41 protein-coding genes and 1 tRNA gene (1 of these 42 running past the window's edge) are annotated in these 57,671 nt (G+C 39.9%); 12 read left to right on the forward strand and 30 right to left on the reverse strand.

Going from position 1 to position 57,671, the window contains the following annotated elements; all coding sequences use genetic code 11:
* Positions 1-225: 225 nt before the first annotated feature.
* Positions 226-298, reverse strand: a tRNA-Lys gene (locus R2R28_RS24250).
* A 345-nt stretch (positions 299-643) separates the two neighbouring features.
* Between R2R28_RS24250 and R2R28_RS24255 the strand changes: the two genes are divergently transcribed.
* Together R2R28_RS24255 and R2R28_RS24260 are read left to right on the forward strand one after the other, a co-directional pair.
* Positions 644-1,276, forward strand: coding sequence for a Crp/Fnr family transcriptional regulator (locus R2R28_RS24255; protein WP_316828240.1), 633 nt, complete (start codon positions 644-646; stop codon positions 1,274-1,276).
* A 103-nt stretch (positions 1,277-1,379) separates the two neighbouring features.
* Complete coding sequence (locus R2R28_RS24260; protein ID WP_316828241.1) at positions 1,380-2,927, forward strand: sulfatase; 1,548 nt, start codon at positions 1,380-1,382, stop codon at positions 2,925-2,927.
* 381 nt (positions 2,928-3,308) lie between these two features.
* Here the strand turns inward: R2R28_RS24260 and R2R28_RS24265 are convergent, their stop codons facing one another.
* Positions 3,309-7,175, reverse strand: coding sequence for a TIM-barrel domain-containing protein (locus R2R28_RS24265; RefSeq protein WP_316828242.1), 3,867 nt, complete (start codon positions 7,173-7,175; stop codon positions 3,309-3,311).
* Positions 7,176-7,506: 331 nt separating this feature from the next.
* On the opposite strand from R2R28_RS24265, the gene R2R28_RS24270 reads away from it, so the two are divergent.
* Positions 7,507-7,878: a response regulator gene (locus R2R28_RS24270; protein ID WP_316828243.1), complete on the forward strand. Its 372-nt coding sequence runs from the start codon at positions 7,507-7,509 to the stop codon at positions 7,876-7,878.
* Between the two features lie 64 nt (positions 7,879-7,942).
* Here R2R28_RS24270 and R2R28_RS24275 read toward each other — a convergent pair whose 3' ends face one another.
* From R2R28_RS24275 to R2R28_RS24335, 13 genes are all read right to left on the reverse strand, one after another.
* On the reverse strand, positions 7,943-8,698 hold the full coding sequence (locus R2R28_RS24275) for an NIPSNAP family protein (RefSeq protein ID WP_316828244.1): 756 nt from the start codon (positions 8,696-8,698) through the stop codon (positions 7,943-7,945).
* Between the two features lie 120 nt (positions 8,699-8,818).
* A complete protein-coding gene (locus tag R2R28_RS24280; RefSeq protein WP_316828245.1) occupies positions 8,819-11,110 on the reverse strand; it encodes a S9 family peptidase in 2,292 nt (763 codons plus the stop codon).
* A gap of 108 nt (positions 11,111-11,218) precedes the next feature.
* A complete protein-coding gene (locus tag R2R28_RS24285; RefSeq protein ID WP_316828246.1) occupies positions 11,219-12,121 on the reverse strand; it encodes an AraC family transcriptional regulator in 903 nt (300 codons plus the stop codon).
* A gap of 211 nt (positions 12,122-12,332) precedes the next feature.
* Complete coding sequence (locus R2R28_RS24290) at positions 12,333-13,574, reverse strand: NAD(P)/FAD-dependent oxidoreductase (protein ID WP_316828247.1); 1,242 nt, start codon at positions 13,572-13,574, stop codon at positions 12,333-12,335.
* 37 nt (positions 13,575-13,611) lie between these two features.
* Positions 13,612-14,613 carry a 4-hydroxyproline epimerase gene (locus tag R2R28_RS24295; protein WP_316828248.1) on the reverse strand — a complete coding sequence of 334 codons (1,002 nt, stop codon included), beginning with the start codon at positions 14,611-14,613 and terminating at the stop codon, positions 13,612-13,614.
* Complete coding sequence (locus tag R2R28_RS24300; RefSeq protein WP_316828249.1) at positions 14,606-16,192, reverse strand: aldehyde dehydrogenase (NADP(+)); 1,587 nt, start codon at positions 16,190-16,192, stop codon at positions 14,606-14,608. The genes R2R28_RS24295 and R2R28_RS24300 overlap by 8 nt, the downstream gene beginning before the upstream one ends.
* A 14-nt stretch (positions 16,193-16,206) precedes the next feature.
* Complete coding sequence (locus R2R28_RS24305; RefSeq protein ID WP_316828250.1) at positions 16,207-17,124, reverse strand: dihydrodipicolinate synthase family protein; 918 nt, start codon at positions 17,122-17,124, stop codon at positions 16,207-16,209.
* 153 nt (positions 17,125-17,277) lie between these two features.
* Positions 17,278-17,529: a hypothetical protein gene (locus tag R2R28_RS24310; RefSeq protein WP_316828251.1), complete on the reverse strand. Its 252-nt coding sequence runs from the start codon at positions 17,527-17,529 to the stop codon at positions 17,278-17,280.
* 68 nt (positions 17,530-17,597) lie between these two features.
* Positions 17,598-18,995 carry an aminopeptidase P family protein gene (locus tag R2R28_RS24315; RefSeq protein WP_316828252.1) on the reverse strand — a complete coding sequence of 466 codons (1,398 nt, stop codon included), beginning with the start codon at positions 18,993-18,995 and terminating at the stop codon, positions 17,598-17,600.
* Positions 18,996-19,692: 697 nt separating this feature from the next.
* Positions 19,693-21,468: an aminopeptidase P family protein gene (locus R2R28_RS24320; protein WP_316828253.1), complete on the reverse strand. Its 1,776-nt coding sequence runs from the start codon at positions 21,466-21,468 to the stop codon at positions 19,693-19,695.
* Positions 21,469-21,618: 150 nt separating this feature from the next.
* The gene (locus R2R28_RS24325) at positions 21,619-23,148 is read right to left on the reverse strand and encodes an arylsulfatase (RefSeq protein ID WP_316828254.1); all 1,530 of its coding nucleotides are present in this window, start codon (positions 23,146-23,148) and stop codon (positions 21,619-21,621) included.
* A gap of 260 nt (positions 23,149-23,408) precedes the next feature.
* Positions 23,409-24,275 (reverse strand): sugar phosphate isomerase/epimerase family protein, encoded by an 867-nt coding sequence (locus R2R28_RS24330; RefSeq protein WP_316828255.1) that lies wholly within the window; start codon positions 24,273-24,275, stop codon positions 23,409-23,411.
* 50 nt (positions 24,276-24,325) lie between these two features.
* Positions 24,326-25,975, reverse strand: coding sequence for a 2,6-beta-D-fructofuranosidase (locus R2R28_RS24335; RefSeq protein ID WP_316828256.1), 1,650 nt, complete (start codon positions 25,973-25,975; stop codon positions 24,326-24,328).
* A gap of 245 nt (positions 25,976-26,220) precedes the next feature.
* On the opposite strand from R2R28_RS24335, the gene R2R28_RS24340 reads away from it, so the two are divergent.
* From R2R28_RS24340 to R2R28_RS24350, 3 genes are all read left to right on the forward strand, one after another.
* Positions 26,221-26,913 carry a sigma-70 family RNA polymerase sigma factor gene (locus R2R28_RS24340; RefSeq protein ID WP_316828257.1) on the forward strand — a complete coding sequence of 231 codons (693 nt, stop codon included), beginning with the start codon at positions 26,221-26,223 and terminating at the stop codon, positions 26,911-26,913.
* 92 nt (positions 26,914-27,005) lie between these two features.
* Entirely contained in the window at positions 27,006-28,031 is a 1,026-nt protein-coding gene (locus tag R2R28_RS24345) for a FecR family protein (protein ID WP_316828258.1), read from the forward strand.
* An 11-nt stretch (positions 28,032-28,042) separates the two neighbouring features.
* Positions 28,043-30,739 carry an outer membrane beta-barrel protein gene (locus R2R28_RS24350; protein ID WP_316828259.1) on the forward strand — a complete coding sequence of 899 codons (2,697 nt, stop codon included), beginning with the start codon at positions 28,043-28,045 and terminating at the stop codon, positions 30,737-30,739.
* Positions 30,740-30,850: 111 nt separating this feature from the next.
* On the opposite strand, the gene R2R28_RS24355 is transcribed toward R2R28_RS24350, so the two are convergent.
* The 10 genes from R2R28_RS24355 to R2R28_RS24400 all read right to left on the reverse strand — a co-directional run bounded on the left by R2R28_RS24355 (position 30,851) and on the right by R2R28_RS24400 (position 46,058).
* Positions 30,851-33,394 carry a zinc-dependent metalloprotease gene (locus tag R2R28_RS24355; RefSeq protein ID WP_316828260.1) on the reverse strand — a complete coding sequence of 848 codons (2,544 nt, stop codon included), beginning with the start codon at positions 33,392-33,394 and terminating at the stop codon, positions 30,851-30,853.
* Between the two features lie 51 nt (positions 33,395-33,445).
* On the reverse strand, positions 33,446-34,339 hold the full coding sequence (locus tag R2R28_RS24360) for a TlpA disulfide reductase family protein (RefSeq protein WP_316828261.1): 894 nt from the start codon (positions 34,337-34,339) through the stop codon (positions 33,446-33,448).
* 25 nt (positions 34,340-34,364) lie between these two features.
* Entirely contained in the window at positions 34,365-35,834 is a 1,470-nt protein-coding gene (locus tag R2R28_RS24365) for a PKD-like family lipoprotein (RefSeq protein ID WP_316828262.1), read from the reverse strand.
* Between the two features lie 30 nt (positions 35,835-35,864).
* Entirely contained in the window at positions 35,865-36,638 is a 774-nt protein-coding gene (locus R2R28_RS24370) for a DUF4843 domain-containing protein (protein ID WP_316828263.1), read from the reverse strand.
* Between the two features lie 8 nt (positions 36,639-36,646).
* Positions 36,647-38,149, reverse strand: coding sequence for a RagB/SusD family nutrient uptake outer membrane protein (locus R2R28_RS24375; protein ID WP_316828264.1), 1,503 nt, complete (start codon positions 38,147-38,149; stop codon positions 36,647-36,649).
* A 10-nt stretch (positions 38,150-38,159) separates the two neighbouring features.
* Positions 38,160-41,558, reverse strand: coding sequence for a SusC/RagA family TonB-linked outer membrane protein (locus R2R28_RS24380; protein ID WP_316828265.1), 3,399 nt, complete (start codon positions 41,556-41,558; stop codon positions 38,160-38,162).
* Positions 41,559-41,768: 210 nt separating this feature from the next.
* Positions 41,769-42,941, reverse strand: a complete 1,173-nt coding sequence (locus tag R2R28_RS24385; RefSeq protein WP_316828266.1) for a FecR family protein — start codon at positions 42,939-42,941, stop codon at positions 41,769-41,771.
* 47 nt (positions 42,942-42,988) lie between these two features.
* Complete coding sequence (locus R2R28_RS24390) at positions 42,989-43,612, reverse strand: sigma-70 family RNA polymerase sigma factor (RefSeq protein ID WP_316828267.1); 624 nt, start codon at positions 43,610-43,612, stop codon at positions 42,989-42,991.
* 398 nt (positions 43,613-44,010) lie between these two features.
* Positions 44,011-45,486, reverse strand: a complete 1,476-nt coding sequence (locus R2R28_RS24395) for an outer membrane beta-barrel protein (protein ID WP_316828268.1) — start codon at positions 45,484-45,486, stop codon at positions 44,011-44,013.
* Positions 45,483-46,058 (reverse strand): sigma-70 family RNA polymerase sigma factor, encoded by a 576-nt coding sequence (locus R2R28_RS24400; RefSeq protein WP_316828269.1) that lies wholly within the window; start codon positions 46,056-46,058, stop codon positions 45,483-45,485. The genes R2R28_RS24395 and R2R28_RS24400 overlap by 4 nt, the downstream gene beginning before the upstream one ends.
* A gap of 160 nt (positions 46,059-46,218) precedes the next feature.
* On the opposite strand from R2R28_RS24400, the gene R2R28_RS24405 reads away from it, so the two are divergent.
* The 3 genes from R2R28_RS24405 to R2R28_RS24415 all read left to right on the forward strand — a co-directional run bounded on the left by R2R28_RS24405 (position 46,219) and on the right by R2R28_RS24415 (position 49,518).
* Entirely contained in the window at positions 46,219-47,121 is a 903-nt protein-coding gene (locus tag R2R28_RS24405; RefSeq protein ID WP_316828270.1) for a class I SAM-dependent methyltransferase, read from the forward strand.
* A 22-nt stretch (positions 47,122-47,143) separates the two neighbouring features.
* The gene (locus tag R2R28_RS24410) at positions 47,144-47,389 is read left to right on the forward strand and encodes a hypothetical protein (RefSeq protein ID WP_316828271.1); all 246 of its coding nucleotides are present in this window, start codon (positions 47,144-47,146) and stop codon (positions 47,387-47,389) included.
* 1,196 nt (positions 47,390-48,585) lie between these two features.
* The gene (locus tag R2R28_RS24415; protein WP_316828272.1) at positions 48,586-49,518 is read left to right on the forward strand and encodes a patatin-like phospholipase family protein; all 933 of its coding nucleotides are present in this window, start codon (positions 48,586-48,588) and stop codon (positions 49,516-49,518) included.
* A 75-nt stretch (positions 49,519-49,593) separates the two neighbouring features.
* On the opposite strand, the gene R2R28_RS24420 is transcribed toward R2R28_RS24415, so the two are convergent.
* Entirely contained in the window at positions 49,594-49,983 is a 390-nt protein-coding gene (locus R2R28_RS24420) for a RidA family protein (RefSeq protein WP_316828273.1), read from the reverse strand.
* Positions 49,984-50,348: 365 nt separating this feature from the next.
* Here R2R28_RS24420 and R2R28_RS24425 point away from each other — a divergent pair, with 365 nt between their 5' ends.
* Positions 50,349-51,755: a hypothetical protein gene (locus R2R28_RS24425; RefSeq protein WP_316828274.1), complete on the forward strand. Its 1,407-nt coding sequence runs from the start codon at positions 50,349-50,351 to the stop codon at positions 51,753-51,755.
* A 445-nt stretch (positions 51,756-52,200) separates the two neighbouring features.
* On the opposite strand, the gene R2R28_RS24430 is transcribed toward R2R28_RS24425, so the two are convergent.
* Genes R2R28_RS24430 through R2R28_RS24445 form a run of 4 tightly spaced genes read right to left on the reverse strand, consistent with a single transcriptional unit; the run spans position 52,201 to position 56,189 of the window.
* Positions 52,201-53,271: a dipeptidase gene (locus R2R28_RS24430; RefSeq protein WP_316828275.1), complete on the reverse strand. Its 1,071-nt coding sequence runs from the start codon at positions 53,269-53,271 to the stop codon at positions 52,201-52,203.
* A 7-nt stretch (positions 53,272-53,278) separates the two neighbouring features.
* Positions 53,279-54,391, reverse strand: coding sequence for a D-TA family PLP-dependent enzyme (locus R2R28_RS24435; RefSeq protein ID WP_316828276.1), 1,113 nt, complete (start codon positions 54,389-54,391; stop codon positions 53,279-53,281).
* 9 nt (positions 54,392-54,400) lie between these two features.
* A complete protein-coding gene (locus R2R28_RS24440) occupies positions 54,401-54,871 on the reverse strand; it encodes a RidA family protein (RefSeq protein WP_316828277.1) in 471 nt (156 codons plus the stop codon).
* A 1-nt stretch (position 54,872) separates the two neighbouring features.
* The gene (locus tag R2R28_RS24445; RefSeq protein WP_316828278.1) at positions 54,873-56,189 is read right to left on the reverse strand and encodes a gluconate:H+ symporter; all 1,317 of its coding nucleotides are present in this window, start codon (positions 56,187-56,189) and stop codon (positions 54,873-54,875) included.
* A 780-nt stretch (positions 56,190-56,969) separates the two neighbouring features.
* Between R2R28_RS24445 and R2R28_RS24450 the strand changes: the two genes are divergently transcribed.
* Positions 56,970-57,377: a hypothetical protein gene (locus R2R28_RS24450; protein WP_316828279.1), complete on the forward strand. Its 408-nt coding sequence runs from the start codon at positions 56,970-56,972 to the stop codon at positions 57,375-57,377.
* A gap of 158 nt (positions 57,378-57,535) precedes the next feature.
* Positions 57,536-57,671: the beginning of a DUF3347 domain-containing protein gene (locus R2R28_RS24455; RefSeq protein ID WP_316828280.1), read on the forward strand. It continues 407 nt past the right edge of the window; only the first 136 of its 543 coding nucleotides appear in the window; its start codon is at positions 57,536-57,538; its stop codon lies beyond the right edge, outside the window.

The following is a 57,671-nucleotide window of genomic DNA, read 5'->3' on the forward strand; positions in this document are numbered from 1 at the left end:
AAAATAGCTTTGCAGTTTCATTCACACAAGATGTTCATCTATTAAACCAGCTGAATATCAATGTATTAATACGAATTAGGGGAGTTTGATATTATAAAGAACGACGCACCTAATGACGCACATTTTATATGCGATTTCGTGCATATTTTGGTATAACCCGTAAAAGCAAAAACCCTGCAATCATTTGATTTGCAGGGTTTTAGCTCTCTTTGATGTTGTTTCTTGTGATCCCGCTGGGATTCGAACCCAGGACCACTACATTAAAAGTGTAATGCTCTACCAGCTGAGCTACGGAATCATTTATCTATCCCCCTTGCGGGGCTGCAAAGATAGAAATTAAATCTATTACCACAAAAGATAAACTAAAAATATTTAATAAAAACTTAACATCAATTAAACAAGATCATGTTAAGCATTTATGAATCATCTTGTTAAACATAATTAAAAAAATATTTTTTTTAATTACACATCGAATTAAACCACCCTTACAAGAAACCCGTTACCATCCTTACTACAAATCAGGTTCTTGAGTATTCAAAACATAAAAACAGAATTTAACATTCCTATTAGTTGTACATACAATTGAAGACTTTTTTATTTTCAATATTATTTACATTTTTACATATACATTCGCTTTTCCCTAATGAATATTGAAAATATTTATGGCGAAGATAAGTGGGCTGCGTTTGGAGGTTTTTCTCCACTCATTACAGTCTTCAAATCTTACCATCCGCTTAATCCCGAAATTGAAAACATTATTAACAGCCATACATTTCCTATACGTTTCGCTAAAAACAAGCATATCGCTTCTCCATTAAAGCATAACCGTTACATTTTCCTGATTTTAGAAGGAGCGGTACATGGTTATCTTAAAATGGGAAATAAAAAAATTACTACCTGGATTGCAGCAGAAAACGAACTGGCCGGAACAATCAGAAATTTGTGGGAAAATGAAATTTCCGACGAATACATTGAAACCATCGATCCGGTATTTGCGATTGCCATTCCGCACGAAATGTCTAAACTTCTCTATGAAAATTTCCCGATTGCAAATTATGTTGGTCGTAAAATGACTGAAATCTATTTTCAGGGGGCAACCGAAAGGGCATATATCTGCAGGCTTCCTACGGCATTAAAGCGTTACCAAAGGTTTCTGATCTCTTACCCTCACCTCATTAACCGTGTGCCGCTAAAGTACGTGGCTTCATTTATAGGCATGCGGCTCGAAACATTAAGCAGGATCAGGAAACAGGCATTAAACGAAGTCGCGAAATAGATTCTCTAATATGGAGAAATCAAACGTTTGCGCAGCAATCACCTGTTTGTTAGGTTGATAAAAAAGTTATTTTTATGAGGTACTGATTAAAAAAATCTGCTTCATGAAAAAACTAATGATCACGATAGCCTTGCTATACGCAGGTTTATTTGCATTTCCTCAAAGGAAAATGCCGCAGGTACGCCCTAATATCATCGTGTTCTTAGTTGATGATATGGGTATAATGGATACTTCTTTACCATTCTGTAAGCGCATTATGCCACTAAACAAACGTTACCATACCCCAAATATGGAACAAATGGCTAAAGAAGGTATGAAATTTGTTAACGCTTATGCCCAGCCGGTATGCACACCAACGCGGGTCAGTTTTATAACGGGAATGAATGCATCGCGTACACACGTTACCAATTGGACTTCGCCACAAAAAAACAACAATACCGATCCGGAAGATGATCAGTTTTTACCTCTAAACTGGAACATAAATGGTTTGAGTCCGGATACTGCAACAGAACATACCGTTAATGCTACGCCCTTTCCTCAGCTCTTAAGAGATGCGGGCTATTATACCATACATATTGGTAAAGCCCATTGGGGGCCTATGGGTTCGCCAGGGGCTAATCCTTACAATTTAGGGTTTATGGTAAATGTCGCCGGGCATTCCGCAGGGCATCCACAGAGTTATCTATCAGAACAAAAGTATGGCAATATGCCGGGAAAAGCACAAGCACAGGCTGTACCAGATTTAGAAGAATATTATAATACAAATACCTTTTTAACTGAAGCATTAACCCTGGAAGCAAAGAAAGCAATTGGTGTTCCTATAGAAAGAAAAGAACCATTTTACTTAAACATTGCACATTATGCAGTTCATGTACCTATTATGGCGGATAAAAGATTTGTGCAGAAATATTATGATGCAGGGCTAGACAGTACAGAGGCAAAATACGCGAGTTTAATAGAAGGTATGGATAAAAGCCTTGGTGATATCATGGATTTCCTCCGTGCAAAAAAGGTTGATAAAAACACCATCATTATTTTTATGAGCGACAATGGTGGTTTAGATGCACATTTACGCGGAGGAAAAATAAACACACATAATTCACCTTTCAGATCAGGCAAAGGATCGGTTTATGAAGGCGGTGTGCATGAGCCCATGATTGTAAAATGGCCAGCTACAGTTCCTGCAAACTCAGTGAATAACAACCCGGTTATTATTGATGATTTTTTTCCAACAATTTTAGAAATTGCAGGCATTAAAACCTCAAAAAAAATACAAAAATTAGATGGGATAAGTTTACTGCCAACCTTAAAAAATCCTGCTGTTAAAATTGACGACAGACCGTTAATCTTCCATTATCCAAATAATTGGAATGCTACTCCAGATGAAGCAGCACTGGGTTTAAATTATTACAGTGCCATCCGGTTTGGAAACTGGAAATTGGTTTACCCTTTACGCACGAAAAAGTTAGAATTATATGATTTAAGCAAGGATATTGGTGAAGAACATAACCTTGATTTATCAAATCCTGTAGAAACCAAAAAATTAGCTGCGCTTTTAGGTAATACCTTAAGGGAAAGAAATGCCCAAATGCCTATAGAAAAATCGACAGGTAAAGCCGTTCCTTATCCTGATAAAACTTTTATAAAGTAAATCATTTAATTAAAAGCAAGTATTCTAGTTATTTTGATTATTAATTAATTAAAGAGTGTACTATGATAAGGCTTCACCATATAAGAAATATGGAACACGTAAGCTTATACACCCCTTACAAATCAAAAAAAACATTGATTATCAAACTTTCACATAACCGTGATTATAAGATTGGAGATGAGCGAGCTGAAGCAATCTCATGTTAAATATTTTTAATTTGCTGCTATATTTTTAACAGTATTCAAGTTTGCTTTGCGGATGCTATGCACCATTTCCAAGTTCAAATAAGTCCCAAATTTCACGTTAAAATACAATCTATAAAAGGCATAAAAAAACGGGATTGATTTTTAATCAATCCCGTTTTTCACATTAACTATCTACTTAAAATTTAACCGTATTGAGGTTTTTATCAATTAAAAATCCATTATTGATTTTGAGGTTAAACTGAAGTTTACGTTTTGCCTTCAATTTAATTATAAATAAATCGCTGGTTCCGTTTATTGCTTCTTTGCTGCCCACATTTACAAATGCCGGGTATAAAACTTTATCTCCATTGGTATGTAAACGATCATTGGTCAGGTTTTCCATCTGTTTGATGTTTAAACCTTGCACGCCTACAAAATCATAATCTGCCGGACTGTAAGGCAGGGCAAAACTTAATGCGTTTACAGCTTTTAGGTTAATTCCTTTTACTTTTATTTCGATCACTTCATCCTTATTATATACCGGCTTGGCTGTACTGATTGCTAATTTACCCGCAATCTGATCAATTTTACTGTCATCTACCCCACCATCGAGCTGGGTGGCCACCACCGATATATCATAAGCATCAATCAGGTTATTTTTATTGATATCTCCATTACTGATATAGCCTTCAAAATCGGCATCGCCTTTTCGTAGGCCGGTATAATTCATGTAAGAGGTTAAATCGTTCCGGTCAATTAAGCGGTCGTTATTAATATCTCCAGGCAAATAACTTTCGGTACCCGGAACTTTAAATACGTACAATTCGCGACCAGATCCAAACCCGCCTACACCATCGGTAACTGCAATTTTGATGTAACGCGCAGTAGGATGTGTGGTAAAATTGAAGATCTTGACTTCGCCGCTGTTGGCCCATTCAAAAGCCCCTGCATCAGTCCAGTTCTCTTTATTGTTACTGTAAAATACTTTACCTTTTAATAAAATCCCGTTACCCCTTCCACTCCGCGGCAAATAATGGAATTTATCCAATTGATTAATGGATTTAAGATCGATAACCATATCAAACGGAACTGATTTTACGCCCCATTTGGTATGCCAGATGTTACCTTCATCAAAATCAAATAGTTTATCAACACCTTCACCTCCCTGATTTTCTGCGGTAGTTTGGGCCACAATACCCTGAATGGCAAACTCTAAAGGATTTGATTTAGTGGTTGCTTTAATTTCGGTCCAATCAGAATAGCCATCTTTATTTACCGCACGTAATTTAAATGTATAAGCTGTTTCCGGCAATAAACCATCAAATAACAATGCGGTATCGCGTATGGTGGTATAATGCATTTCATTGAAATCGATTTCATAAAAATCGGCATTGTTTACTTTATGCCATGTTGGCGTAAGCGTATAAGCCTCTCTGTTTTTATCAGTAACACCTGCACTAAGCGGAGCAGTTAATTTCCCCGTTGAAATGAGTTGTTTATCTGCTGGCTCAAATTTAAATCCGCCGATATAAAGTGTTACGGGATTGATGGTAATATCGGTAGATTGCAGTTTAACCCATAATTGTGGGTTTTTAACCATGGCCACTTTTTCAAACTCACTTCCTTTGGTGGCAAAACGGTTTAAATTTGGCGCAGCATCATAAAAATAGGCGTTTGCCTGCTTTAAAAATTCTTCTTTTGAATTTACTTCTGTTAGCTTGATTTTACCATTACCAATTTTTGCAGTTAACTTTTTTGGTTTATCCGTTACGTTAATCACAAATTCAGTCGTTTTTTCTTTTATAAAACCATCGAAATCGCCTTTTGCAGGGTTAACGTTAACAAATACATTGTTCTTTTGATCTAACTCTGTTTCGATTAAGGTTGATGCGCCTTTACCCAGTTTATAGGCTTCTGTTGTGCCATCATCATCATATTCAGTGAACGAATTTTTCCCAAAAGGATAAAGTTCGTAAATCCGGTTTGTTTTGTTGATTTCAGAAACGTTGTTATTTGGATTGGCAAGTGGAATAATAGCACCGTTTTTCACAAAAACGGGCAACTTCCAAAGTGGGGCATCAAAACTGTTGAGAATGCAGTTACCGGTATATTTTTCTCCAGTGAAATAATCAATCCAGGTACCTTCAGGCAGGTAAATACCATTGCGGATATCGTTTCCTTTATCATCAGATTTAGTAGCCTGATAAATGGGTGCGACCAGAAAGGAGGGTCCATATAAATACTGGTACTGCGTTGAAATGCCCTGGGTATAAGCATTTGGATATTCCAGAAACATCGCCCTGATGATCGGCAACCCCGTAAGCGCTTCTTTTGCAACACTATAAGTATAAGGTATTAATGCCGATTTAAGCTTTAAATAATTGCGGTTAATTGAGGCTACGGGTTCTCCTAATGCATGCGGATATTTTTCGTTAGCACCCCAGCCATCCATATTTAGTTCCATGGGCGTAAAGGTTTTCCATTGAAAATCGCGGGTATTGATGGTTGGGTTTTTACCACCAAAAATACCGTCCATATCAGAAGTAATATTGGGCTGACCGGATAAACCAGAGCCCAAATAAGTAGGAATATGAAAACGGATATATTCCCAAACGCCACCTGTTTGATCGCCCGACCAAATGCCAGCATAACGCTGTGTACCTGCCCAGCCATCTAATGAAATGATAAAAGGCCTGCTGCTGTTGCCATAATAAGGCATAATCTGCGCTACATCGGCCACACCATTTAATCCGAACGAATAACCGGCACCAACCCACGCCACATCGGTTTTTAATACACGTACTCCGGCATCTCTGGCTTCTTTAATGATATCGCGTTGCAACAAGGCGCTCACTCCTGTTTTAGGATGGAGGTCAGACTGGGTCCATAAACCTATTTCTACGCCATTTTTACGGGCATAATCGCCAAAACTCTTCAAATTCTGAATATTGCCATCCAATGTTTCTGTTTGACCGTAACCAGCTCCATAGCCATCATTTGGAAGTACCCATCCCAATGGCATATCATTATTTTTATAACGATCGATTACTGCACGTGCAGAAAATTGATAATTGTTTTTCTCACCGTTAAGTGATTCTTTTGTTCCTCCGTTATCCTTCTGGCTTTCTTTATAACGTTTTCCATCCTCAAACAAGGTTCCTTTTTCATCTTCTTTCCAAAAATCGCGGTTATAAGCGTTTAAATGTCCCTGGTAAAAACCGAATTTTGGCAGGAGTATTGGATTACCAGTAAGCTGGTAAAAATCATTCAATAAAGCTACTGCTCCATTATTAATCATAAAAAAGGCATCCAGGTAATCAGTTTCATGTGCCAGTTTCACTAATCCTTTTTCTTTAGCGCCAAAGTTATAGTTCCCTTTGCTAAAGGTATGCCACATTACCGCATAACCATTGGTAGACCAATAATAAGGTGTTGGCGAAGCTACTCCCCCATCTGTCCAGGAGTTTTGGTTTTCGATTGAGATGGCTTTCCCTTTATGCGAGAAACGGCCATTTTGCACACCCCCTCCATAAAAATACTCTTTTGGATTTTCTTTAAAACTGAGCGTTACTTTGCCCTTTTCGAACTGAATGGGTGCAAGCTCTTCAACTGCAACGGCCTGGGTAGCCATGTTAATGATTTTAATTAAAGAAGTGTTTTTATCAATCAGTACGGTAATTTTAGCCGTAGAAATGAATAGCTGATTGTTCTCATCCTTAATTTCGAGTTTTGAAACCGGCCTTCGTGGATTTTCCACCAGAATTTTAGCCTCTGGTTTTGCTTCAGGATTGCGTATAAATCCACCATTAGGATCTTCAAAAAGTCGAAAAATATGATCGCCATAAAAATCGAGGGTCAACCGCTGATTATCAGAAAGCAACAATTCAATTGTAGTAGTGTTGATCTTTTTAACATCAGTAACCTTAATGTTTTTTTGTATAGGTTGATTGTTGTTTTTTGCCGTTTCCTGAGCTGAAATAAAGAATGGAAATGCGTACAAAATAAGGGTGGATGCTAATGAAATTACGGTTTTAAAACGTTTGTTAGAAGGATGCCGGGTCATTAAAATTTTGATTTGGTTATATTAATAATCAGCAGACCTATAATTTTAACTGCTGTTTGATAAAGTTAGCAATCGTGAGTAAGGAAATGCGGTGTTTTTAGCTACAAACACCGCGCAATCGTTTGCCTATCTGGTTTTTTACTTAAACAGATACTCATCGTTTTATCATTATGAAGTGAAAAACATTTATAGTTTAGCATCTTGGGAGCCTGGTTTTTGAGCCGACTAACCTACTTAAACAACCATCCGGTTAAGCATTCGGCTTAAACATTTTACAAAGTAACAGGAATTTATGGCAAGCATTTTGCTTACTGATGACAAAATCAGATTAATGAATCTTTCAGTATCCCAACCTTACAGCTGCGTAATTATTGATGATAGTCGCATGAGTAAACAGCTTTTCGAAAATTTCGTTTCCAAAATAGACAAACTTGAACTTAAAGGTAGCTTTACCGATAAGGTAGATGCGATGGCGGCCTTTTGGACATTCGGAAAAGTAGACTTTCTTTTTTTAGATGTACAGATGGACATGTCGGGCATTGATGTAGCCAGAATGTTAAAAAACAGTGTAAAATATGTGGTAATTTTAGGAAACCAAGGTACGCAGGCGATTGATAATTTGGCCAGTAAATGTAAATTCTTACCAAAACCGCTCGACTTCACGAAGTTTCTGAATACAATTGAACAATTGATTTCCATTTAGTGAGAAGCCATGAGTAGATTATTCGTTTGGAAACAAATTCCGTAATAGACTAATTACTAATGAACTAAATATCCGAATAATCGGTAGGATAAACGAATTTTGTGTCGTTTTTAGAAACGTTGTGCTGATACTCCGGCATTGCAGATAGTTTTTTCCAATAATCATCAGCAGAAAAAGCCTTCCAATGTGCGTCCCTATCAGTTTTATTTTCGAAGGTGGTCAGGTACATCAGATTGGGCATTCGGCTACCTGAAATTACTTCTCCGTAAAATACAGCATTAAAATTTAGTCGCTTAAATAAGCCTATTTCGTCGCCTTTATTGAACATTTGCACCTTATTCTGGTAATATTTTTCGGTAGGCGATTCGTAACTCCTCAGCTCATATACCCGATCTTTCATTGGTGATTTTAGGTTGGGTAGCATAAAAGTGGGTGCGTTTTCAAAGGCCTTTAACATAATGGATTCAAGGCGTTCGTATGGCGCATCGCTATACAACGCATCTAAATATATTTTACCATCAACGGCATATTGTTGGTCTTTTGCCAGTTTTTTATCGAGCTCTAAAATACCATTGAATGATTTTAAAGGAATAAATACATAAATAAGCTTTTCAGTAACCGCAGCCGGGTCGCTCAAAATTGGCTTAAACACGCCCACCTTTGCAATTCCAGAACGGTGTAATGCAGGCAAATAAGCTTTCTGTAAATATTCATCCAGCGTTTTTTCCTGTGCGTCTGTTTTTAAATGGTAAATTTTAATTTGATAAAAATCTATCTTCGATGCATGAACGACAAGTACGTTAAACGTTAAAAAAAACAAAAACAAGCAGGATATTTTGATCTTAGGCAACATATTTACTGATGATTAAAATTATTTGGCTCTAATGTACCAATTATCAGTTAAAAACAATCAGTTTGCTATTGAAACCAATGAACCAGCCTATTTTGAAACATTAGGGTTTGGTGGTTCGGCATTAAGCAGGTGTTTAACAAAAAAATCACGTTTACGCCTGCGGCCATAAGTTCCTCCATCGCTATGGCCCATGCCCGGAATACTTAGGATGTCAAAATCTTTATTTGCTTTGATCAGTGCATCTGCAAGTCGGTAGGTTGATTCTGGTGGTACATTTTCGTCAGCTTCGCCTACAATTAAAAACAAACTTCCTTGTAGTTTAGCAGCATTTGTAATGTTGGATTGTTCGGCATAATGCGGGCCAACAGGATAGCCCATCCATTGTTCATTCCACCATTGCTTATCGATTCTATTATCGTGGCAACCACAGGCAGAAACAGCAGCTTTATAAAATTCAGGATGAGATAACAATGCGCCGGTTGAACTTTGTCCGCCAGCAGAGGTACCATAAATTCCAACACGGCTAATATCGGCGTTCGGGTATTTTGCTGCCATAGCCTTCATCCACAATATCCGGTCAGGAAAACCTGCATCGGCAATATTTTTCCAACATACATCATGAAAAGCTTTCGATCTGTTCGCCGTACCCATGCCATCAATCTGCACCACAATAAAACCCAATTCAGCGATACTTTGCATTTCGCCTGCTGGTAAAAAACTTTTAGGTACAAAACTATCGTGAGGACCAGCATAAATATTTTCGATTACCGGATAGGATTTGCCGGCGTCCATTTTTGAAGGAAAACAGACAATACCCCAAATATCGGTTATTCCATCCCGTCCTTTGGCCACAAATACTTCAGGCAATTTTACACCGGTAGCTAAAAAAGCATCTTTTTGTCCATGTTCTATTTCCGCTATTTTTTTTGTGCTGGCTGTTAACCTCAATTCGCTAACGGGTGGTACATTTACCTGAGAGTAAGTATCAATATAATACTTGCGATCGGGAGAAAAGCTGAGGTTATGGTTCCCTGTTTCCGGTGTAAGGCTTACCAAGTTTTTACCATCAAAGCCAATGCGGTAATAATGGATAAAATAAGGGTCTTCGCCTGCATTCATTCCGCAGGCCCTGAACCATACCTGGCGTTTTACCACATCCACACTATCAATATCACGCACTACATAACTGCCTTTTGTAATTAATGATTGTTCTCCATTCAGGGCATTTACCAGATAAAGATGCCGCCATCCATCCTGTTCGCTGGTGTATAACATTTCATTTGTTTTAGGCAGATAACGGGTATAAATGCGGCTTTCGTAAATGAAGGTTTTAGTTTTTTCATCGATAATATTTTTAGTTTCACCTGTTAAAACATCCACTTCAATCACCCTGAAACGCTGGTGGCCACGGTCTACTTTTTCGTAAGTATAATAGCGACTGTTGTTACCTCTCCAATGCAATTCTGGCGGACCAAAAAAATCGATAGGTTCTGCATTTACCTTGATTGACTTTTTAGCTGCTATATTAAATACGTAAGGCTGATAAGCTGTAAAATCATCGCCTGGCTGTGCATATTCCCTCGATCTTAATTCACCACGAGTGGTGCCAGGAACGGAGCTCAGTACATAATGCACCTTTTTGATTTCTTTCGGATCAGTTTTGTAGGCCACAACGTTTTTACTGTCCGGCGACCACGTAAAATCCCCATACGGTTTATCAGCACTTCCATCTGTACTTAATTGCGTTTTTGTTTTTGTGGCAATATCAACCACGAACAGGTTTCCGCCACGGATGAGCATTTCTTTTTTACCATCTGGTGATACTCTATTTATACTGATATTTTGCCAGCGCGATCGTCTTTGCTGCAAAGGGCTTTTGGCATTGTAATAATAAATATTAGTATCTTTTGTAGCTGATAAACTATAGTCGTTCAGGTTTAAATGATACCACTTATCCTGTATTTTAAGTGTTGAGATATTGCCCTGATCCGCGAAACCTAAAGCTGTTAGCTGAATTTTTGATGGATTTTGTTTTTTACCGGTGGCTTTTTCAATGATTTGTGCGAGTTTTTCATGATTAAACGCCGTTTTTCGTTTTCCTGTTGCAGCATCAACGTTATAATATTCCCATGTTTTGTTTGGAAGGTTCTTTTTATACCAGAAAGCCGTTCCACTTTGGTTCCAGAATGGAATAATATCATTATTAGTTGGAATATTGCGCAATGCAGTATCTAATTTACCAGACCGCTGATAGGCATCGGCCATTTCGCCGGCATTGGGCAAATAAGGACTTAGTCCTTTTTGTTGAGCAGAAGCCTGAAAAAAAGCTAATATGAATAAAACAGGAATTATTGATTTTTGAGCAAAGGCATGAATCATTATAACAGATTTTTGCTGTAAATATAGTCAGCGGCTTTTACAGATTTCTGTTAGATATTGACAGGTATGATTAATATTTTAACCTTACTAATGCATTTTTTTACCAGCTTAAGCGCCTACATAACTTACCCTGCTTACACTGTTATAGCTATCGATATATGCCCTTGGCGATTGCCCTATGATACTTTTAAATACCCTGTTAAAATTGGTAATGCTATTAAAACCCGCTTTATAGGCTACACCTGAAATGCAATCGGCTTTTTCGCCTGAAATAAGGCTTTTACAGGCATCGTTAATTCTTACCTCATTTAAAAAAGAGACAAATGTATGTCCTGTGTGTTTCTTAAAGTACCTGCAAAAGGCCTGTGGCGTCATGAAAGCGGCATTGGCTACATCTTCTAACGAGATTTGATTATTATAATTCTGGGTAATAAAATTAATAATCTTACTTAAACGCATGCCTTCATTTTCGCTCACATTAGAAGAATAAATATCCGAGCAGAGCGATTCTACATTTTCATTTAATTCCTGTAGACTATTGATCAATTTTAAAAAATTAAACAACACATCTACTCCGGAAGCCTCGTGAACATTAAACATTTTAGAAACAATACTTTTTGAAAATTCATCAGGAACTTTAAAACCATGTTTGTTTTTTGCAAGAAATGCACTGGCCATTTTCATTTCAGGAAGATTGAACAAAGGGCCTAAAATAGCATTGGGATTAAAATAAATGGAACATGCTTTGATTGTTTTATTGCAATCAGCTAAAAAATATTCAGGATTACTTTTAAACAAATGTGGCAGTTTTGCGCCGAGAACAAAAATATCGCCAGACCTGAATGCATGCATATCATTTCCTGCAATTAAGGTCCCTTCTCCACCTTCTATATAGGTAATCTGCCATTCATCATGTCGGTGCAAATACTGATAAAAATATGGCAGTTCGATATGTTCCGTTATCACACTTTTATCGTTAGGCACAAGCATAGTAAATGGCAATACTTTCATGGTTCGGTCAGATTTGGTTTGTTTATGATGACCTGAATGTAAGGATATTAACCCTAAAAACCTAATTAACACCAAATAAGGTTAAAATCCTGCTATAATGAGATAAATATCGGAAAGATGCCTGAGCGATAAAGGCGAATGTTAAATAGAGAAGTCAAGTTTAAAAAAACTTGACTTCTCTTGGGCGCGGACCAGAAATTAACTTATTAAATTACCGAACCACTTTATAAGGCTCCAATTTAAGTTCAGGAGTTACTCCTGCAATAACCTGGCTAACAAGCAATCCCGAAGCCGGGCCTAAACTTAAACCCATCATCCCGTGACCAGTAGCAATGACCAGATTATCTCTTTTTTCACTTCTGCCGATATACGGTAAACCATCGGGAGATGACGGCCGGAAACCGTACCAGATATCTTTTTCTGCCGGAAGTGCCGGTTTCAGATCTGGAAAATATTGAGGAACCGACTCTACAATACCTTTAACCCGCTGCATGTTGATCCTCTTATTAATTTTATCTAATTCCATTGTACCACCATACCTGATCTGACCGTTCATTGGGGTAATGGCTACCCTGGCTTCGCATAATAATGCCGGAATGGTTAAACGGTTTTGAGGCTCTGGTTCCATAAATGAATAACCTTTACCGGGCATCAACGAAATTTTAATATCGGCCATTTTAGCCACGGCAGGCGACCACGAACCTGTAGCCAAAACATACTGATCAGCTTCCCAAGCGGTATTGCCGGTAAAAACTTTCATAATCCGGTTACCAGCAGTTTCTATGCTATCAACCTCTTTATTCCGCTCAATCTTTACACCATTATCAGTTAAATATTTGAGCAAAGCGTTCATCAATTTGGTTGGATAGAGGTGTGCATCGCAACGGTAATGTACGGCACCTAAAACATCCAACTTTAAACCGGGTTGTAATGCTTTACATTCTGCGGCACTGAGCACAGCCATATCTAAACCCAATTCAATTGCCCTGGCGGCTAAATGTGCCTCTTCCTCTCCTGCTTTTTCCGTTTTGTAAAAGGCAAGGATCCCGTTATTGGTAAGCTCAAAATTAAAATCAGGCTCTTTTGCCAGCTCTTCATATAATTTTTTACTTAATAAGGAAAGGTCACGTAAAGGTATTGCAGACTGGCTTACATGTTTTGCCGTAGCATGTTTCATAAATTTCAAGCCCCAATTAACGAGGTTTCCATTTAATGACGGACGAACATAAAAAGGGCTTTTGCTATCAAACATCCAGCGAATACCTTGTTTGATCATACCTGGGGCAGCCAGTGGCACAAAATGACTGGGTACAATCATCCCGGCATTCCCAAAAGAACAGTTATCAGTAATATCGCCTTTATCTAAAACAGTAACCTCATATCCTTTTTTTTGCAGGTAATATGCTGAAGTTAAACCCACAATGCCACCACCAATAATTAATACCTTCGACATTTTTTATTTTATTTTACTCACCTATTTTAAAAACTTATTAAATCACCTGAAATCCATGTGCGTATGGATCATCTTCGGCATCGATTTTAATGGTATTGTAACCGAATACTTTGGCCCAACCTTCTACACTTGGGATGATTGCTTTAATTCCGTTTAAATCTACCACCTCTTCTACCCTGCCAATAAACTTACTCCCTATAAAACTTTCGTGAATAAAATCTTCTCCCTGTTTTAGCTTTCCTTTGGCAAACCATTGTGCCAAACGGGCCGAAGTACCGGTACCACAAGGTGACCTATCGATGGCTTTATCTCCATAAAAAACGGCATTTCGGGCGGTGGATGTAGGATCGATTGTTTTGCCTGTCCATAATACATGGCTGCAACCATTTATTGTAGGATCTAATGGATGGACAAAAGTATATTGCTCATTAATGCGCTTTCTGATGGTTTGGCTCCAGGTAATCAGCTGAGAAGCGGTATAGTTTTCCAATCCGGGGAAATTTTCCTGCGGATCTACAATGGCATAAAAATTACCTCCATAGGCTACATCGAAAGTCAGCGTACCTAAATCCGGACATTCTACCTGTAAATTTTCGGCAGCCAGATAAGAAGCTACATTTTTGAGCTTAACTGATTTTACCTTTCTTCCTTCTTGTTTGTACTCAATTAAAACGAGACCTGCAGGTGCTTCCATCCTGATTACACCTGGTACTTTTGGCTTAATCAATCCTTCTTCAACAGCAATGGTAATGGTACCAATCGTACCATGACCGCACATGGGTAAACAACCACTGGTTTCAATAAAGAGCACCGCCACATCATTCTCCGGATCATGAGGTGGATAAAGAATACTACCCGACATCATATCGTGGCCCCGTGGTTCGAACATTAAACCTGTTCTGATCCAATCGAATTCTTTCAAAAAATGCTGGCGCTTTTCGCTCATGTTTGCACCAATAAGCTGAGGGCCGCCACCTGCAACCAACCGCACCGGGTTGCCACAGGTATGTGCATCTACACAAAAAAAGGTTTTATTCATAGGAGTTCGTTAATTTCTGGTTCACTGTTCTGAAAATCGCTAAAGGATTTCCGTCTTTCAATTCATCTGGTAATAACTCCTGCTCCCAATCCTGATAAGCCAATGGCCTTGCAAAACGGTTAATGGCAGTAGAGCCAACTGAAGTAAAACGGCTGTCGTTTGTTGCGGGAAATGGCCCCCCATGTTGCATGGCTGCGCAAACTTCTACACCTGTTGGTACGCCATTAAGGATAATCCTTCCGGTTTTACCGGTTAACTTATTTATTAATGTTGGGTAATCCTGAAGTTCTTGTTTATCGGCCATTAAAGTTACCGTAAGTTGTCCTTCCAAAACACCAATTGCTTTTTCAAGTTCCGAAATATCCTGGGCCACAACCAAAAGCGAATATGGGCCAAAAATTTCCTCACGGAGTTTTGGGTTTTTAATAAAATCGACGGCACTTACCCGCGCAATTTTAGCTTCAGATTGATTTTTTAATTCGTTATTTTTCAGATCTGAAACTGCCATTACTTCAACTCCTGCTTCATTTATAATTTCTGCAGAAAGTTTAGTAAAATTAACGGCAATACCTTCAGTAAGCATTGTGGCAGATGGAATTAAGGCAATACTGTTTTTTAAAGTGCTTGTAAAATTTTCGAGTGCTGGTGATTGAACGGCAAATAACAAACCTGGGTTGGTACAAAACTGACCTGCGCCCAGCGTAATGGATGCGGCATATTTTTTAGCCAGTTCTTCGGCCTGGTTTTCTATGGCCTTTGGAAGAAAAATTACCGGATTAACACTTCCCATTTCCGCAAAAACCGGAATAGGTTGTTCGCGTTGCTGTGCAAGGTTAATTAAAGCCATACCACCTTTAAACGAACCGGTAAATGTTACCGCTTTGGTTAACGGATGTAGAACTAAAGCAGTGCCAACGGTATAACCATCATCGTATAACAAAGAGAAAATACCTTTAGGCATTCCAGTTTTTTCAGCAGCTTTGATGATTGCGCCACCTACTAAAGCACTGGTTCCATAATGAGCGGGATGCGCTTTTACTACAACCGGACAGCCAGAAGCTAAGGCCGATGCGGTATCGCCACCTGCAACTGAAAAAGCAAGCGGAAAGTTACTTGCACCAAAAACGACCACCGGTCCGATTGGAACCAGCATTCGTCTGATATCCGGTCTCGGCAACGGTTGTCTGTCGGGCAGTGCTGTATCAATTATTGCATCTACCCATGAACCTTCGCTAACTAAGTTGGCAAATAACCTTAACTGACCGGTAGTCCGTCCTAGCTCACCTTGCAAACGCGCCAGTGGCAAACCACTTTCTGCTGAAGCCCTGTTTACCAGTTCTTCACCAAGATTGGCAATTTCGTCGGCAATGGCATTCAAAAAACTGGCTTTAAGATCTTTATTTAGGTACCTATAGCTTTGAAAAGCCTGTGTTGCCGATGTTAAGGCATCATGAACAAGGCTTTCGTCCGCTTTAAAAAATTCACCATCAAGCATTAATCCTGTCGCAGGATTAATGGCTTTAAGGCTTTTTTCATTAACTTCTATATAATTACTGGCTACAATATTTTTCCCGTTCATATTTGGTTTTTAAACTATTTGCCCCAGCTACCGGCTGGTAATTCTGGTCTGGTTGCTAAACCATCGTTAATAATTTTCAATACCCTTTCGCGCTCGGCACCTTTTAAGGCTAAACGCGGGGCTCTTGTTCTTTCTGTTCCAATACCAGTACCTACTTCGGCCAGTTTAATGTATTGAACCAGTTTAGGGTGGGTATCCAGTTCTAAAATAGGCAAAAACCAGCGGTGGATTTTTAAGGCTTCAGCCGTTCTGTTTTCTTTTACCAAACGGAAAATGGCAACTGTTTCTTTCGGAAATGCGCAAACCAAACCAGCAACCCATCCCACACAGCCCATTACAATACTTTCCATTGCAATTGGATCTACACCTGTAAAAATTGCAAAACGATCGCCAAAACGGTTAATCAGGCGTGTAACATTAGAAATATCTCTTGTACTTTCTTTAATTGCCTGGATGTTAGGATATTTCGCCAGTTCTTCGAACATATCTAATGTTACCTCGATTTTATAATCAACAGGGTTGTTATAAATCATGATAGGTAATTTTGTGCTTTTGGCCACTTCAGTTAAATACTCAAGGGTTTCGTCAGAATCAGCCAGGTAACGCATAGGGGGCAATAACATTAAGCCCTGTGCGCCAGCCTCTTCTGCTTTTTGAGCAGCAGCAATCGCTTTTTTGGTTGTGGGCTCGGCGATGTTTAGTAAAACCGGAACGCGGCCATTTACAATCGATAAAGTATGTTTTAAAATTTCGATTTTTTCTTCATCATTTAAAACACTTGCTTCGCCTAATGTACCGCCTAAAATAATACCTTCAGCACCTGCTTCTAACTGTGCTTCAATATTTAAATCGAAAGCCGGAAAATCTAATTCATCATTCGCTGTGAACTTGGTTGTTACAGCAGGGAAAACCCCAGTCCATTTAATACTCATTTATTTTTATAATTTTAATATTATGATTGATACAAGCTTTAATCAAACTATTTCTTTAATTGATCAAAAACATCATTTAACTCAGATTACCCTTAATCATCTTTAAACGTTTTTCAAAGGTAGCAGATCACCATTTGTCAATATTGTTAGATTTTAACCAATACCGATCATAAATGCACCTTTTGAATAAGTATTAAGTAAAACAATAAAGCCAGACAAAAAATGGTATCCTTTCGAAAAAGAATACCATTTATCTGAATCCGTCGGATGGTAACATCCAACGGCACTATGAACATCAACGGCACTATGAAATGCACGATTTGAATAAGTATTAAGTAAAACGATAAAGCCAGCACAAAAAAAATGGTATCCTTTCGAAAAAGAATACCATTTATCTGAATCCATGGGATGGTAACATCAGGCTGCACTATGATTTGACAGCACTACCACCTGAGCGCAGCATAAATTTATTTTTAATAAGCTCCGCTCCTTATTGATTCGATTTCTTCGGTAGTTAAGGCCAAATCTTTACCCAACATCCTGCTTCCGTTTTCAGTAACCAGAAAATCATCTTCTACCCTGATCCCGCTAAAGTTCCTGAAAGTTTCCAATTTATCGTAGTTGATGTAATCGGTAAATTGTTTAGCAGCTTTCCAGCGGTCAATCAGTTCAGGTATAATGTACACGCCCGGCTCAACAGTTAATACATAACCTGCTTCGAGTGCTTTACCCAGCCTCAACGATTTTAATCCAAATTGTGTGGTGTTTTTAACCAGTTCATCGGTATAACCAACATATTGTTCACCTAAATCTTCCATGTCGTGTACATCGAGCCCCATCATGTGCCCGGTACCGCATTGAAAGAACATGGCATGTGCACCAGCCGCTACGGCATCGTCGATATTGCCTTTCATCAAGCCTATATCCTTTAAGCCCTGCGCCAGCATTTTACAAGAAGCCAGATGCACATCTAAATACCGCACACCCGGTGCCAAAAGGTTTTTAGCGTGGGTATAGGCATGGAGTACAATATCGTAAACATCTTTTTGTTCTGCACTGAATTTCTTACCTACCGGAAATGTACGGGTAAGATCGCCGGCATAACCGAGTTCTGTTTCCACGCCCGAATCATTTAGTACCAATTGTCCTTCCTTAAGCTGGTTGCCATGGTAATGATTATGCAGAATTTCGCCCTGAACAGTCAGGATAACCGGATAGGCCAGATTGCCTCCTGAAGCCAGGGCAGCACCCTGAATTTTTGCAGCAAGTTCTCGTTCAAACATGCCTGGTTTTGCCTGCTGCATTACCATTAAGTGAATATCGGCTGATAGCGAGGCTGCACGATCAAGCTCTACTATTTCTTCAGCTGATTTAATTGAACGTTGTGAAACAATAGCTTTTATAAAATTAAGTGATGCACTTTCTTTAAGCTGATGAACTGGAATATTAAACCAGTGAGCTAATTTAATTTTATTCTCCGGCCGATAAGGTGGTAAAAAATGAACGCCACGTTTTTTTGCCTGATATTGATTAAGGTAGCCATCAAGCTGATCTAAAGGCAACACTTTGGTTAAACCGGCATCTGCACTTTTTTCGGCTAAAGTTTTTTGCCTGCCCATCCATACAATATCATCAATACCCATTTCGTTTCCGAAGAGAACGGTTTCTCCTCCATCTAAATCGATGATGGCTGCCAGTGATGGTTCGCTGATTCCAAAATAATATAAAAAGGTACTATCCTGCCTAAAGTGGTAGGTATTGTCCTTGTAATTCATCGGACTGTCTTCATTACCCAAAAAGAGTAATATCCCGGAGCTTATTTTCGATTTTAATGCGGAACGCCGTTGGAGGTAAACTTCTTTTTCAAACATAATATTCAGTGTTAAGCAAATATCCCAAAAAGCAATTGTTATCCTGAAGGGATCGGCTTTAATGGTTAAAATATGGGTGTTATCTGCAAATTATAAGTTAGGCTATAAAAGTGAAAATAAATTTCTGTTTAGCAAAAAATAAGGCGGAAATCTGACAAATGAAATGAATTACAAACTTGTAAAGCATTATTTTTTAACTATCTATTCATTGTAAACTCATATAGAAACAAATAAATAATCTTATTTAATGTTTTAGTTAATATAAAATTTTACCTAATTACAATTTAATCATCTGATTCAGAAGTATTAATATATTTTATCTGAATATTAAACATCTATAATTGATATAAATAATTGATTTTAAAGATTAAATAAAAATATAAGTCTTTAAAATTTTGTTGTAAAGCTCATTAAAAAATTATTAGATGGGATCAATTGAGTTTAAGTTACCCGCAGACATGCAGATTATTGAGTAATAAATAGCTAAGCCTATAACAGCGTGATCTCAATATTTACCATGTAATCATTTAACAACCATATAAGCTTACATGCGCACATTTCTTTATGGTTATGCCCTGCGGCAAATCGTTATCCTGCAGAAGGAATTTTATGACCACCTTAGATACCTGAGCCCACCTGAGTTTTTTATGTTGCGCCAACCTACCATGGTTCGCATAGAAATCGAAGTGGTGATCGGTTAAATAGCCTTACACTTTTCTTTCAGCCATGCAGCTTCTTCGGGAGATAAAACGGCTTGAAGCTGATCAAAAACCATTTGGTTATACTGATTTAACCAGGTAAGCTGATGGGATTCTAAAAGAGATTTATTGATGATAGAAGTATCTATAAAACATAAAGTCAGGGTTTCGAAAGCCAGAAAATCGCCAAATTCGGTACTGGTATAAGGTTTACATAAAACGAGGTTTTCTATCCTTACGCCATGACTTCCCAGACGATAAATACCAGGTTCGATGGAGGTTACCATACCTGGTTTAAAGGCGACATCTACATTAGCGGAACTAATGCTTTGAGGCCCTTCATGTACATTAAGGAAAAAACCTATACCGTGACCAGTTCCGTGGCCGTAATTGATGGCATAATCCCACAACGGCTTGCGACAGACCGCATCGATCTGATAACCTTTTGTAGTGGCGGGAAAGATTAGTTTAGAGCCTTCTATCAGTCCTTTTAATACCAGCGTGTAATCGTTAGACTGGGTAGATGAACAGTTGCCAATAGGTATTACCCTGGTAATATCGGTGGTGCCATATAGGTATTGCCCTCCAGAATCGACAAGAAACAAGCCATCGCCAAGAATTTCCTGATCACTTTCTGGTGTTACGCTATAATGTGGAAGCGCACCATTGGCATTGTAACCTGCAATGGTATTAAAACTCAGGCCCGCAAATGAACGGTGTTCTGCCCTTAATGCCTCCAATTTTTGTGATGCAGACCATTCGGAGATCTTTTCTTTGCCTAAATGCTCCTCTATCCATTTAAAGAATTTGGTTAAGGCTACACCATCATAAACCATAGCTTTACGGATATGGTTAATTTCCATTTCATTTTTCAGGCTTTTAAGGTATGTACTGGGATTAATACCTGAAATAACCTTTGCGTTTTCTGATAGTTGCTGATAGAGGCCAAAGCAGGTGCGTTTGGGATCGATAAAAACATCCGCATTTTCGGGCAAGGCAGCTAACGCCTCTAACACGCCATTATATGGGTGTAAAACCACACCTTGCTGATTTAAAGTATCAATATCATGCTGTGCGAGTTTTTCTTGATCTATAAAAAGTTTTGTTTCGTGAGGGCTAATTAAAGCAAAACTTAAAACAACCGGATTATAATCAACATCGTTACCGCGGAGATTAAAAAGCCAGGCAATATCATCAAGTGTAGAAATCAAATGATAATCGGCCTGATTGATTTTTAAAGCCGCTTTAACCTGATCTATTTTAGCTGAAATGCTGAGGCCGGCGGCTTCTTCTCCGATTAAAAAAGCCTTTTCTTCAGGCAGCCCTACCCTATCTATCCAAATTTCATTGATAAAATCAACATTTTTAATGGAAATTTCATGCTGTTGCAGGTTATCTTTCAACGCGGTTGCCAAAGCCACGGTAATGAGCTGATGATTAAAACCTACTGTTGCCCCTTTAGCTAACACCTGATGGAGCCAATCGATATATTCGGGAGTATGTGGTACTTTGAGCTTTACCAGTTCATAACCTGAACCACTTAACTGCTTTTCGGCCTGGGTAAAATACCTCGAATCTGTCCAAAGACCAGCAAAATCCCTGGTGATTACCAAAGTACCTGCAGAACCGGTAAAACCACTGGCAAATGGAATGGTTTTATAGTGTGCAGGTAAGTATTCGCTAATGTGCGGATCTGCAGCGGTAATGATATAAGCATCTATATTTTGTTTGGCCATTAGCTTGCGCAAGGCCTCTAATTTTTGTACACAGGTCATATTAAAGCAGAATTGATTGTTCAAATGTAAATATTACAATGATATAGATACGGCAAACAGGTTAAGAATTTTAACCACAGATACACACAGGTAAACACAGGTTTTTGATTGGTGTATTCTTGCTATCCCCAATAATAAGGATTAAATTAATTATTGTTTTTCTTTCTCCAGTACGGGAATTTCAAACCTTTTAATCAATGGCGTATGGTGCTCCTTTTTCGAAATGGCGACCATCTGTTTTATAATATCAGGATGCTGAGCAGCGATATCGTTCTGTTCTTTCAGGTCTGTATTAAGGTTGTATAAAGTCCATTTATCATTGCCTTTCATCATATCTAACCTTACCCCTTTCCAATGGCCAATACGAATGGCCTGTTGTCCGCCATACTCCGGGTATTCAAAATACAGGTAATCGTGCTGTTTCTGTTTTCCTTTATCCAAAATGGTTGGCAAAATGCTTAAACCATCAATTCCGGATGGCGTTTTGATATTCAATAAATCGCAAAAAGTAGGCATCATATCGAGGGTTGAAGAAACCATATCGTTGGTTACGCCTTCTTTTACTTTACCAGGCCATGATACGATAAAAGGCTCTCTAATGCCTCCTTCTCTAACAAAACCTTTACCCCAGCCATACTCGCCTTTAAAAGGGCCGTTGCTTTCGAAAAAAACAGGATCGGCACCTGCATTAAATGCGGTTCCATTATCGGCACAAAACATAATGATGGTATTGTCGTACACGCCTTCTTCTTTGAGCTTTTTAATCAGTTGCCCCACTTGCTGATCGAGCAGGGTAATCATTGCAGCATAAGTAGCCCGCGGGTAACGGCAGGGAAAATACGAACCACCTAAAAAAGGTTTTTCATCACCAAATTTTTTATGATAATAGGCTACCAGATCTTTTGGGGCCTGTAATGATACGTGTGGCAAAGGACTTGCGTAGTACAAAAAGAAAGGGTTATCCTTGTTCTTCCCGATAAAATTTAATGCTGCGTTAATCAGAAAATCGGGTGCATAATCGTTCTGTTGATATTTTTCGTAGTTTTTTTCATTCAAAGGATCCAGATCTGCAGGAAATTTAACATCGGGATCAACAATTTTATTATCAAGGGGAACCCTGCTTTCGTTTTCCCATAAATGTCCGCTGTAATAAGTATGGTCTTGCCGCTGACAAATAAAGCCATAAAAATAATCGAAACCCTGGCGGTTTGGAACTCCGGCGGTCATCGGGCTACCTAAGCCCCATTTGCCCACCAACCCGGTATTGTAACCTGCAGTTTTTAATACTTTGGCAATGGTAATGGTTGAATCTGGGATCGGGTATTGCCCTTCGAGAAAAGGATTTGCTTCCATTGCTTTAAAACTCCAAACATCGCCACGCTCTCCCCACTCGTGGTTACCGCGGATAAAGGCTTTGCCCGAATTAATACCCGTCATAAGTCCAAATCTTGAAGGTGCGCAAACCGGATAAGCGTAATGCTGTGTAAAACGCATGCCACGTTTGGCCAATTGATCTAAATTTGGTGTTTCTATTTTTTGCTGACCATAACTACCGAGTTCGCCATAGCCCAAATCATCGGCCAGGATATACACAATATTGGGTTTCGCTTTTGATTTTTGTGCGAAAGAGCAGATTGCTGACAGAACAACAGAAAGGATTAAGAAAGTTCTTTTTATCATATATCAAGTATATAGTTGTTTAGGTGATACAAGATATTGATAACATATGTTGATGGCTTTATTTTTCTCTGCACAAACGTTTGCATAGTGATAACCACCGCCAAAAAAACTAAATAAAACGTAAAAATAATTTGGAGGGGAATGTATTATTATTACCTGAATGTTTTTCATCATCTAAACCACCTTAGGGTACCTCAGCTGATTTCCCTTTGCGATTCATCACCTTAAACCTTACACCCCAAACCTCTTTAACAAAACCACTACTTTTCTGAATAAACTTCTGCAACCTGCTTGGTAAGGTAATTAAAAGCCTGTGGTATTTCGGTAGCGGCATTGTTTGTACTGGCTTCGATAAAGATGAAACCTTTATAATTTATTTTCTTTAATGCACGTAAATATGGTCTAAAATCATCACCAGCCACGCCCGGTAATGTACGTTTCTCTTTTTCGGCAATTTCGCAAAAGCCAACCTGTTTGGCAGCAGCTATAATTTCGTCGGGCGATTCGCTTTCGCGAAACATGTGAAAAACATCAACATTAAGCCTGAAGTTGGGTTCGTTTACTTTTTTTACAATTTCGGCGGCTGCTTTTAAAGAGGTAATAAAATTGGTTTCGGTGGTTTCGAGGTTTTCCAACAAAATCACAACATCGTTTTTCTTCGCTATTTGACCTATTTTTTTGCAAAGGATTACAAAATCGGCTTTTGCTTTATCCATATCGTAACCTGTTGGAATACTCCGTGCACCTGAACTACCTAAAACAATGTATTTTACACCGGCCTCTTTGGCTCTTGATAGTACGGTTTCGGTATAACTTAAAACTTTTGCCTCATCTACATCTGGTCCGGCTATTTTTAAGCTGCCCGGAAAAAACAGGTTACAGCTTAATACTTTACATTTAGCCGCTTTTACCTTTTGCAGGTTTGTACGAAATTCAGCATCGCTTAATGTAGGTGAAAGTATTTTGGGTACCGATTCGCCGATCATTTTAAAGCCAGCGGCATAAGCAATGCTATCTTGTGCTAAACCACTTACAATGCCTAATTCCGGATATTTTTGTTGTGCTGAAAGTGGATTTGCAATCCATAAAATAATTAAGCTGGTAATTGCTAAAAATATATTTTTCATAATACGATATTAAGATCCCGATGTAAAATCGGAACAGAGTGACAATCAATCTATTCCCAAATAGATTTAACAGAATAAACCTTCAAATCTTGAATTTCGATATTATTTCCCCAAAACTGAAATCCTTCGGTATTTTTAGCATCTAATTTACGTTCCATCGAATAAGAATAAGCGCCACCATCAATAAAAACTTCAATAGAGGTTCTGTCAATGTAGATATCGGCTGATATTTCCATGCTGGTCATATCCTGTGGAGAGTAAAAAACACCATTTACAAGGTTGAAATTCATATCATAGTCTAATATTTTCTGCCCAGAAAGACTAAAACCTGCGCTTGTAGCGTGCGAGAGCTTTAATTTTGTTTTAATGCGGATTCTATCGTTGTTGTTATAGGTTTTAAGTTTTTCGCTGGCATCTTTAGCATATAAATTATTCCATTCGCCAGCACTTTCGAACAATTGATCAGCTTCTTTTATGGGTTTGCTTACTAAACGCAAACCATCATTTGTGGTTTTGAGTTTCAGTTCGGTAGGCAGCAGCATCATACCGTTAAAAGGCATATCAGGATGACCAATCCTCCCCCATCCAATCTGGATCCTTCTGCCGTCGCTTTCAGGGATATTGGTAAAGGTTTGCGCGGCATAAATGCTTCCGGTTACATAAACATGCTTGCCAGATTCGGGTGTAAACTTTTTCCCATCAAAAGTACCGGTCATGTAAGTATTGGAAGCCCCATACATTACCCATTTGGTTTTGTTTTTATCGCCATCAATGGGTAGTTCGAACAGATCGGGGCATTCCCAAAAACCTGTGGTATGACTTTGGAAAGTCCAGTCTTTTAAATTGGCCGAATTATAAATTGAATGTCCGTCGCGCTCGTTCAGCACCATTACCCAGTGTTTGCCAGGTTTATACCAGAAAACCCTCGGATCCCTGGTATCCACACTATTCCATTTTGCCTTCGAATCAATGACAGGGTTTTTGGTATATTTTGTCCAGGTGCGGCCCTTATCCAGGCTATAAGCCACACATTGCACCTGTTTCTCATCTGTAAAAGCGGTGTAGGTGGCCACCATTGCCGGCGTGTTGCCTTTATTAAAACCTGCGGTATTGTTATAATCAATTACAGTTGAACCAGAGAACATGGTACCTATATTATCGGGACTTAAAGCGGTTGGCAATTCTTCCCAGTGGATCATATCTTTACTTACGGCGTGGCCCCACGACATATTTTCCCATTCCCTTTCGTAAGGGTTATGCTGATAAAAAAGGTGATATTCGCCTTCATAAAAAATAAGTCCGTTCGGATCGTTTATCCAGCCCCTTTTTGTGGTAAAATGAAACCGCGGACGATTCTTTTCCTGATATATTGTTTTCTGTCCTTCAATTTCGTCATTCTGGTAAATTTTCTGCAATCCGGCTCCATCCCCCTCGTAACTGATTTTTATTGTTTTACCTTTTAAAGCGGTTACATCACAGAAAACCCAATATTCGGGTTCTTCTTTTGCAAGCCTGATTTTAAAAACCCGTTCTTGTTTGCCTGCAATTTCGAATTTCATATTGGTTCTGGCCTGCTTCTGCGAAACGGGCAGGTTGAGGTAACGTTTATTGATTTTGATTTCAATATCAGCTGCAAAGACAAAATGAGAGAAAAAGAGTAAAGCGCCAATGGTAAAAATTGCTTGGGGTGTAGTTTTCATGTTCCGGGAAAGGTAAATCGTTTTATCAGTTAAAGAAGGATATTGGTTAGTGGACGAAAAGATAGGGAAAAATATTGAGGCTAAGCAAAAGTGTATTATTTTATTTACGTGGTTGATGTGATTGCAAGAAATGGTCACTTTGAGTTCCGTCATTGCGAGAAGGCTTTTTTTGTGGTAGTGGCAGCAGAGTGGAATTGTGGCATTTGAACTATCAAACTACGATATACGTTTAAAAGAATTTACTTATGTTTGGCTGTCAGCAATTGATGTTATGGAATGTAATTGTTGAAATCCTACATCTTAACCTTAGTCAGATCCGTATTTTGCAGCTTCACAAAAACCCTAACCAGCACAACGAAAGCCAGCAATGGTACAGTTTTAAAAATGGCGACGCGGCCGCTTTCGAATACCTGTACAAAGCCTATTCGGCAGGTTTGTACAATTATGGATCGAAGTTTACCAAAGATAAGGACCTGATTAAAGAATGTATCCAGGACCTTTTTGTTGGCCTGTGGACGAAGAGGAATTCGGTTGGAAATCCTGAGCACGTTAAACATTACCTCTACAAATCTTTCAGACATGCCATTTTCAAAAAAACTTTTCAGCTAAGTAAAAATGAAACTTATGAGGAAACGGAAAACTATTCGTTCCAGGTGGTTTTAAATGTGGAAGAAAGTATTATTGATTACGAAAAGCAGGTACAGATAAGCGAACAGCTTCAAAATGCTTTGGCCAAACTTACGGCAAGACAAAGAGAAGCTATTTTCCTTAAGTTTTACGAGCAACTGAGTTATGAAGAAATTGCGGAAGTAATGGGCATCACGGTAAAAGCGGGATATAAAATTATGGCCCGTTCGTTAGATTACCTGCGAAATAACCTCTCTAAAGATGATTTATTATTGCTTTATCTTGTGCTTCATTTAAAATTATTAAACTGATAATCAGACGAATAAACTAAAATTGAAATTTTTATTTATTTCAATGGGGTAAAAAACGACTGCTGCTGCTAATAGGATCAAAAGAAAGAACAATGAAGAAACAGCTAAGCGATTATAAAGCTTATACTTTAGCAGACCTGATCAATGATGAAGCCTTTATCCTCTGGGTACTTCAGCCGGATGAAACAGCAGATACGTTTTGGCAGGATGTCCAAAATACATACCCGGCATTAAGCCCCGTGATTTTGAGTGCCCGTGAAATTGTATTATCAATACGGTTCGAAACGGATGTACTCGATACCACCGAACAACAGCAAATTTGGCAAAATATTGAAGCCAAAACCGTTTCAATTAAAAAAACAAACAGAATTATTCCAATATGGTACCGTTATGCGGCAGCAGCTGTTGTGGTAGGAATTCTCTTCTGCATCGGGATTTTATATTCGGTTAACCAGAAAGTAAATATCGAGGCACCATACGGCCAATTGAAAAATATCACTTTACCTGATGGATCGATTGTAACTTTAAACGCGAACTCTACCATTAAATACGACAAAAACTGGGATAACAAAGAAATCCGCGAGGTTTGGATCTCTGGAGAAGCCTTTTTAAAAGTAAATCACCTGCATAAAACAGGGGCAATACAAAACCACGAACGTTTTATTGTGCATACAGGAGCGGTTAATGTAGAAGTTTTAGGTACTTCTTTTAACGTAAACGACCGGAGAGGCCGTACCGAGGTTGCCCTGTTGGAAGGTAAAATAAGTCTGGATTTAAAAACCGGCACTAATAAACCACTTATTTTGGCACCGGGCGATATCGCCGAATATGCAAACGGAAAACTGGTTAAAAAACCGATCAATGTGGCCGAATATGCCTCATGGAAAGATGGTAAACTGTATTTCCGCAATGTTCCGGTAGGTAAAATATTCGATTATTTCGAAGATATTTACGGCTATAAAGCGGTTGTGGATGATCCGAAAATTTTAGAGAAAAGATTATCGGGTACTTTAAGTGCAAAGGATCGTGATGTACTGTTTAAAGCCATTGGCATTACCCTGAACATCAACATTAGTCCGAAAGAGACTACACATGAACTGATTGTTACATCTAAATAAGGCGGATAATCATGAAAAAAAACTTAAAAGTTAGCTTTATTGCCTTGATATGCATGCTGTTTTTTAATCAATTTGCATTCAGTCAGCAGGTAAAAGAAACAGAAACACAGCCATTAACCCAGATACTTACTCAACTGGCCGCACAATTTAAAATCAATTTCCTGTACGAAGAAAGTCAGCTTAAACAAAAACAGTTAATTTATAAAGCCAGTGATTATACAGGCAAACCACTAAAGCAGATTTTAGATGCCATTATTTTACCCCTTAATTTATCGTGGTATAAGGTAGATGATAAAAACTATTCTATTTTCCCTACGGTTCCTAAAACGGTAACACCGGTAAAGCAAAATGTTGTTCCTGTGGTTGCAGATTCTGTAGCAAAAGATCAGGTAAGCGGCCGGTTGCTGGATGAACATGCCAAACCACTGGAATACACAACTGTTACTTTATTGGTTGCAACTGATTCATCTTTTGTGATCAATTCACTGACTGATCTCGACGGAAAATTTATCTTTCCATCGGTTAAACCGGGCAATTATAAAATCAGGGTTTCGCCCATAGGTTATAGTCCTTATACCACCAAGCCCTTTACCGTTGGTGGTAATACGCCGGTAAGTATTGCGCCTATTGCGATGCAATCTTCAGGCGAAAATTTAAAAGAGGTTAAAATTACCGCCAGCAAACCATTGGTAGAAGCCAAAAGCGACCGATTCATTTTTAATGTAGATAACAGTGCCATGGCGGTGGGCAATTCGCTGCAGGTATTAAAATCGGCACCTTTTGTGCGTATCTCGGCCGATAACACCGTGAGTTTACAGGGCAAACGGACTATGATTTTGATCGATGGCAAACCTGTACCCGATGCTGCACTGGAAAATATCCTGCAGACCATGCCGGCAGGGAATATTCTTAAAATCGAACTGATTACACAGCCTTCGGCAAAATATGATGCTACTTTTGGCGCTGTGATCAACATTATCACCAAAAAAAGCCAGATTGAAGGTTTTACGGGCGATGTACGCGCCGATGGATCAACCGGGAAATATGCTACAGGCAATTTAAATACTTCGGCCACCTATAAACACAAAAACCTAACCCTTTATGCGAGCGGTGGTGTTACCAAAGGCGACAACATTTTCAGCATAAGTTCGGAAAGGTTTCAGGATCCTACCGATCCGTTATATTATTTAACCAACAACTGGTCGAGGATATCGCATAACAACCTCTATAATTTTCAGGCCAGTGCCGAACTGCAACTAAACAAAAACCAGAGTATAGGTCTTTTTGCAAATGGTGGCATCTTTTATTTTAAAGGACCATGGGCAACAACAAATGAGTTTGGCCGAAAAAACATCCGTACCGACTCGGTATCGTATACCGATGCCACCTTTAACCAACGCGCCAGTTCTTACACCTACAACTTTAATTACCATCTTCTGGCCGATTCGGGCAAAAACGACCTCGTGGTACTGGCTACCTTTACCCCATGGAAACGTAACCTTTTCCAGGATTTCCCTTCGGTACTTTACGACGGATCGGGCAATATCATCAGAATACCGACCCATTACCAGAATAGGAACAAGGCCGCAATTGATGTATACATTGGTCAGGCTGATTATACACATGAATTTAAAAAACAATGGAAGCTCGAAACCGGTGTTAAATTTCAATATACCAATTCTAACACAAGCGTAAATTACCAGGATAACCGCAACGGAGCATTCACATCGAACCCGATATTTTCTAATGAAAGTAACCTTAAAGAATCAATTGGTTCGGTATACGGAATACTGAGCAAAGACTGGAAGAAAGATAAAGTACAGCTTGGTTTAAGGGTTGAAAATACACAGGCTAATTTTGCAGGGAACTTTAAACAAAACTACAGCAATTTATTCCCTACATTTCTTTACCAGCATAATTTTAACCAGGAATATAACATTTCCATTTCCTATAAGCCCACCATTAACCGTGCGCCTTATTACGAACTGGTTCCCTATACCGTGCTGCTTAACCGGTATACCATTGAGCAGGGCAATCCTTCGCTTACGCCGCAGTTTGATGATACCTATACTTTAAGTGCGAATATCCACAAGCTTAATCTTTCGTTAAGTTACACCCACACCAAGGGTACAATCGGACTGTTCCCTTACAGGCAGGATCTTGCAACGAAGGTTACTTATTTTACACGCCAGAACCTTGATCGGGCATCAGATGTTTCGCTTTACCTGTTTTATCCGGTCAAAATCAACGACTGGTGGGAAACCCTCAACAGCGGCACACCAATTGGTTATAATATGGCCGAAGGTCCGGTTTTGGGTACCCATTATAAACTGGCCGCCTTTCACTCTGATTTTAAAAGTTCGCAAGTTTTTAAAATTTCGAAGAACCTGAAACTACAGGTAGATGCCTATTACTGGACAAACTATGTACAGGATCTTTCGAAAAACACTGGTAATAAAAATGTAGATGCTTCTTTTTTACTTAACCTTTGGGAAGGTAAAGGACAGTTACGCTTAGGTGGTAATGAGTTGATTTTTAAACGGAATGATTATCTTATTGAACGCAATTATGGTAGTTTTAATTCTGCGGAACGGGTTAGTACCGATAGTAAACGTGTTTTTGTAGGTTTCACCTATAAATTTGGTAAATCTAAAATCCAGAAATCGGATACGAAATTGGGTAATGAGGATGCGTTGAAGCGGTTGTAAATTAGCTTAAAATAAAGAAGTCAAGTTTTTGACTTCTTTATTTTAATTCGTTGAAAAGATCCTTCGACTACGCTCAGGATGACAAATTCCATTAAAAAATATTTTAGTACCTTAAGGTGTTGCCGTAGTTAATGTTTTCGGGATTAAACCCACGTTTATTTTACGCACCATTTCTTCTAAATGCAGTTTGGTTAAACCTGTGGCAAAAGGAATTGCTTTTTTAATATCGCCTCTCAATTCAATCAAATGAGCCCGCATAATACTTCCACCGTCTGATTTGGTTACATCAGGGTTCATGTATATATTAATTCCGCCCAACTGTCCTGTCATTACAATTTCGTTGGTTGATACGAACATTTTTATCGCATTACTCATGTAAACTTGTTGCAGGTTACGGCGGTAAATATCAATAGGCTTATGGTCATAAATTTCGCTCCATACTCCTTTTTTCAGATCGTTAAGGTATTCTATTGCGGTATAATTTTTTACCGGATCGGTGGCTTCCCTGTTGATCATTTTTACGATGATATCAGAGCCCATCATTCGCATCAAAACTGCATACTGAATGTTGCCAATCGTATAAACCGGATTTGCGCCCGTAACATCCGAAATCTGTTGGTTTAGCAACCATTTTGGCGTAACAAAAAACTCATCATTTATAAATTTAATGGCTTGTTTCTGGGTAGCATAAGGTACTGGCGATAACAAGCCACCGGGTTGTTCTACACTTTTAAAGGTAGTATAAGTACCAGCAAAATTCCTGATGACATGGCCAAGGTATTGCGTGTACTGTTTAATTACCTCTTTGTAAATTTCACCTGTTTTTTCGTAACCTTCATTTGGTTCTCTCGTCCAGGCCATAATGTTTGGCACTACTCGTTTTAGATTTTTAATTCCATAAGTACTAGCAAGCATTGCATTATCACCCATATCTTCACTTTGTGAGCGTGGATCGGTAAATAAATTCTCTGATCCGAAAAACAAACGTTTATTGGTTTTTAAACTATCAATAATCAGTTTATTGAGATATGGTGTTTCTTCTTCTGCCGTTTTAAACTCCGGCATCCAGCGGTAACCGAACTGTATGGCCCATTTATCATAATCGCCAATGCGTGGAAAAATTCCTTTTTCCGAAATATGATCTTCGGGTTGTGCCACATAATTAAACCGGGCATAATCCATAATGGATGGTGTATGGCCATGGGCTTCAACCCAGGCTTTATCTCTTAATTTTGCTACCGGTACGGTTGAGCTTGATCCAAAATTATGCAACAGACCAAGCGTGTGCCCAACTTCATGCGAGGATACAAAACGGATGAGCTGTCCCATCAGTTCATCATCAAATTTTAGTTTTTGTGCACGGGCATCAAGCGGACCAGCCTGTATCATATACCAGTTGCGTACCAATTGCATAATGTTATGGTACCAGTTAATGTGACTTTCGATGATCTCGCCACTGCGCGGATCGTGTACATTCGGACCGCTTGCGTTGGCAACCGCCGAAGGTTTGTAAACAATTACGTTGTGGGTGGCATCATCAATGCTCCAGTTTGGATCGTTGGTTGGTGCAGGCAACGCTTTTATCGCATTTTTAAAACCCGCCTGTTCAAAGGCTTTTTGCCAATCATCTACACCTGCAATTAAATACGGTACCCATTTGGCGGGTGTAGCCGGATCGATGTAATAGATAATCGGATTTTTAGGTTCTACCAGTTCGCCGCGTTTATATTTTTCAATGTCGGCATCTTTAGGTTCCATTCGCCAGCGTACCACCACTGCCGATTGTTTTACCCCTTGCGGATCTTTATCGAAATCGGTATATCCCTGTGCAAAGAAACCCACGCGTGCATCGGCAAAACGAGCTTTCATGGGCACTTTTGGCAATAGCACAATTGAGCTGTTCAGTTCGTAGGTAATGGGAATGGTTGATGTAGTGGGCTGGCCGCCTACCGGACCTCTGCTATAAGTACGCACGGTACGGATTTCTACATTTTTGGAATAGGTACTGATGGAATTGATGTAAGATTTATCAACCTGGATGCCGCCAATGCCCAGCAATCCCTTTATCCCGGCGTTAAAGAAAAAGATCTCGTTTTCGGTATTGATAAAATCGGTAATATCGATTACACTGCTTTTTACTTTGGTAGAATCACCTCCGTAGGCCTTTACCGGAAAGGAGGCTACAATAGGCTGGATATTCGAATTCCTTACCGATTTGTATAAACCGTTGGCGGTGGTATCAGCCGAATGTTCGTTAAAAGAATTGAGGCGTAATAAAATACGGTCGTTGCTTACTTTTTCGAAACTGATTACATTTTCGGCAATTTCATCACCGGCATAACCCATCATCTGCGGACGTGGATTGGATGCCGCTTTAGAAATCCGGTTTACCACCAGCATTTCCCTGCCCAAAAGGGTATCGGGGATTTCGAAATAATACTTCAGGCCAATCTGGTGGATATTAATCATACCCAGGGCCGTTTTCGCTTTGGCCGTAATAATTTCTTTATAAGGTTTAACTGCTCCCGGCACACTATCGGCCTTTTTAACCGGAACAGCTATGGTAGCTGGTGCTGTAACACGTGGCTTTTTTTGTCCATACGAGAACATGGCAAAGCTTCCTATCGCCAGTGTACATAAAATAGGTTTAAACATTTATCGTTTTTTGATGGCCGGTTTTTAGCCGGCCTGATATAAGAATTGGTTTTACTTTCCTTGGTTTGATTGCGGTAAAAGTGAGGCCAGTTTTTTGGCCAGTTCGATTCCGCGCAGGTTTGCGGCAATGATTTTCCCGCTAGGATCGATCAGAAAATTCTGCGGAATAGACATCACCGAATACAATTGCGCCACCTCGTTTTTCCAGAATTTTAAATCCGATACATGTTTCCAGTTTAACTGGTCATCGTGGATGGCTTTAAGCCATGCCTCTTGCTTGCCAGGTTGATCTAACGACACAGAAAGGATTTCGAAATTACGGTCTTTATAGGTATTATAGGCTTTTACCACAATCGGGTTTTCTTCTCTACATGGCCCGCACCAGCTTGCCCAGAAATCGAGCAATACATATTTCCCCCTAAAATCGGATAAGTTTATCATTTTGCCGGCAGTATCGGGTGCAGAAAAACCAGGCGCAATGCGGCCAATGCTTACGGCATCGAATTTATCCAGGATAGTTTTGGTTTTAACCCCGGTAGCGGTTTGCTGAATGTTTTTATCCAGTTTAGCAAATGTTTTTTCGAGTAACTGCACATCTTTTGGTAAGGCACCGATCACATCCTTTAAGGCAAGCAAACTGGTGAAATAATCAGGATGCTGTTTGATAAAAGCAATGGTAAGCTCATTTTTCTCTTCTTTAAGCTTTGCCATTTCGGCACGCCAGGCACCAAGGCCCAGGGTATCGTACTTTATTTTTTTAGTTTGGGCATCGCGGTATGTTTTTTCGCTCAAAGCCAGTTTCTGATTTACTGAAACAAGTGTGGCCTCCAGTTCTGTTTTTTGTTTCTGAATAACCGGCGATGTTACATCCGGATCATTTTGCTGTGCGAAAACACTTCCAGTTAGCATAAAAGCTAACAGGAAGGTACTTAATCTTAGTTTCATATTGTTGGTGTTTAATGTTTTAATGTTAAAATACCCGGCTTCCGATGCCCTTCTCTACATAATTTAAACAGCTCACTTTTCCCTGGCCTTCAAAATCGGGTTTGCTTAACTGCTGTATGGTTCCGGTTGAACTGATTTTATGCAGCCATACTTTATATTTCCCGTTCTGGTAAGAAGCAATCGCGAGAAAATCCACAGTAGTGGCTATACCCGCAGCTGGTTGAGGATATTTGATGTGCTGGATACAGGTAACCACTTCGCCTTGCGGAAGGGTAACCTGCAGGTTTTCGGGAATGGAGGTAAAATCTGTCATATACACATTATTGCCCTTGGCATAATAGATATAATCGGAATCGTAATTGCCTCCAATGGCATCGGCCGACATTAAGCCGTGGGTAGCCGGAACTACTTTGGTGCCTAAAACCATATCACCCGAACCACTCAGCGGGCCATAACTGGCATTCATCTTGATTAAAAGCCCTTCTCCGGTTGGTTTTTTAAAAAGTGCAAGTGCTGCACTTCGCAAACCTGCATAACCTCCTACCCATACCATATCGGCATTCATGTTTTTAACCAGCGCTCCATTTGCACCCGGCAAAGCAAAAGTTCCGTTATCAGAAAATACGATCGATTTGGAATTATCATCGAAAAATATCCCCCTGGCAGCAATTGCGGCTATAGGTGTAATTTTATAGGTAGAAAGCGGAGGACTTGCAAATAAGGTTCCTTTAGTGAGGGTAAAAAGTTTGTTATCGTTAATCAGAAACACATTGTTATCAGACATGGGCTGCAAAACATTCTGCGGCTTTTTAACATCGGGACGGGTAAAAAACATATCATCAAAACCCATTACCTTTTTCCCGTTATCAATCCTGTATATAGCAGCATCCTGATCGGTTATCGCAACCAATACACTGTAGAGATCGGTGGATTTTAAATTGTTTTTGAAAGAGCCTGCATATACTGCTTTGATGCTTTTTCCGGTTAATCCCTTGCCATCATTGAAGTTGGCTATCCAGTTATCGATGCGTCCGGTTGGGTAAATAAAATCGAAATCGGTTTTATTGCCGTCATCTTTTAAAATGTACCAACCCGTCATGGTTAAGGTGGATACCGAAAGCGTACTGGTAATCAGTTGGGTTACGCCGGTAATGCGATTTTTAATGTTAAATACCAGGGTATATGAACCCGGATTAAGTAAAACCTCATAATGCAGGTCTTTTGATGTAGAGATCACATCTCCCTTTGGCACAATGCCAGAGTTAACGTTAAAATTATTGGAATAAACGGTCCAGGAATAATCATAACTACGTTCATCAGATACGCCAGGGGTAATATTTAACTGATCCTGATGGGTATAAACCGTGTATGCTTTTTCGTAGCCACTTACTGTAGCTGGTGGTAAATCGGGTATATAAGCGTTGGCACTTTCTTTTACACAGGAACCAGTAAACAATACCAGTAAACCCATGAGTAATACATATAATTTTTTCATCACATTTAATTTTAAATCAATGGTTTTTCATTAAGGGAAAGTAATCGGCACGCTTCCTACTTCGTCTGTTTCGCGTAAGGGTGCTTTGCCACTGGCAATATTTACCGGATCGTTATTAAAGCTGGCCAGTGCCGTTTTTAAAATGTTGGCATAGTTTTGTAGTGCGCCAATACTTACTGCCGTTTGGTACCAGGTTTCATCGATCTGCTCATGAAGTTTATCGATCATGAACTGGTGTTTACGGGTGCTGTATTTGCCAAAAGTATAAAATGCTGGTGCCGTTCCATTATCCAACCTCCAGGAGTAAAAACGCTCCAAACGATCAGAAAACACAATGGATATACTACGACTTTGTACTTCACCTAATCCAAACTGATCATTTGCTGCCAATTGCAGGCGCAGGCGGTAGGTATTTGTTTTAAGGCTTGCATCGCGTAACAGTACCACCGGGATTTTCGCTTGAACGGTATTGGCTTTAATTACCATCAGGTTTTTAAGGGAAGGATCATCAAAAGGAACAAAATGCTGACCGGAAACTGCCGGGAATAAATCGGTTTTATTACTTACCTGAACAAATTTTACGGCACGGTCTACACTGGCCATTTCGCCAATGGTATTTACCTGAATGTAAACCGTATCGCGGATAATGGTAGGTGCCTCGTACACAAATGTGCTGTTTAGGGTAGCAGTATCGTTAAGTTGTACACGGGCAACATCGCTGTACAGCAAACCTGGTGTTTTACTGCAACTTATGGCAGTTACGGCCAAAAACACAGCCGCTGCAAAATATATTAATCTTTTCATCGCCTTGCTTAGTTATTGTTATAATTGATTTCACGGTCTGGTTTCGGCACCAGGTATTTGGATGGCTTTACATTGTAATACGTGTAAGTCCAGCTGGCCGGCAGTGTGGTTAAATTAAAACGTTTATAGGTGAAGAAACTCTGCCCTTCAGCGTAAAACTCGCGCACATATTCCCTGATGAGTTTATTTTTACGGTCGGTAACCCAATCGGTAGCGTTAAACGAGGTAAAAGGAATCCCTTTTTTACTGCAAAGGAAACTATAAGAAGCCTCCGCACTGGCTTTAGAATCGGCACATTCGGTTAAAATCAGGTACATTTCGCTCAGACGTAACAAAGGGATTTGCAAAACAGGAAACAAACCGGTTTTTTGGATATATTTTTTATACATCACATAATTGGTAGCCCCGGCAGTGGTTTTGTAGGTCCACATTTGTTTCCACCTGATATCCGATGTTCTTTCATTTACCGGAAACAGGTTATTGAGGTAGTAAAAACCATCGGTGATGTTAAAATCGTAACGCATTAAACTTCCGGTTTCGCCAAAAACACCTGTTGCAGTAGTAGCCAGGTTGTATATACTTAAAGCGCTTATATGCTCTGGCGACATGGTATAATCTTCTGCCGCACGGTCGCGCTCCTCGCCCAGCCTAAACAAAGGTGCACCCGTTGGATCGGCTGCATCAATCACCATCTGGGCGTATTTGGCTGCATTCACTTTGTAAGTGGCATCCGATGTGCTTAACCAAAGGTATACCCTTGCTTTTAAAGCCAGTACCGAATAATAATTCATCCTCACCTGCCTGTACAATAAATAGTTATCGCTCAGCACCGGTTGGTCGTTTTGGCCGGGGTTTAACTGGGCAATAGAATATTTACGGATCGGATCTACATCTTTTAACAGGGCTTCTGCCTGATCGAGGTCATTCAGTACCGATTTCATAAAATCCTGGTAAAGCAATGGTTCGTGGATGTCTTTACTCACCGTGGTTACATATGGCAGAATCCTAGCTGTTCCTGGTGCAGAAGGCAGCGGACCATACATCCGCATGGCATCGAAATGGCAAAAAGCACGGAGGGTTAAGGCCTCTCCTTTTACAATGGAATAGTTCCCCTCCGTAAAAACCGGTTTTTTATCATCAATAACGCTGAGGATGCTGTTAACATCTGCAACTACCTTAAACAGGTCAGCATAAGTATTATCTAACCAGCCCCTAACCGTTGCATCGGTATAATCGCCGTTAATTAATTTAGTAAGTGAGGTGTTACTGGATGAAGGATTTTCCCAGTTGATGGCCATAAATTCGATATTGCCCCAGGTGAGTGAGCCACCATAAATGTTACTGCTTTTCATGCGGATGTAGGCACCTGTTAAGGCATCCCTGAAACCTTTCTGCGTTTTAAACAGTTCATCCTGGGTGGTTTGGCCCTGTGGTTTTACATCAAGCCATTTTTTGCAGCCGGCTCCGAACAGGCTACAAAGTATAATAACGGTTGTAAGTATTTTTTTCATGATCCTGTTTTTAAAATGCTGCAAATAATGAAAGTGAAAACTGGTGTGTATAAGGATAATCGGTACCACGCTCCTGTTTTACTGTAGAGATGTAAAAAAGTTCTCCGGTATTACCTGTAACCGATAAAGTTTGCATGCCCAAACGTTTGAGGAACCTTTTATTGGTTACTTCGTAAGCCACATTAATATTCTGGCAGGTAAACGTACTTTCGTTCTGTACAAATCTGGAAGAAGGATATACTGTTGTAGATTCATTAATTCCACGGTAAAGGGCCACATCTCCCGGCTGTTTCCAGCGGTCGTAATATACCCTTGCATCCACATTGAGGATCTTGTTCGCATTTTCTACCTTATCAATCAGCGTTTGGTTGTAGAGTTGTCCGCCAAAAAGAAAACTAAAAGAAGCATTTAGCGTAAAGTTGCTGTAACGGAACAAGGTGCTGAAATTCCCCCTGAATTTTGGCTGGCTTAAACCAACGGCCACACGGTCTTTCGCGTTCCAGGTGTAGGTTACTTCACCATCTTTATTCAGAAAAAGTTCTTTACCCGTACTTGGGTCTATCCCTAATGAACGTACTGCGTAAATGGTATTCTGCGAATCGCCTTCTCTGATGATCCGGCTTGGGCTTGTACCTACCTGAAGTGCCAATTTTTCGTTCGCCGCTTTCATGGCTTCCGATAGTTTAACAATACGGTCTACATTGTGTACCAGGTTTCCGGTTATAGACCAGGAAAATCTACGCTGGTTATTGCGGATTAACCAAACACTGGCCATTAACTCTATCCCTTTGGTTTGCAAGGCACCAATATTTTCGTTATAACTGGTAAAACCGTTGGCGTAAGGCAGTTCGAGTGATGAAAGCAGGTTAGATGTTTTCTCTAAAAACACATCAGCCTCTAAAGTAAACCTGCTGTTAAACATCGCGGTTTCGAACCCAACATTGTATTTATTGGTTTGTTGCCAGGCCAGATCCGGATTGCCCAAAGTATTCTGATGTGCACCTAACCAGGTTTTATACCGGTCGTTTGTATAATAACTGTAAGTACCCAGGGCCTGATAAGCATCAAACTGTGTTGAACCGGTTGAACCGTAAGATCCCCTCAGTTTTAAACGGTCGATAAACCTGAAATTATCTTTAATGAAAGATTCGTAATGCATGTTCCAGCCTAAACCTGCTGACCAGAAGGGGGCAAAACGGCGGTTAACACCAAATTGCGAGGCTCCATCCACACGGTAAGCCAAATCTACCAGGTAACGATCTTTAAGGGCATAGTTAAAGTTGGCTACAGCGCCTATCCGTCTTCTGGTAGCTTCCGATCCGGTTGGCGATCCACCCTGCTGGTATTGAAGTGCCATGCCCAAAAAGTCGATCGATTCATCAGGAAAACCCTCTGCACTAAAAGTGTAAATGCGGTTGTTATTCTCGGTCATATCAACATTTAAACCGGCGTATATGCGGTGGATATTTGCAAATACCTTAGAGTAACTGGCTGATAAATTTCCGGTATAGCTAAAATCCTGACCAGAAGAATAAGCATAACTTCCCTTTCTGAAAATATCAGCATCGCCGTAATTGGCGAAAGAAGAATGTTCGGCCGGTTTAAAATTATCTTCGTGGGTTTGGTTACTGCTTACCCCAACACCTGCACGGAGAAACAGGCCATTTACAGGCGTCCATTCTAATTGAAAGTTATCGGTAATATTGGTGGTATGGTTAATATCATAGGTATTTAATGTGGCATCGTATAACGGGTTGGCATAAGGTCCGCTATATTTCGAAGTTTGGGTAATAAATGGCCGGTAATAAGGCGTAAAAAATTTTACTACCTTTCCTGATGCATCATACGGTTCCCAGTAAGGGTTTAACTTAGCATAATCAGCAAAAGAGCCATATGGCGATTGCTCGGCTTTGGTTTGTCCAACCACCAGGCTATTGCGGAAAGTAAGCGTGCGGTACTTGTACATCAGGTTGATGGTTCCGTTAAAGGTTTGCCTCCCCGATCCTTTCATCGCCCCGTTAACATTGTTATACTGTAAACCCAGATCGTAACGGAAAGCCTGGTCGCCCCCTTCTACTTTTAAATTATGGAGCTGATCTACCTCTGTACGCAATGGCACCGATAACCAGTCGGTATTTACACCTTTAGCCACCTGCCCCAGTACCTGGTTATAATATTTTTGCAATTCAATATTGGTGGCAGGATCTTGCGTGGCACTCTGAAAATAGCCCGAAAGCCTTTCCAGTTCCAGTTTATCGGCAGAGTTTAAAAGGTTGTAACTGCTTAAATCAGGGATACTCAGGTTTACTCCGGCCCTGTAGGTAAGCCTTAATTTACCGGCAATAGGCTCTTTGGTTTTAATTACCACAACCCCGTTTGCTCCACGCGAACCATAAAGGGCTGTTGCTGAACCATCTTTGAGCAAGGTTATCGACTGAATTTCGGTATTATCCAAATCCAGCATGCGTTGCAGGGTGGTTTCAAATCCATCGAGGATAATAAGCGGTGTATTTAAAGCCGCCGATGTTTGATCCTGCAACTTATCAATGTTGGGCAGGCTACGTGCACCCCTCATCTGGATATCAGGAATTTTGTTCGGGTCGGCACCTGATGCATTGTTCGGTACCACGTAAAATGACGGATCGATATTGCCCAATGTGGTAAACAGGTTTCTTCCCTGAAACTGTTGCAGTTCTACCGCTGTAATGGTGCGTACCGCCCCGGTATAACTTTCTTTGGGTTTATTAAAAATTCCGGTGACCACGATATCATCAAACTTGTTATCTCCGATTTCCATTTTAACGATAATGTTAAGCTGGTTCTTTTTAAGCTTGATTTCCTGCGTTTTGTACCCCAGATAAGTAATCACCAAAATGGCCTTATCATCCACATTGGAGATAAAAACAGTTCCGCCTACACCGGTTATCATTTTTTTATTGGTGTCTTTTATCGTTACCGTGGCACCGGGCAGCGGTTTTCCTTCTTCATTGGTTACCGTAACCTGTACGCCGATGGGCACAAACGAATAAATTTTATCAGAAACACTTGTAACCTTTTCGCGCAGCATTACAGCTTTATCATCTACCTTATAGGCAATAGGCTGATTTTTGAAACAGATTTGCAGTACATCTTCTAATGAGGCATCTTTGACGTTAATAGATACGGGCGTGGTTTTTTTTAAAAGTTCGTTGCTGTAGAAAAAGTCGTAACCACTTTGATCGCGGATTTCATTAATAATCTGACTGAGCGGGACATTTTTTTTGCTGATTGTAATTTTCTGTGCAAATCCTGCGGCAGAGAGCTGCAGGAAAGATGCAATTAAAATAACGGTAGTTAATCGCATAATAAGCAATAATTTACGGACATACCCGAGCGGCATACCCCTTTTCCTGGGATAAATTCTATACATTTGTTTGGTTTGGTTTTGTGCAGATGCCCTGGCTTCGAAACTGGGGGTACCTGCAGCAGTAGTTGATAATTATTGGATAGATGCCAAACTTAGCCAGGAGTACCTACAAGTATTCCTGGTTTATTGCTGACCTTAATATTGCTGTCGTAGATATTTCTTCATCTTTTAGTTTGGTTTAGGTTAGGTTTATTGGATAATGAGTTGTTTGTTTTATTTTGTGACAAATACTTTGCGTCCTTCTATCCTGAAATGGACATCACCGTTAAATTCGATGATTTTAAGTATTGCTGAGATATTTCTTCCACGTGATATTTTCCCCGAATAGGTTAAGTTCGGATCGGTTTTGGTTTCGTAAACAACCTCAACACCATACCACCTTGAAATTTTCGACATAATGCCTTCCAGACTTTCGTTAAATTTAAAATAGCCATCTTTCCAGGCCACCACATCTTCCATATCCACTTCATCCGAAATGCGGATATGATTACCAGTACGTAAGGCTTGCTCGCCGGGTTTTAGCAATGTATTTTGATTACCGGTGTATAGTTTTACCGATCCCTGCAAAAGGGTGGTTTTTACGTTTGGTTCATCGTGGTAAGCCATAATATTAAAATGGGTTCCCAGCACTTCTACGGTTTGCCCTGCACTGGCCACTTTAAATGGCATGTTTTTTTGATGTGCGACTTCGAAATAGCCCTCGCCGGTTAATTCTACCTTACGTTCCTTTCCACTAAAATGAGTTGGATAACGCAATGAGGAAGCGGCATTAAGCCATACTTTTGTCCCATCCGAAAGGTTTACCTGATACTGGCCACCCATTGGCGTTTCGATGGTATTGTATTGTTCGTTTGCAGCAGCTGTGGTATTCGATAAATCGTAGATGATTTTTCCTTCTGCCGTTTTGATTACTTTAATGCCCGTTTCATCGGCAATGGCACCATTAACAGCACCGCTAAGATCAATTTTTTTACCATTGGCCAATATCAGGGTGGCTTTATTACCTCCGGGAGCAACATCGGCTAGTTTCGGGTTAGCCGTTTTGTTATTTTGAGCAATATAAAACAGAAGGCCAACGCTGAGCAGCACCAAAACGGAAGCAGCAATACTCCATTTTAACCATGAAGAAGACCTGATTACTTTTAAACTTTTGGCGGAGCGGTTAATCCGGTTCTGGAGACTGGCAAAATCGGACCTTATCGTCCGTGTTCTGGATTCATCGCCCATCAACAATAACATCTGCCTGAGCTGATCAGCTTCCTGCCTGCGCTGTGGATTTTGCAACAACCATTCTTCCCAGTATTTTACATCCTGATCATTTCTTTTAAAACAATAATTCAGAAAACTTTCCTGTTCTAACAGCTGCAGATTGTCTTGATCTCTCATTTAATTGATTAAACTTTGGAGAATAGAGCAGGAAATTTAAATTTTACCTATAGAAATTTAAAAAAAATTAAAATTAATAGTGAAAGTAGCGAAATTGCGATTGATAATGCACCCAAATCGCCTTCACCAATGATCTTTTTGAGTTTTTCTACCGCATTATAGATGGTATTGTAAGCGGTTTTAACAGCAATGCCATTACTAATCGCAATGTCATCGTACGAAAGACCCAGATAAAACTTCTGATAGATCAATCTCGACTGGCTTTCAGATAATTTATCGATATAATTTTTCAGTGTAAGGCTAACCTGGTTGCTGGTATGCTGCCTGATGTACTGTGTTTCTACCGAAGGATAAGTAGGCATTTCTTCCAGATCATAAAGATCCAGGCTTTCTTCGGCACTAAAATGCTGCTTGCGGAACAGTTTACGAAGAAAAGAAGTGATGAGGTAATTGTGATGATTGGTAATATGGCCTAGTTTTTCCTTATTTTCATAAACGTATAAAAACAGATCGTTAATGCAATCTTTGATATTTTCGGCACTTGCCCCTTTTTTTGCGCCGATGTAGGTAAAATAATCATGGTAATGGGCATAGATATCGTAAAAGGACGTAGTATTTCCTTCTAAGATAAATTTTTCCCACTCCGTCTTTAGATCTTTTCCTTTTTTCAACGCCTGAAATTTGCTTTTTTAGTCTATTTTTAGCCGAGAGCTTGCTAAAACGTTTAAGATTAAATAAATATCGTGCAATTATCGACAATAGCAATAATATTTTAACAAAAATTTAAATAAAACTTCACAGCAATTTTAATTAAAACCTGTAGAAGTAGAATTACAATATTGATTTATTAGTCACTCGTTCATTGGGAAACTACCAATTCCTGGATTGTTTAATTGAAAACTGCTAATTGTAAACAGTGTTTAATAAAGGGGCGTCATCTCGACCGAAACGCAGTGGAGCGGAGAGATCTATCTCAAGACAGATTTCACGGCTACGTTACACCCGATAGCTATCGGGTCTGCTCAAAATGACGAAGCCTCGCAATTCGCCTATATTTCAGCGCCAACCGCTACTTAAACCTATACCCTACCCCAATTTTAAAAAACTGATTGGCTTGATTGGATGTTCCTAAACTATTGCTGATTTTGTTTGGCTTTAACCATTGGTAGCTCCCGTTAATATCGAATCGCTTAAGGTGTACACTAATGCCGCCCATAAAGCCAATACTTACTTTATTTGCTGCTGTGTTAACCAATGCAGAATCAACTGCTTTACCATGATATAAAGTATCACGTGGATCAGCTATTGGTTTTAATTTGGTAAATACATCCGATTGTTTGATGGAGAAAGCGATTATCGGCCCTGCCTTAATGCTTATTTTTTTTGATAACCGGTAAGCTGCCGCTAAGGGGATATCTACCGCTATTACCTTTCTTTCATCAGCTATTGTAAACGGAGGTAATGAATCAGGGCGATAATAACTTGGATGAGTAAACTCCCTGGCAAGTTTTTGGGCACTATTGATGTTTACACCGGCTATAAGTTGCCATTTTTTATTGAGGGCATAACTACCAAACAAGCCTGCATAAAAACTACTGCCACTTTTTTGCACGTTCATGCCGCCAGTTATCCCGTAACTGTATTTAGGCTCATCATCTTCATTACTTGCTTTTGGGGTTTTGGGCGCTTTGATTTTTGCTGGTTTAGTTTTTTTCACTTTTCCGGTATTGTTACCAGCTGGTTTATTTTTATCCCTGTTTTTTGCCGTGCTGCCTGCAGTTCTCAAACCATTGTCATTCGCATAAATCTGCATAACAGGTTGTAAAGTGGTTAAGTTTTTTGCGTGATTTGTAGAATCGTTCTGAAATACATTTTCCTGCCCAAATTTGCCTGGAGCCATTAATTGCAGCTTAGCACTTTTAAACAAAGAATTTACGGTTACCGCAGCGGCAGAATGATCATTAGAAGATTGGCTTGCTGAATTTACAAAAACACCACTCCTATCCGTTTTTTGCATGCTGCTATTCTGATACCCTGAAGTTGAAACAGCATGTAATCCAGCAACAGTATAATTGCCCTCTTTTTTTGTTCCGCCTGCAACAGTTTTATTTTCGTCTCCAACAATTATGCTGCTATCAGTGTTCACATGTTGTGCTGTAAGGTTATTTAATGTATCCCGATTATTAATCAGGTTACTGTCTACAAGGTTACTATAGCTTTCTATTTTATTGCTATCGGTAAGTATAGAATCAGTTAGCAGCCCCTTATTTTCTTTAACGATTTCTTTCCTGGTGCTTTTTGAGTGTGGAACCGTTACATATACCACTGCAGATACCGTAACGGCTGCTGAAAATGCGTACCCAAGTATTTTAAATAATTTGGCTCCGGCTGATATACCAGGTGGATTACCACCTACCGTACCAGCAGGCAGTTGCTCATTTAACAGCTTGTGCATGCCCGCCCACGAGGCATCTGCAGTATCCTTAATTGGAAGGCTGTCGAATTTCTTGCTCCAGAGTTTATGATACCATGCTGAATTTCTCATCTTCTTTTTGTATTTTCAGTTGGTTTATCAATTGCTGAAGAAGCTAACATTTTCCTCAACTGTTTTTTTGCTTCCGTAAGGTGCCATCTAGAGGTACTTTCGGTAATATTTAAATGCGCTCCAATTTCCTTGTGCGAGTAACCGTCTATAACCGAAAGGTTAAAAACCAACTGCGTTGCAGTTGGTAACAGGCGGATGAGTTGGAGAAGATCTTCTACAAAAAGTTTATCAAGCACAGCCGGCTGGATAAAAATCTCTTCAATTTCTTCCGGGTTTACTACTTCGTTAAACTTTGCCTCTCTACGGCCCAGGTCTATACACGATCGTACCATTACTGTCCTTATCCAGGCACCAAATTCTCCTTTTTTTACATCAAAAGTATGGATATGCTGAAAAACCTTTAAAAACCCGATGCTCAGGGCATCATGCGCCAGGTCATCTGATTTTAAATAACGAAAACATATTCGCAGCATATCAGCATAGTAAAGCTTATAGAGACCTTCTTGTGCTTGCCGCTCATTGGCCTTGCAGCCTTTGATTAGTTTGGTATCCTGCTTAAAAAAAAGGTTCATTCATTCGGTTCGGTAAGCGGTTTTTCATCGTGTTGTATTAGGGTTACGCAACGAACAGGAAAAACGCTGGGTAAAATTAATTTATTTTTCAGTCCTAAGTTTATTTTTTCGACCAAGCGTTTTCTAACCGGGCTGCGTATTTTATTTAAATCCCGGCTCTATGCTCCAAAACGAAAGTTATAACAGACACAACAGTTGGTACAACCAACATTTTCCATCCGAAAATGCCAAAACCAACCTATACCAAAAAGCAAAAGCTGCTGATAAAAATAATATTGCGCAGTGGTTACAACAATTATTCTTTAGTTGTCTCGACCCTTTATTGAACCAGAAAAACCGCAGTTGGCTTACCGTTGGAGATGCTTATGGTTTTGATGCCCAGTATATTTTAAACTCGGGCAATGAGGCATTGGCAACCGACCTAAACACCGACTTTTTAAACATTGCCTTAAAAGAAGGAATTATTAAGTCCTGTGCCGCAGAAAATGCCGAAAATTTATCACAGGAAGACAATAGTTTTGATTTTGTATTATGCAAAGAATCTTACCATCATTTCCCGAGGCCTTATGCTGCCATGTACGAAATGATCAGGGTGGCTAAAATAGGTGTAGTGGTGATGGAACCTCAGGATCCGGTTATTAAAATGCCCCTGTTATTAATGCTGACAAATGTTTTTACCCACCATGGGCAAATCTTAAATAAGTTGTGGAAAAACCGCTTTTCATTCGAACCCGTCGGAAATTTTGTATACAAAGTTTCCGAAAGGGAATTTGAAAAACTGGCCGCCGGTTTAGGCTTACCTATGGTCGCATTTAAAAAGATCAATCCAAATTATTGGTTTAAAGGAGCTGAGGCCATTTCAACTGAACCGCATAACAGCAAATTTATCATGATTAAAATGAAGAAATTCTTTTTTGATGTAATGGTTAAATTGAGGGCAATGCCTGCACAAGTATTAACTGCTGTTATTTTTAAACAATTGCCTGATCGCGATACCATCGCGCTTCTAAAAAAAAGCGGCTACCGCATGGTCTATATCCCTAAAAATCCTTACCTAAATTAAATCCCGCTAACCAGTACCAAACATGAAAATTAACACCACATCCCGAATGCTATATTTTTATGCCGGCCTTACCTTTCTGGCTTTCTTTTTAGTGATTTACCTATTACATACAAATTTGAACTGGCAGGCCTTTTTTGATGCGGCAACAGCATTTTTGCCCATGGCACTGGGTTTAACTTTAGCTGCAATACTTTTATTCACTGGCATTTACCTTTTAACAAAAGGGCGTAACCAGGGAAAAGATAAAAAACATGTGAGGTATTTATAGAAAGGAAACTCCATATTGGGTTTATGGTTGCCAAGCTTCAAAAGAAAATTCGTCCTCTTGACCGGAGTGCAACGGAATGGAGAGGTCTATATTGCCTAACATCCATCGCAAAAGATCCTCCGACTACTTTACCATTTTCAGATTTAAAAAATTGGTCGTCATTCCCACCCAGGCCTACCGTGTGGACACATCTTTTTTAAATTTTTGTGGCGTTATGCTAGCTTGCTTTGAAATAATCCAGCCATAACCGAAGAACTCCGTCAATCCCAAGGGCCAGAAAAATCAAAAAAACAGGCGTACAATAGTACAAATGGCACTATCAAACCTAAAACGCAGTGGTTTTGTGTTTCATGTTTGCAAAAACTTTTCACCCAACCCTAACAAACAAAACAATTGCCATTGTTTTTTTGATGTGTATGGGGATTGTGTAAAAGGCCCCTTGCTGGATTGACAAAGCATTTTTACATACTTTTGATGCCTCAAAAGTTTGATGCCTTGCGGCATAGGAGCAAATAAAACTAATCTAATATTTGTGTCCACACGATAGGATCCTTCGGGAATCTTAATGTAACTTCAAGCCCTGTCAAGGCATTAAGATTCCCAATCAAGTTGGGAATGACGACTCGTGTATATCTGTCATCAACCCTCCGACGTATTTGAAAAATGCTAAACGCTATCAATGACAGATTCTAAAGAATGGTCGTCATTCCCGCGCAGGCGGGAATCGTAATGCAACCTGCAACCCCTACTAAGGCATTACGATTGCCAGTCGGGGCTGGCAATGACGATTTTACGCACTTTCATTAAACCTCCAATCTATTTGCAAAATGCTAAGCTCGATCATTGACAGACTCTAATAAAAAGCGTAGTCATCTCGACTCGAACATGCCGAATATTCGGGGGAGCATCTATCCCGAGGCAGATTTAGCTTCGCTGAGCATTCCGTGGTTCTCGACTTCGCTGGACTCCGCTCGAAATGAAGGTAAATCAGGAGAATTTTGTAGAAGAAACCTATCTGTCATTCGTATTGATTTTATACAATATCATCACCCCCAAGGACGACAAGTTGCTTCAGGAGCAGACTAATCATTATTTAATACAAACAGGAGTAAAGACTCTGGACTCAGGCCAGGGACTATAATTAAGACTTCGTCCTAAACAACTATATTTGATCATAATTTTCTAAGGATCAAAACATGAAGACATTGGTTATTTCGGGTGGCGGCAGTAAAGGTGCTTTTGCCGGTGGTGTAGCAGAATATCTTATTCATTACCGTGAAACCAATTACGAGCTCTTTGTTGGTTCTTCAACGGGTAGCCTCCTGATTCCCTTTTTAGCCATTGGCGATGTGGCACGGATTAAAAAGCTATATACGACCATTTCGCAATCTGATATTTTTACCGTTTGCCCGTTTATTGTTAAATACAAAAATGGAAAAGTAAAGCTGCGCATGAACCATTTCGGGATTATTGCCCAGTTTTTTAAGCGGCAAAAAACCCTTGGCGACAGCACTGGTTTAAGAAATTTAATCAGGAACAATTTTAAGCGTAAAGATTTTGAAACTATAAAAGCCCTTGGCAAGGAAGTAGTGGTTACTGTAGCCAATTTAACCACTCAACTGATCGAATACAAATCGAGCAATGATTGTACTTATGAAGATTTTTGCGATTGGATGTGGGCTTCATGTAATCTGGCGCCATTAATGAGCCTTTACCAGAAAAATGGCAACGATTATGCAGATGGGGGTTTCGGAAACCTTATTCCGGTACAGGAAGCCATTATAAAAGGCGCTACCGAAATCGACACCATTGTGCTTCGACAGGAAAAAGCAGTTTATAACAATCCTCCTTTGCAAAACGCCATTGAGGTATTTGCCCGTACCAGCGATTTTATGCTCAACCAGATCGCAAACGACGACCTGATTATCTCGAAACTGCAAACTGCAAGCAAAAACGTAAAAATTAATTTTTATTTCATCAACCGTGAGCTTACCACCCATTCATTTGTTTTTAACAAACAGGAAATGACCACCTGGTGGCAGGAAGGATACGACCTGTTTAAAGCAAAAGATTGTACCACACATGTATTGGCGGTTGAGCCTGATACCGGGATAAAACTAACCAGGTAATCAATGTTTTCGGTCTGTGAGGACACAGACCGGGGATTAATGTCAAGGTATAAAGATCGAAATGATAAGTATAAATTACTTCACCACTGTAGCCTCCAGCTCTACTTTTAGGGTTTCGAAAAGACTTTTCACTTCCAGTAAGGTTAATGATTGCCGGATGTTATGTTTTGCGATCCAATCCTGAAAAATATTAAAGTGTGGCCAAAGTTCTGCTGTAGCCGTGGTATAAATATTTAGCCTTACAATACCGCTACATGCATAACCAGCCTCTGCAATTACAGTTTCGAGGTTTTGAAGGGCCTGGATCAATTGCGTTTTCATATCTGCATCACTCGAGATCCCTTCAGCATTAATGGCCGTTTGACCAGATATATATAAAGTACCTGTTACATTTTTTACTTCAACAGCCTGCACATAACTTCTTTGATCCTGCCATTGCCAGGGATTAATGATTCTTTTTTCCATCTTATTGGTGTTTTTAATTTAACAGCACAAAATTATAGATAGCTACCGGAAGCACCCGTTGACAAACCGCACGAATTTAAAGTGAGGTTGATCACAGCCTATAATACCATTACAGATACAATTCACCAAAAAACACCCTTGTCTTTTTTGTAATATTTAAATTACAAATACGTCTTTTTACTTAAAAATGCTAACTTAAATTATTGATCCATCTAAAAAGTGGATTAATTTTTAACCGAATTACTAAAACGTTTTAATTATGCTAAAAACGTGTTTTAAAACGATTATGGCCGCGAAAGATGTCAAAAAAAGGGATGGCCGGAATTATTAGGAAATCAACTCAAACCTAAAAATAAAAAACCTTTATGAAACACAGATTAATCCTCATCCCAGGCATCCTGATCTTTCTTAGCCTCTCCTGCAAGAAAAAAGAGCTGGAACAACAACAGGAACAGCTTTTAAAAAAGCCTGCTGCCCTGGCAAACACCAACCTGTTGGCCGAACCTCCCCTTACCTGGCAGGAACATTGGTTTGACCATGTGCAAGTTTTGCAACGTTTTTACCACGATACAAGCATTGTGGTTTACCACGACAATGATGTAAGCAATACTGTTACCTGGCCAAACACCTACCTGACACAGGTTTGGAACTATACCAAAAGCAAATATGGTTCATTTGGTCCTGATTCGCGTTTGTGGGCAATATTCCATACCGGCAAGTACAGCGGAGGTCACCCGAGCACCTATATGGATGCCAGTCACGATTACCGCAATGTTATCGATGTAGGCTCTTCGAGCACCAGCGCATGGCTTTCGGGCACAGGCAACGATCTCGATATCACAACACACGAAGTTGGTCATATTGTAGAAGGCGCATCCAGAAATGTATTAAACTCGCCTGCATTTGGCATCTGGCACGACAGCAAATGGATGGAAATTTACATTTACGATGTGTATGTTGGCTTAAACCGAACAGCCGATGTGCAACGCTGGTACAACCTGGTGGCCAATGGTGCCGAAAATTACCCCCGTGCACAAACTTACTGGTTCAGGGATTGGTTTTTCCCTATGTATAGTCAACAGGGCGATGCTACTGCTTTAAACAAGTATTTTAGTTTATTGGCGCAATATTTCCCTAAAGAAACGGTAAATAACGGACAGGGCAATATTACGCGTTTTTCGAGATCGATGAACTATGGTGAATTTATACATTTCTGGAGCGGTGCAACGGGCATGGATCTTAAACCACTTGCTTTAAGTGCCTTTGGCACACTGGATGAGCAAGGAAATGACTGGACTAGCCAACTAAATACAGCTAAAACAGCTTTCCCGGGTGTAAGTTACCTCAAAGATATTACCAGCTCGGCAGCATTAAGTGTAAGCAATGAAAACGCTGGCGGGGCATCTGCAGCTGAAGGTTCTTCGAAACTGGCCGATAGTTATTACAATACCAAGTTCTTTTTGGGCGGCTACCCTACTACTTTCTGGGCGCAGCTTACTTTCCCTTCAAGTCAGGCGGTTAAAGGTTATACCATTACAGCAGGTAACGATGCGCCAGACCGCGACCCTAAAGGCTGGAAATTAATGGGATCAAATGATAATGTAAACTTTACGCAGCTTGATATTCGCAGTAATCAAACTTTTAGTTTGAGGAGGCAAACCAGGAAAATATTAATCAGTAATACAACGGCTTACAAATATTATAAATTGTTTATCACCGCTAATAACGGAAGCACAGACCTTCAATTTAGCGAGTGGAGACTGTTACAATAAAAAATTAAAACTAACGACCGGGAATTTAAGAGTTGAGCAGTTCCTGGTCGTTGTTCTCATTCTACACGCTTAGAGTTCGGTTTTTTTCGGAAGGTGTCCGCAGGACGGGGGTCTCTTCACTTTAATGAATTATCTGTTTTTTTTTGAAAAGCAATACCTGCATTTCAATCAGGTGTTAGTCCCGCTTTCCATTACAAGTCCTCTCCCGATGAAAGAATCGGGATGCGGGCTTTCATTCCAATCGGGTTTAACGGGCAAAATAACGGCTACTATTAACGGAAACCACCAAACGTTCCGTAGGGACGATGGGCAATATCATTAAGTTAATCACTGATTATAAAAACATAATTATCTATAAAAAGATGCACAGATATAAAATCCGTGTTTATCCGCGCGCATCTGGGATTAAAACCCCTTAATTACCGATACTAAAGACTCAAAGCACTCAGGCCCAGGCCTTACGCAGAAACCTGATCCAGTTGCCATGCATTAAATTTTCTACATCTGTTTTGCTATAGCCACGTTTTTCGAAAAGGTAAGGGATTTTATCCAGATCGGCAATGCTTTCTAAATCATAAGGGCATTGCTCTCTTCCAAAAGCGCCATCCAGGTCAGAACCGATTCCCACATGGTTGGTATTACCTGCGAGCTGGCAAATGTGATCGATATGATCAATCATTACTTCGAGGTTACAGCTCATACCTTTTGGTGTAGAAATCCCCCTCTGCCAGTTGGGCACCATCATCCAGGCATCAAGGGCGGCACCAATTACTGCACCGCGGGCAATTAATGCCTTAATCTGATCATCACTAAACTGCCTGTTGTGGTTAACCAAAGCCCTGCAGTTATTGTGCGAAGCCCAAACATGGCCATTGAAATGATCAAGCGCATCCCAAAAACTATCATCGCATAAATGGGTGGCATCGAGGATAATATTAAGTTTTTCCATTTCGGCAAGCAGCCCATAAGCTCCTTCACGTAGTTTTCCAGTGGCATCTGTACCCTGGGCATATCTTCCCGGGCCATAATGTGCCGGTCCGAGGGCCCTTAAACCACTATGATAAGCCTGTTGCAGGTAATCAACATGTACGATAGAATCAGCCCCTTCCAAACTTAAAATGTAACCGATCCGTTTTTTTTCATTTGGCGAATCTGTAGCCCATAAATTAAGGTGCTTTTCTAAACTGTCCAGGTTGTTAACCTGCATCATTTCCCCCTCATCTTCCATGGCTTTATACCAGGCCAGTTGTCCCTGGGTTTGTGCCCAGGCTTGCCCGGGAGAGTGCCAGCCTGGCAATGGATTATCGGGCGCTACAAACCTTGCAATCTGTGTAGCCACCACCAAACCGATATTACCTTTGCGGAGCTCGGGCAATGATACGGTAGCTTTGCCACGGTCGGGTTTATCTGTTAAGCCCTGCTCGCGTGTATTGATTTCAGAAAGTGGGCGGGTTAAATCGCGGTTCCACTCTAAGGCATTCATACTTAAATCCAGATGGGCATCTATCGTAAACATATCGGTTTTATATCGTTATTTTTCTTTTCCTGGAAATGATACTCCAGCTTTGATTGGCATTTCCTTCAGAAACCACAAGCGCATTTTCGTAAAGTGCCACAGTTGGGCAGATGTGGTAGGGCAAACCATACAACATATCGCCTATTTGGTATGGGTGATTTTCTCCGGCATCCAGTACCAAATGTTCTTCACTCTGGCTTACAGCAATAAGTTCTGGCGCATTTAAAAAAGCTACCCTTTTATCGAGCGGTTTTTCTGCGGCCACGGCTTTGTGCCCTAAATCACAACAGATGAGGTTACTTTCGGGCAGCGAAACAATTCTCGAAACGACCAAAGCAGCCGTATTAAATTTCTGTTCTTCAAAAGCATCCTGATAACCTTTATCCCAAAGGGCAAAAGTTCCGGGACTGCAATCAAAAGTGGTTTGCGTATTGTAAATGGTAAAAGTTGGTGTTCCTCCGGCAACAATAATTGCTTGATGATTAAATCGAGACTGAATTTCTTCACTTAAAGCATGTAATTGTTCAATAATTACTTTTGCTTTTTCAGTGCGAACGCCATAACCACTTTCATGAATATGACCATCGTAAGCATGCAAACCTTTAATTGATAAACCTTTAAGCTGATTAAGTTTTGTATAGAGACTTAACACTTTTCCGGGTAAAATCCCTGTACGATCCATGCCTACATTTATATCCATAAAAATGCTGGCTTTTACTCCATTAGCTTGGGCAGTTAAAGCCAATGCAAGTGCAGCTTTTTCATCATCAACCAAACAACTGAACTGGGTGCCCGGGTATGCTTTCTGAAGGGCCATAAACCTTTCTACATTTGGCCCAACAGGCTGATAGGCAAGCAATACATCGCTTGCACCACAAAGGCCTAGCATTTCTGCTTCGGCAATAGTAGCACATTTAAATTTTGAAATGCCTGCATCAATCATCAGCTTACTCACCTCAGCTGATTTATGCGTTTTAACATGCGGACGTAAACGGCTAATACCATCAATCATCGAAATCAGCAGCTTAATGTTTGCTTTAATCCTGTCTGCATAAAAAACCAAACCCGGCGATTCAACAGAGTCAGGATCATTTAAATGATACCATTGTTTTTCTAACATAACGGAGGTTTAGTATAGTTCGAACAAGGCTTCGATTTCCACGGGGATATTATCGGGTAATGAGCCGAAACCAACCGCACTCCTTACACCTATTCCGTTATCTGCTCCCCAAACTTCTGCAAAAAGCTCACTACAGCCATTAATAATGAATGGATGTTTCTCAAATTCGGGCGTGCAGTTTACCATGCCCAGCACCTTGATTACCCGTTTTACTTTGTCCAAACTACCCAAATTGGTTTTAATGGTCGATAACATGGTTAAGCCTACCTGCCTGGCGGCAAATTTACCTTCATCCTGATCCATATCTGATCCGATACGTCCAATAATGAGGCTTTTATCATCTCTCACCGGACCGTGACCACTCAAATACAGGTATTTTCCATCAATAAGGTAAGGTTTGTATACACCAAGGGGAGCAGGGGCTGGTGGAAGGTTTAGTCCAAGTTTTTCGAAACGGGCATCTGCAGTTAAATTTTCCATATTAAGCTATTATTATTTTAAGTAAAAGTACGCCGGCAAGCCCTGCTGTACCCACAATTGATTCCATTAATGCCCAGGAGCGGAAAGTATCTTTTAAACTTAAGTTAAAATACTCTTTAAACATCCAAAACCCGGCATCGTTTACATGCGAAAACATTAAACTGCCAGCACCAACGGCCAGAACCATTAAATTCGGGTCGGTATGGGTAGCTACCATCAAGGGTACAATCATACCTGCTGTGGTGAGGCCGGCAACCGTTGCAGATCCCACACAAAAGCGGATCAGTGCTGCAATTAGCCAGGCCAAAAATAAGGGTTCAACAGATAATTGCTGCAGGTAGCCGGCAATTTCTTTACTCACACCACTTTGGGTTAAAACTTCTTTTAAAGCCCCCGAACCAGCTATAATCAATAAAATCAGGGCGATATCTTTTAAGGCGTCTCCAAAAATACCCGAGAGGTAATCCATTTTCTTTCCCTTCGAAATCCCGAGAAAATAGCTCGCCAAAATGAGTACGATCAACATGACGATAGAAGGGTGACCCAAAAACGTAATAACAGGTATAATGGCTGAGTTTCGATCTAAAAGTAAAGGTAAAAAAGAAGCCAGGCCTAATAAAATAACGGGTAACAGCGCTGTAAATAAACTGATAAATGTTCCCGGCAATTCATTTTCTGGCAATTCTTTTGCCCTAAACGAGGTCATTGGTGTGGAAGGGATATTTTTTAGCGTTTTGGCAAATAGCGGTCCACCGATTACAATTGCAGGGATGGCAACCAGTAATCCGTAAAATAGGGTAAGTCCCATGTTAGCTTTAAATTGCACCACCAAAGCCGATGGCGATGGATGGGGTGGCAAAAAACCATGCGTAACCGACAAAGCAGCAAGCATAGGCAAACCGATATACAACGCTGGTAGCTTATATCGGTACACTACAGAGAAAATTAGCGGAACCATCAGCACGAAACCAATGCCATAATAAAGCGGGATGCCGATTACAAAACCTGTAATTACCATAGCCCATTGAATGTGTTTAGTGCCAAACACAGCCATCATTACCTGGGCGATTTTTTGAGCGGCGCCACTTTCGGCAACCAGTTTGCCCAACATGGCACCTGTGGTAATGATGATTACTAAAGAACCTAAAACATCTCCGATTCCTTTTTCAACCGCACCAGCAATTTTTAGCAATGGTAAACCTAAAGCCAACCCCGCAAGTACAGAAACAATCAGAAAAGCCAGAAACGCATTGATTTTAAATAAGGAGATCATTAAAATCAATAGTGCAATGCAGCAGAAAACGATGAGGATGGTCATTTATTAAATTTTAACTATTTTTCAACCGCACTGTTTCTTTAGATGATAGGATGCAAAATAGTGAATATTTTGATACATCTATTGATAATCTGTCAATGCTGACGCAGGAAGGATCTCTAACAATAAGATTCTTCTCTCTGTTACCAATGACAGAAGAATGGTCGTCATTCCCGCCTGCGCCTATTGTGTGGACACAAATATTAGAGTAGTTTTATTTGCTCCTATGTCGCAAGGCATCAAACTTTTTAGGCATCAAAAGTATGCAAAAATGATTTGTCAATCCAGCAAGGGGCCTTTTACACCATCCCCATACACATCAAAAAAAACAGTGGCAATTGTTTTGTTTGTTAGGGCTGGGTGAAAAGTTTTTGCAAACATGAAACACAAAACCGCTGCGTTTTAGGTTTGATAGTGCCATTTGTACTGCTGTACGCCTGTTTTTTTGATTTTCCTCGCCCTGGGGATTGACGGGCGTGCTTCAGTAAGATGTTATTTCAAAGCAAGCTAGCATAACGCCACAAAAATTTAAAAAAGATATGTCCACACGAAGTGCTCAGCGAAGCTAATCTTAATGCAACCTGCAACCCCTACCAAGGCATTACGATTGCCAGTCGAGCTGGCAATGACGATTCTAGGCGCTGTTATTAAACCTCCAATGTATTTAAAAAATGCTAACCTCTACCAATGACGAATTAATGATTGCAGCCTTTACTAAAATCATATAAACTTTTAGCAGAATTATGTAAACCTGTTTATTCAGGCCGGCTTACATTTGCTTATATGAAAGTTAAGGCAATTTTCTTCCTCTTTGTATTTATGCTCAATACCTTGATAGGTTTTGGCTGTTCCATAACCATGGAGAGCGAAGGACATGAACATGGCCATAAACATCATGCACATCACCTCGAAACAGGCATTGATCTTTCTAAACACCTTAATTTAAAAATAACAGAGAAAGAAGATTCCTGCTGTAAAAACCTGGTTAACGATTTTCTGGGCCAAGGCAAGCTCCTACCCGATTATGTAAAGGTTAACCTCAAAGTACCTGCGCTGATTCCGGTTGGTTTTAGCTTCGCTTTTATTCCGGAAATAGAAATTATTATTGCAGATCAGCAAGAGGTTGATCAGCACCTTTACCGTCCACCACATCCTGATATCAGGATATCTATACAAAGTTTTCAGATATAATATTAAGATCACATCTTTTGTTTCCCGCTGATTTCGCAGAAAAGGGACGCAGATTTAGAGGAATAAATATTTCTCCGGCTAATCTGCGCTTTTTATCTCCTTAAATCTGCGTGAAAAATTATAAATCTTAATACAAATCATTTTTAAAAACAAAAAACATGAAAACTTTCTTATACGGTCTAGCCTTCTCTTTATTTTTCCTTAATACTTACAGTTCAAATGCAGCAGAGAAACAGGCAAATAATCTTATAGTAGATCAGGAACCTAAAAACAGTGCAACAGCGATTATAGATG

Source organism: Pedobacter miscanthi (assembly GCF_032678605.1).
GTDB lineage: Bacteria > Bacteroidota > Bacteroidia > Sphingobacteriales > Sphingobacteriaceae > Pedobacter > Pedobacter miscanthi_A.

Excerpts from the sequence above, each read along its gene's own strand:
- R2R28_RS24290 (WP_316828247.1), bottom strand. The coding sequence starts at position 13,574 with ATGTCGAAGGTATTAATTATTGGTGGTGGCATTGTGGGTTTAACTTCA.
- R2R28_RS24285 (WP_316828246.1), bottom strand. The coding sequence starts at position 12,121 with ATGAAAGTATTGCCATTTACTATGCTTGTGCCTAACGATAAAAGTGTG.
- R2R28_RS24300 (WP_316828249.1), bottom strand. The coding sequence starts at position 16,192 with ATGAACGGGAAAAATATTGTAGCCAGTAATTATATAGAAGTTAATGAA.
- R2R28_RS24380 (WP_316828265.1), bottom strand. The coding sequence starts at position 41,558 with ATGTATAGAATTTATCCCAGGAAAAGGGGTATGCCGCTCGGGTATGTC.
- R2R28_RS24330 (WP_316828255.1), bottom strand. The coding sequence starts at position 24,275 with ATGAAAAATATATTTTTAGCAATTACCAGCTTAATTATTTTATGGATT.
- R2R28_RS24345 (WP_316828258.1), top strand. The coding sequence starts at position 27,006 with ATGAAGAAACAGCTAAGCGATTATAAAGCTTATACTTTAGCAGACCTG.
- R2R28_RS24375 (WP_316828264.1), bottom strand. The coding sequence starts at position 38,149 with ATGAAAAAAATACTTACAACCGTTATTATACTTTGTAGCCTGTTCGGA.
- R2R28_RS24335 (WP_316828256.1), bottom strand. The coding sequence starts at position 25,975 with ATGAAAACTACACCCCAAGCAATTTTTACCATTGGCGCTTTACTCTTT.
- R2R28_RS24355 (WP_316828260.1), bottom strand. The coding sequence starts at position 33,394 with ATGTTTAAACCTATTTTATGTACACTGGCGATAGGAAGCTTTGCCATG.
- R2R28_RS24270 (WP_316828243.1), top strand. The coding sequence starts at position 7,507 with ATGAATCTTTCAGTATCCCAACCTTACAGCTGCGTAATTATTGATGAT.
- R2R28_RS24415 (WP_316828272.1), top strand. The coding sequence starts at position 48,586 with ATGAAGACATTGGTTATTTCGGGTGGCGGCAGTAAAGGTGCTTTTGCC.
- R2R28_RS24360 (WP_316828261.1), bottom strand. The coding sequence starts at position 34,339 with ATGAAACTAAGATTAAGTACCTTCCTGTTAGCTTTTATGCTAACTGGA.
- R2R28_RS24305 (WP_316828250.1), bottom strand. The coding sequence starts at position 17,124 with ATGAGTATTAAATGGACTGGGGTTTTCCCTGCTGTAACAACCAAGTTC.
- R2R28_RS24370 (WP_316828263.1), bottom strand. The coding sequence starts at position 36,638 with ATGAAAAGATTAATATATTTTGCAGCGGCTGTGTTTTTGGCCGTAACT.
- R2R28_RS24435 (WP_316828276.1), bottom strand. The coding sequence starts at position 54,391 with ATGTTAGAAAAACAATGGTATCATTTAAATGATCCTGACTCTGTTGAA.
- R2R28_RS24445 (WP_316828278.1), bottom strand. The coding sequence starts at position 56,189 with ATGACCATCCTCATCGTTTTCTGCTGCATTGCACTATTGATTTTAATG.
- R2R28_RS24295 (WP_316828248.1), bottom strand. The coding sequence starts at position 14,613 with ATGAATAAAACCTTTTTTTGTGTAGATGCACATACCTGTGGCAACCCG.
- R2R28_RS24420 (WP_316828273.1), bottom strand. The coding sequence starts at position 49,983 with ATGGAAAAAAGAATCATTAATCCCTGGCAATGGCAGGATCAAAGAAGT.
- R2R28_RS24400 (WP_316828269.1), bottom strand. The coding sequence starts at position 46,058 with ATGAACCTTTTTTTTAAGCAGGATACCAAACTAATCAAAGGCTGCAAG.
- R2R28_RS24405 (WP_316828270.1), top strand. The coding sequence starts at position 46,219 with ATGCTCCAAAACGAAAGTTATAACAGACACAACAGTTGGTACAACCAA.
- R2R28_RS24325 (WP_316828254.1), bottom strand. The coding sequence starts at position 23,148 with ATGATAAAAAGAACTTTCTTAATCCTTTCTGTTGTTCTGTCAGCAATC.
- R2R28_RS24425 (WP_316828274.1), top strand. The coding sequence starts at position 50,349 with ATGAAACACAGATTAATCCTCATCCCAGGCATCCTGATCTTTCTTAGC.
- R2R28_RS24430 (WP_316828275.1), bottom strand. The coding sequence starts at position 53,271 with ATGTTTACGATAGATGCCCATCTGGATTTAAGTATGAATGCCTTAGAG.
- R2R28_RS24280 (WP_316828245.1), bottom strand. The coding sequence starts at position 11,110 with ATGATTCATGCCTTTGCTCAAAAATCAATAATTCCTGTTTTATTCATA.
- R2R28_RS24340 (WP_316828257.1), top strand. The coding sequence starts at position 26,221 with ATGTTTGGCTGTCAGCAATTGATGTTATGGAATGTAATTGTTGAAATC.
- R2R28_RS24395 (WP_316828268.1), bottom strand. The coding sequence starts at position 45,486 with ATGAGAAATTCAGCATGGTATCATAAACTCTGGAGCAAGAAATTCGAC.
- R2R28_RS24440 (WP_316828277.1), bottom strand. The coding sequence starts at position 54,871 with ATGGAAAATTTAACTGCAGATGCCCGTTTCGAAAAACTTGGACTAAAC.
- R2R28_RS24310 (WP_316828251.1), bottom strand. The coding sequence starts at position 17,529 with ATGGATTCAGATAAATGGTATTCTTTTTCGAAAGGATACCATTTTTTT.
- R2R28_RS24450 (WP_316828279.1), top strand. The coding sequence starts at position 56,970 with ATGAAAGTTAAGGCAATTTTCTTCCTCTTTGTATTTATGCTCAATACC.
- R2R28_RS24320 (WP_316828253.1), bottom strand. The coding sequence starts at position 21,468 with ATGACCTGTGTACAAAAATTAGAGGCCTTGCGCAAGCTAATGGCCAAA.
- R2R28_RS24410 (WP_316828271.1), top strand. The coding sequence starts at position 47,144 with ATGAAAATTAACACCACATCCCGAATGCTATATTTTTATGCCGGCCTT.
- R2R28_RS24385 (WP_316828266.1), bottom strand. The coding sequence starts at position 42,941 with ATGAGAGATCAAGACAATCTGCAGCTGTTAGAACAGGAAAGTTTTCTG.
- R2R28_RS24350 (WP_316828259.1), top strand. The coding sequence starts at position 28,043 with ATGAAAAAAAACTTAAAAGTTAGCTTTATTGCCTTGATATGCATGCTG.
- R2R28_RS24365 (WP_316828262.1), bottom strand. The coding sequence starts at position 35,834 with ATGAAAAAATTATATGTATTACTCATGGGTTTACTGGTATTGTTTACT.
- R2R28_RS24315 (WP_316828252.1), bottom strand. The coding sequence starts at position 18,995 with ATGTTTGAAAAAGAAGTTTACCTCCAACGGCGTTCCGCATTAAAATCG.
- R2R28_RS24255 (WP_316828240.1), top strand. The coding sequence starts at position 644 with ATGAATATTGAAAATATTTATGGCGAAGATAAGTGGGCTGCGTTTGGA.
- R2R28_RS24265 (WP_316828242.1), bottom strand. The coding sequence starts at position 7,175 with ATGACCCGGCATCCTTCTAACAAACGTTTTAAAACCGTAATTTCATTA.
- R2R28_RS24260 (WP_316828241.1), top strand. The coding sequence starts at position 1,380 with ATGAAAAAACTAATGATCACGATAGCCTTGCTATACGCAGGTTTATTT.